Source organism: Bifidobacterium apicola, assembly GCF_042846865.1.
GTDB lineage: Bacteria > Actinomycetota > Actinomycetes > Actinomycetales > Bifidobacteriaceae > Bombiscardovia > Bombiscardovia apicola.
In genome coordinates this window covers 115,344-173,014 of record NZ_BAAFQQ010000001.1, presented here as the reverse complement: position 1 = coordinate 173,014, position 57,671 = coordinate 115,344, and the positions used below count along the sequence as shown (strand labels likewise).

Genomic DNA, 57,671 nt, shown 5'->3' with positions numbered 1-57,671 from the left:
TGGTCCTGATCGCTGTGCAGTGCCTGGTAGATGGCCTCGGCCTTGGCTGAGCCGATGCCCTTGACGGCCTCCAGCTCCTCCTTGGAGGCCTGGCGCATGCGCTTGACCGACCCAAAGTGATTGAGCAGCTTCTTCTGATAGGCAGAGCCGATGCCCGGAATCTCATCCAGGGCCGAACGGAGGGCACCCTTGCGCCGGGTCTGCCGGTGGTAGGTGATGGCGAAGCGGTGGGACTCATCGCGCACCCGCTGCAGCAGGTACATGCCCTCGGACTGACGCTTGAGGATGATGGGATAGTCGTCGTCAGGCACCCAGACCTCCTCCAGGCGCTTGGCCAGCCCGCACAGGGCCACATCGTCCACACCACAGTCGTGCAGGGCCCGGGCAGCAGCGGTCACCTGGGGCTTGCCGCCGTCGACCACGACCAGGTTGGGCTTGTAGGCGAAGTGGCGGGAGGCGGTGTTCTGCTGGACGATGGCCCCTTCCTCCTGCTCCACCAATTCGGGTGCCTTGTCGCTGGCCTTTCGCTCGGCCTCCATGCTGTCGCCGCTGTCACCCGCAATGTTGCCGTGGCGGAAGCGCCGGGTCAGGGTCTCGTAGATGGCGCTCATATCGTCCACAGCGCCCTTGCCGTCCTCACCGCGGATGGCGAACCGGCGGTACTCGGACTTCTTGGGGATGGCATCCTCGAAGACCACCATGGAGGCCACCTGGAACTGGCCGCCTACGGTGTTGGAGATGTCGTAGCACTCGATGCGCAGCGGGGCGCGATCCAGCCCAAGGGCCTTGGCCACGTCGTTCATGGCCTGGGTGCGGGTGCCCATGTCGCTCATGCGGCTGAGCTTGCTGCGCTGCAGGGCCTGGCGGGCGTTGGCGTTGGCCCGGTCCATCAAGGACTTCTTTTCGCCCCGGCTGGCTACACGGATGGTCACTGCGGATCCGCGCAGCTCCCGCAGCCACTCCTGCAGGTCACCGGTCCGATCCGGCTGGATGGGGACAATGACCTCGGGAGGCACCGGCGAGATGGGGGCCAGCAGGTCGGCACGTCCGGTCTGATCCTGATGACGGTGCCGACTCCTGGTGGCCTTGGCCCGGGCCTCGGCATCCAAGGCTGTGACCTTCTGGGTGGAGCCCATGGCATCCCGGTCCTGGCTGATGGCGACAGGGGTATCCGACTCTCCGGGCAGCTTGTGCAGTTCGCTGTCGTTCTCATTCATCAGATCCGAGTAAACCTGCACCAAGAGGTCGCTGATCAGTTCGCTGTCGGAGACGTCCTCGACCCGCTCCACACTCCAGTTGCGTTCGCCGCGGATGGCCCCTGAGCGCACGAAGAAGGCGTGGACCGAGGCCTCCAGTTCGTCCGAGGCCACACCGAAGACATCCACATCCACGTTGGAGGCGAAGGCGACGGCATTCTGCTCGATGACCGTGTCCAGCATGGCGATCTGGTCGCGCAGGCGGGCGGCCTTCTCGAAGTCCAGATCCTCGCTGGCCTTCTGCATGCTCCTGGTCAGTCCGGCCCGGTAGCTCTTGCCCAGCCTGCCGGTGATGACCCCGGTCAGCTCCGTACACAGACGACGGTGGTCGCTGGCGCTGATCCGGCCCACACAGGGGGCCGAGCACTTGCCGATGGAGGCCAGCAGGCAGGGACGGCCGCTGAGCTTGGCCTTGCGGAAGACGCCGGGGGTACAGGTGCGCACCGGATAGGTCTTGAGCAGGGCATCCAGGGTGTGCTTCATGTCCCAGACCTTGGCATAGGGGCCGAAGTAGCGGGTGTCGTGCCGTTTGCGCACGCGGGTCATCCATACCCGGGGGAACTCCTCCCCCACGGAGACAGCCAGGTAGGGGTAGGTCTTGTCGTCCCGCAGCTTGACGTTGAAGCGGGGATCGAACTCCTTGATCCAGGTGTATTCCAGGGTCAGGGACTCCAGGTCGGTGCCCACCACGGTCCACTCCAGGCTCCGGGCCGTCAGCACCATGGTCTGGGTGCGCGGATGCAGGTTTTCCAGGGGCTGGAAGTAGTTGGTCAGACGGTTGCGCAGGTTCTTGGCCTTGCCCACGTAGATGACCCGGCCGTCGCCATCCCGCCACTTGTAGACCCCCGGCTGAGTGGGAATGTCCGAGGTCTTGGGACGGAAGAGGTCGCGGCTGTCGCCCAGCAGGGGCGCGCCGTTCTTGTTGACGCCGGTCGTGGTGCCGGTGGCGGACTCCTCCTCCAGGGCTTGGGCGGTACGTCGCCATACCTGCGGCGTGTGCCGCTCAAAGCAGCTACGGGTCATGATCGGGTGGCCTTGGCTACCTTGGCGGGATCCAGCATGGGCTTCAGATACTTGCCAGTCCAGCTGTTCGGATTGGCGGCCACCTGTTCGGGGGTGCCCTGGGCTACCACGGTGCCGCCGCCGTCGCCGCCCTCGGGTCCCAGGTCGATGATCCAGTCTGCGGTCTTGATCACGTCCAAGTTGTGTTCGATGACGATGACCGTGTTGCCCTTGTCGACCAGGCCGTGCAGGACCTTGAGCAGCTTGCGGACATCCTCGAAGTGCAGACCAGTGGTGGGCTCGTCCAGGATGTAGACGGTCTTGCCGTCGGAGCGCCGCTGCAGCTCGGTGGCCAGCTTGACCCGCTGGGACTCGCCTCCGGACAGGGTCGGAGCCGGCTGGCCAAGGCGGATGTAGCCCAGGCCCACGTCCACCAGGGTGTCCAGGTAGCGGGCGATGGAGGGGTAGGCCTTGAAGAAGCGGGCGGCCTCCTCGATGGGCATGTCCAGCACGTCAGAGACGGTCTTTCCGTTGTAGGTGACCTCCAGGGTCTCCCTGTTGTAGCGCTTGCCATGGCAGGTCTCGCACTGCACGTAGACGTCGGGCAGGAAGTTCATCTCGATCTTGATGGTTCCGTCCCCGTGGCAGGTCTCGCAACGGCCGCCTTTGACGTTGAAGGAGAAACGGCCTGGACCGTAGCCGCGCACCTGGGCCTCTGGCGTCTTGGCAAAAAGCTGGCGGATCTTGTCCCAGACGCCCGTGTAGGTGGCCGGGTTGGAACGGGGGGTGCGGCCGATGGGGTTCTGGTCCACGTGGATGACCTTGCGCACCTGGTCCACGCCCTCCACCCTGGTGTGCTTGCCGGGCACGATGCGGGCGTTGTTGAGCTGGTCGGCCAGCACCGGATAGAGGATGGAGTTGACCAGGGTGGACTTGCCGGAGCCGGAGACGCCGGTGACCAGGGTCATGACCCCCAGCGGGAAGGAGACCTTGAGGTTCTTCAGGTTGTTCTCGCGTGCCCCCACCACGGTCAGCTGACGGGTCCGGTTGGTCTTGCGGCGGCGCTTGGGCACCTCGATGGAACGGCGTCCGGCGATGTAGTCGGCGGTGATGGAGCGGGAGGCCTTGACCAGGTCCTGCGAGCGCCCGGAGAAGATGACCTCCCCGCCATGTTCGCCGGCCCCCGGGCCGATATCGACCAGCCAGTCGGCCTGGCGGATGGTGTCCTCGTCGTGCTCGACCACGATCAGGGTGTTGCCCAGGTCGCGCAGCCGCTGCAGGGTCTTGATCAGCCGGTCGTTGTCCCGCTGGTGCAGGCCGATGGAGGGCTCGTCCAATACGTACATGACGCCCACCAGGCCCGAGCCGATCTGGGTGGCCAGACGGATGCGCTGGGCCTCGCCGCCAGAGAGGGTGGCTGCCGCCCGGGACAGGGTCAAGTAGTTCAGGCCCACGTCGTTGAGGAAGCGCAGACGAGCACGGATCTCCTTGAGAACCTCCCCGGCGATCTTGGCCTGGGCGCCCTCCATGTGCAGGCCCTCAACCCACTTCAGACTGGCGGATACGGCCATGTCGCAGACCTGGGCGATGGACAGGCCGTCCACGGTCACAGCCAGCACCTCGGGCTTCAGGCGCTTGCCCTGGCAGACCTGGCATGGCACCTCGCGCATGTAGGACTCGTAGTACTGCTTCATGGGCTGCGAGTCGGTCTCGTCGTGGCGGCGCATCAGGGTGCGAACCACGCCCTCAAATCCGGTGGTGTACTCGCGCAGACGGCCCCAGCGGTTCCGGTAGGAGACGTCCACCTTGAAATCGTGCCCGTACATGACGGCGTGGCGGACTTCCTCTGGCAGGTCCTTCCATGGGGTCGAGGTGGAGAAGCCCATCTCCTTGGCCAGCCCGTCCAGCAGGTGGCCGTAGAAGCGCTGCTGGCTCTTGGTGCCGCTCCAAGGCTCCACGGCCCCGTCCTTGAGGCTCTTGTCTGGGTCTGGCACCACCAGCTCGGGGTCGATCTCCAGGTTGAATCCCAGACCGGTGCAGGCCGGACAGGCTCCGTAGGGAGCGTTGAAGGAGAACGTCCTGGGTTCAATCTCATCCAGCTCCAGCTCATGGCCGTTTGGACAGGACCGCTTTTCGGAGAAGGGCTGACGACGCTCGGGGTCCTTGGCATCCAGATCCACGAAGTCGGCCACCACCGTCCCCTTGGCCAGTCGCAGGGCGGTTTCCACCGAGTCGGTCAGCCGCTGGCGCATGCCCTCGCGGATGACCAGCCGGTCCACCACCACCTCGATGGTGTGCTTCTTCTGCTTGGTCAGCTTGATTGATTCTGACAGCTGGTGCATGTCCCCGTCGATGATGGCTCGTGAATAGCCGTCAGAACGCAGAAGATCCAGGGTTTCAACGAACTCGCCCTTGCGGCCCTTGACGATGGGGGCCAGCAGTTGGAAGCGGGTCCCTTCGGGCCTGGACATAAGAGTGTCGACGATCTGCTGCGGCGACTGGGCGCGCACCTCGGCCCCGCAGACCGGGCAGTGGGGGATGCCTGTCCTGGCGAAGAGCAGGCGCAAATAGTCGTAAACCTCGGTGATGGTTCCTACAGTGGATCGAGGGTTGCGGTTGGTGGTCTTCTGGTCGATGGAGACAGCTGGGCTCAGACCTTCGATGAAGTCCACGTCGGGCTTGTCCATCTGGCCCAGGAACTGGCGGGCATAGGCGGAAAGGGACTCAACATAGCGTCGCTGACCCTCGGCGAAAAGGGTATCGAAGGCCAGGGAGGACTTGCCGGAGCCTGACAGGCCGGTGAAGACCACCATCCGGTTGCGGGGTATGGACAGGTTGACGTTCTTGAGGTTGTGGGCCCGGGCGCCTTGGATGACGATTTTGCGGTCGTTGGGCACCTTGGACAGGTCCGCCACCAGGGACCCCTTGGATTCGATCATGCGCGGGTTCTCGATGGCCGCGTCCACTGTCGACTTAGGCTTGTTGTGCTGCTTCACGTGCTTCCCATCCGCTTCCCTGAAGACCCATGGCCAAGGCTGAGGCCAAAGCCTGACCATACTATCGCCGGGGCCGAATAATTCGAACAGGTGTTCGATGACGGCTTAGATGGCTGGGACTGGCGGATCCAGGGGCGGGCGGCCGCAGCCGTTGAGGAAGCAGTCGTGCTGGTGATCGTTGATGATGCCGGCCGCTTGGAGAAAGGAGTGGACCGTTACTGGTCCGAGGAAGCGCAGGCCCAGGTCGCGCATGTCCTTGCAGACGATGGCGGACAGGTGGTCGTAGCGCGGTATGGACGGATCGTCCGGGTAGTCATGATTGATGGTCAGCCCGCCTGTGAAGGACCAGCAGTAACGGTCGAATTCCTCTCCGGGCAGTTGGCGGGCGATCAGGTCGGCGTTGGCGACCGTGGCTTCAATTTTGCGGCGATTGCGGATGATGGCCGGATCGGTCATGAGACAGTCGATTCGGTCGGCATCGAAGGCAGCGACCGCTTGAACATCGAAGTTGTCGAAATCCTTGAACAGGGCCTGGCGGCGATGCAGGACCAGCTGCCAGCTGAGCCCGCACTGGAATATCTCCAGGGAGAGCATGGCGAAGAGCCTCTGGGAGCCGTGCAGGGGGCGGCCCCACTCGCGGTCGTGATAGCTGCGCATGAGCTGATCGTCAACCTGTGCCCAGTCGCATCTATGTGAAGGTTCGGCCATCTTGCACTCCCCTCTCCGACACTCGGCTTCAGGCTAGCACCGGCGGGCGCCTGGACCGGGTAGTCAATACCACCGAGCGCGGTAGGCCGATTTAAAGTTGAAGCAGAGGCCGGTCGGCCCATGCCCGGGGCCATCCCCACGGCGGCAGTACGGTTGCGGCCGGCAAGGAGAGGAAGCATGTGCCATGACTGACAAGGACAATCCGCGCAGACTATGGACCGACGAGGAGGATCCAGTCGAGAGAGCCAAGCGCACCTCCCCTGCCATGCAGGGCAGACAATCAGCCGCAAATTCGACAAGTTCGGATTCCGCGGCATCGAGCTCGGCATCGGCAACACAGAGTTCGACGAGTGCAGGTTCGCCATCTTCGAATTCACCGACTTCAAATTCATCTACTTCGGCTTCTTCGTCCCTGGGTGCCGCTGCCAAGCAGGCTGATAATTCGTCGAAGAAGGTACCGGCTGGAAAAGCCAGCGCCGATGAGACCGCCAATGGTGGTAATGCTCGTTCCGATCGCGGCGGCAATGAAGCAGCGCAGGGATCAGATCAAACACAGAACCAAGCAAAGGAACAGCAGCAAAAGCCGGGCCAACCTGAAAAGAAACAGGAATCTTCGAAGGGGCGCGGCTGGAAGCTGTTCGAGGATATTCTGCTCTGGGTGGCCTGGGTTGCCATGGTGGGCTTCAACGGCTATGCGGAGGTCTATCACTTCAATGGCACGACTGTGGGTGGCCTGGCTCGCAAGGTCGACCTGTGGATCATGCCTGCGGGCTACGTCTTTGCCATATGGGGAGTCATATACATTGCCTTGGCTGTCTGGCTCTTCCGCTTCTGCCTGGCCGGCCCCAGCCGCAAGCGTCTGGGCTTCCTGCCCTTCACACTGAGCGGGATCCTCTTCGTTGCAACCTGCTGCTTGAATATCGCCTGGCTGGCATTGTGGCACATGGAGCGCAACTTCTGGGCCTTGGTCATCATCCTGATTATGACCGTCTTGGCCTGGATGCTCTACGCACTGGTGCGCAGGGACGCCACTAAGGCCGGAACTCCGACTGCGGCCAAGGCCTTGGACTGGATTCCCCTGTCCATCTACGCCAGCTGGCTGAGCATGGCCACCCTAGTCAATGCCGGATACATGGTTGTCGCTGGGCACAAGGTTGGCAATGCTGTCCAGGGATTCGCCACCATCATCGTGGTCGGCGCGCTTCTGGCCGTCGCTTATCTGATGAACAGACATGGCAAGGACTGGGTCTTTGGCCTGGTGGTCATTTGGGCCTGCCTGGGTATCGGCATCAGGATATTCTCCTTCGCAGCTGCCATGGGCGTGCTGGTCATCGCCCTGACTGCCGTGGGCGCTTTCCTGGTCTACTTCCCCTGGAGCCGGTTCCGGCTGGTCCGCCGCTGATTCACCTGTTGCCCCGTCAGCCGAGATGCACTGGCGGGGCTTGCTTCTTGCTACCATGGTCCCTTGCAAGTTTTGAATACATCAGGAAAGCGGGGTCAGAGGCGGCATGGCTATTGAGGCGCAGGGACTTGAGATCCGAATAGGTGCCCGACTACTGCTGCAAGCCACCGACTTCCACGTGACCAAAGGCGACCGGATCGGCCTGGTGGGCCGCAACGGCGCCGGCAAGACCACGCTGACCCGGGTCATCACCGGCGACATGCTTCCCTCGGCCGGCAGGGTGCGGGTGACCGGACAGTTGGGCTATCTGCCACAGTCCACCCATGCGGGTGATTCCGAGCAGAGCGCCCTGGATCGGGTCATGAGCGCCAGGGACATAGCATCCATCATCCAGCGGATGCGCAAGGCCGAGACCGAGATGACCAGTCCTGATCCCAAGATCATGGAAAAGGCCATGAAGCGCTACGACAAGGCCCAGCAGGACTTCGAGAACGCTGGGGGATATGCTGCACAATCGCAGGCCATCGTCATGGGTGAGAGCCTGGGACTGAGTCAGGAGACCCTGCAGCAGGCACTGGGCACCCTCTCCGGCGGTCAGCGCCGACGGGTCGAGCTGGCCAGGATCCTCTTCTCTGACGCAGACACTTTGATTCTGGACGAGCCTACCAACCATTTGGATGCCGACTCCATCGAATGGCTCAAGGGCTACCTGCGCCGGTTCGAGGGCGGCTTCCTGATCATCTCCCACTCCACCGAGCTGCTTGACGAGACCGTCAACCGCATCTGGCATCTGGATGCTCAACGTTCCTGCATCGACATGTACACCATGGGATGGAAGGCCTACCTGCGCCAGCGCGTGGTGGACGAGGAGCGCCGCCGCCGCGAACGCGAGGTGGCTGAGAAGAAGGCCGACCGACTGATGCGGCAGGGCATCCGCCTGCATGCCAAGGCCACCAAGGCCGTGGCCGCTCAGAACATGATGCGCCGGGCCCAGCGCCTGCTGGCTGATACCCAGGAGGCGGAAAAGGCCGAAAAGGTTGCCGACCTGCGTTTCCCGGATCCGGCACCCTGCGGCCGCACGCCCATCATGGCCGAGGACTTGTCCAAGGCTTACGGATCCAACATCGTTTTCACCGGAATCAACCTGGCCATCGACAAGGGGTCCCGAGTGGTCATCCTGGGATACAATGGCGCTGGCAAGACCACCACCCTGCGCCTGCTGGCCGGAATCGAGCACCCCGACACAGGCAAGGTAACCCTGGGGCATGGGGCCAAGATCGGCTACTTCGCCCAGGAACATGACACCTTGGACAACGATGTCACCGTTCTGGAGAACCTGCAGCATGTGGCACCGGACCTTGACAACACCCAGGCGCGGACCATCCTGGGTTCATTTCTGTTCTCAGGGGACGATGCCATGAAGCCCACGAAGGTGCTTTCGGGCGGTGAGAAGACCCGCCTGGCCTTGGCCACGCTGGTGACCAGCCGAGCCAATGTCCTGCTGCTGGACGAGCCTACCAACAATCTGGACCCCGCTTCACGCGACGAGATACTCAAGGCCATAGCCAAGTACGAAGGGGCCATCGTGCTGGTCACCCACGACGAGGGGGCCGTCAAGGCGCTCAATCCAGAGCGGGTGCTGCTCATGCCCGACGGGGATGAGGACCTCTGGAGCGACGATTACCTGGATCTGGTTGCCGAAGAGTAGATCACACCAAGACGACGCAAAGCGGAGCGGGGGGTCTGCGATTTCTCAGACTTTTCCTGTAAGAGGTCGATTCGCTCTTGACGCATAAATGGTCAATCAGCTAATAGCCAGAGGGTCAGTCGTCCTCCCCCAAGACTTCCACCCCTTTAACGCCTGGAGTCCGACCTATGGATTCGACCAGCTCCGTCACATCACCCTTGCCGATCAGGTTGACAGTAACGTCGGCCCCTTGCCAGGCATCCCGGTGCAGCTCGTGGATGGTCAGCACCCGGGACTCGAATCCCATGCGGGTAGCCAGCAGCAGTGACTCGCGCAGACAGCCATGGCCGTCTTGGTAGATGATGCGCAAGACCGTGTTCTGGCGGTTGCGCAGGAACCACTTGAGAATGGGCGCGATGACCAGAACAGCCAGAAAGTAGAAGATAACCGCCAGGATGGCGATGGCGAAGAGCTGGACCCCGCAGGCCATGCCTACGGCAGCAGCCACCCAAATGGCACTGGCTGTCGTCAGACCCTTGACCGAATCATGGTTAAAGAAGATGACTCCGGCCCCGATGAAGCCGATGCCCGAGGCCACCCCGGCTGCAATTCGGGAGGCATCCCAGGAGTAGTTGCCTACAGCCGCCTGGATGCCGTAGAGGGAGACCATGGTGAACAGGCAGCTACCCAGACCCACCAGAATATGGGTGCGGATGCCGGCATCATGTTTGAGGAACTCGCGCTCAAAGCCAATCAGGCCACAGAGGACCACCGTCAGGACCACCGCTAGAATCTGACCCTGGTTCGGCATTGCAAATCCCTGCATAAACTTCCTTTCCCGCCCTCTTGGATGGGCAGACCTTATAACGCCTGCAGGACAAGGCCATCGGCTAGAGTAGAGCCAACACGTGGACGGCCACGCCGCCGTACGTGGACCTTTTGAATGAGGGGTGTGATGCCATGAAGCCGTCATCAGATGATCTCCGCGGAGCCCGACGTACTTTGGCCACCAGCGCTTATTCCGCAGACATGATCAGATCCCTGGAGCAGCCGTTTTTGGATGACGGGGTGCCGCTGATGCGGATCGCCGCTGGATCCTTGGCCTCCGTGGCAGACATCATGCTGACCCAGGCTGGATTGGAGCCGGCAGGTGCCAGGATCGTCCTGCTGGCAGGGGCCGGCAATAATGGCGGCGACGGACTTTATGCCTCGGCTGATCTGGCTGGGCATGGGGCTGATGTGACCGTGGTAGCCACCGGACGGAGCCTGCACCAGGGTGGGTTGGATGCCCTCCTGCGGGCGGGCGGAGTGGTGACGGCTCTGGATCCCCAGGCAGCCATCCCCGGATGCGAGACCCCCTCCGGACCGGAGCAGGCTTCCGATGAACTGGACCAAGCCCTGGAGCTGTGCCGAAAGGCGGATCTGATTATTGATGCCATGACGGGTATCGGCCTCAAGGGGGCGCTGCGCGGTATTCCCGCCGTTCTGGCCGCAGACCTGGGCATGGAGAGCGGCCTGCCCGACAGGCCTGCCTGGCACGACCCTGTCGGACGGGAAGGACCTCTGATTCTGGCCGTGGATACCCCCTCCGGTTTGGACGTGGACGAGGGCACTCTGCCCGGAGCCTACATCCCAGCGGATGTAACTGTAACCATGGGAGCCATGAAACCCTGCCTGATGCTTCCCCCAGCAGCCTACATCTGCGGCAGAATCGTCCTGGTGGACTTCGGGTTCGATACCTCCGCCCTGGTCCCCAGCGTCTCCTGCATGAACGTCGAGGATTGCGCCGATCTTCTGCGGTCTCCACGGGTGGATGACACCAAGTACAGCCGTGGTGTGGTTGGTCTGGTGACCGGATCAGCCCTCTACCATGGCGCTGGGTTGCTTTCGAGCAGAGCGGCGGCCAGTGGCAACGTGGGCATGATCCGCTACTGCGGCCCCGAACAGGTGGGTGATCTGATCCTGCAGGAGCTGCCTGAGACGGTCCTAGGCCGCGGAAGGGTCGAGTCCTGGGTGCTGGGTTCGGGAGTGCCCACCAAGCATGCCCAAGAGGCCGCCGGACCTGAATGGCAGGATGGGCAGCGGGATCTGATTGCCGACATACTCAGCCGCCAGGCCGCTGATCTGGACGACGACGAGGCTGCAGCCGACCCGCCAGTGGTAGCCGATGCCGGAGCCCTGGATCTGCTGCCGGACCGGCTGGGTCCTCGCACAGTGCTGACCCCGCATGCTGGCGAAATGGCCGCCCTGCTCAACTCGCACGGCGAAAACGCGGACGGGGACCAGGTTATGGCCGAACCCCTGCGCTGGGCGATCCGAGCCTGCCAGCTGACGGGGGCCACTATTCTGCTCAAGGGGGCTGTCACGCTGGTAGTCGGCGAGGACGGCACCGACCGTCCCCGGGTCATGACCACCGGCTTCGGTCCAGCCTGGCTGTCCACAGCCGGATCAGGGGACGTGCTCTCTGGAGCCATCGGGGCTCTGCTGGCCCAGAACGCCGGACCGATCCAGGATGATGCCACGCTGATGGTGGATTTGACAGCAGCTGCGGCCTTCCTGCACGGGCTGGCTGGTTCTCTCGCTAGCGGCGGCAGGCAGACCGGCTGGGAGCAGCCGTTGATCTTCGACCCCCGCAAACCCCAGGATTTCGCGGATCTAGTAGCCGAAAACCGCCAGCGAGAGGGCCATTGGCCTCCTACAGGACTCATAGGACAACCAATCCGTGCAGGACAAGTAGCTGATGCCCTCCCCAGGGCCATAGGACTGGTCATGTCCAGAACTGAATGGACTGCTGACCAGGCCGCCCAGGCTGACCAGGACACACAAGATGGAGATGATGCCTCCCTGTTCTTTGAAAACAGTTCGCTTTGGTTCTGAACACGTCATCGGGAAGGAAGTCGATTCGATGGCCGCGCAGCTCATCGTCATGCGTCATGGGGAAAGCGTCTGGACTCAGAAGTCTATCAACCGTTTTGCCGGTTGGGTGGACGTGCCGCTGACGGAACGCGGACTGCAACAGGCCCGTCATGCCGGACAGCTGCTCAGGCAGTCAGGCCTGCTGCCCGACCTGGTCTTCACCTCACTGCTGACCCGCAGCATCATCACCGCCAACACGGTGCTGGATCTTGTTGATCGGGCCTGGATTCCGGTGGAGCGCACCTGGAGGCTGAACGAACGCCACTATGGCGCCTTCCAGGGACAGACGCGACCGGCCATGCTGGAACGCTACGGCCAGCAGCAATTCAATATCTACCGACGTTCCTACGATGTTCGGCCTCCGGCCATCGAAACCGATTCACCCTACTTTCAGGGAGGGGATCCGCGCTATGCCCCGGCCATGCGCGACGGGTTGGACAGCCAGAATCCGGCCGAGATCCGAGCCGAGTGCCTCAAGGACCTGCTACTTCGTCTGCATCCTTATTGGCGCAGCCGGATAGTCCCCAACCTGGCCCAGGGCCGGACCGTGCTCATCGTCACCCACGGTTCCGTGGTCCGCAGCCTTATCAAGGTTCTTGAAGGCGTAGACGACAAGGACATCCGATCCATCAATGTGCCCACCGGCGTGCCCATGGTCTACAACTTCGAGACCGATGAAGACGGCAGCCCCCAGGTCCAGGGCCCGGGTCGCTATCTGGATCAGGTGGCCGCAAACCAGGGTATGGCGGAAACCGCGGCTCTGGGCCGATAGGGCCTTGGGTATAGATTGGCTTATATGACACTGCTCCAACTGCGCTACATCGTCAAGATTGTCGAATGCGGTTCCATGAACGAGGCCTCGCATGAGCTCTATATCTCTCAACCGGCCCTGAGCTCATCGGTCAAGGAGTTGGAGAACGAGCTGGGCATCGAAATCTTCACCCGCCATTCGCAGGGGATTGCTCTGACCGTGGACGGCGCGGAATTCCTGACCTACGCCCGGCAGATTCTGGACCAGACCGACCTGCTGGAGGCCCGCTACCGGCAGGTCAGGCCCCGCAAACAGCTTTGCCGGGTCTCCACCCAGCACTACATGTTCGCCGTGGAAGCGTTCGTGGAGATGATCAACTCCATCGATTCGGACGAGTACGAATTCACCATACGGGAGACGCGCACCAGGGACATCATCGACCAGGTGGCCACCCTCCAGTCCGAGATCGGCATCATCTACGAGTCCGACTTCAACAAACGGGTCCTGTCCAAGATGCTCCGCGAGAAGCACCTGGACTTCCATCCCCTCTTCCGCGCGGACCTGCATGTCTTCATCGCCCGCACCAATCCCCTGGCCGATCGGGCCATGGTGACCATGAAGGATCTGGAGCCCTACCCATTCCTTCAGTACGAACAGGGTGAGGAGGGTTCCTTCTACTTTGCCGAGGAGGCGGTCTGGCCTGACTACTCCCCCAAGCAGATCACCGTGAGCGATCGGGCAACCATGCTTAACTTCATCGTTGGGCTCAACGCCTACACGGTCTGCACTGGCATCGACAACGAGGATCTTAACAATGAAAAGATTGTCAGCGTCCCCTTGGAGTCAGATGAATCCATGCTTGTGGGCTGGATTGTCAACAGCCGTACCAAGCTGTCGCATGCCGCGGAACTGTACTTGGACAAGCTGCGCCAGGTAGTGTCCAACCACGGATACTCGCTGATCGAACGGGAGCCTGGCGATTAACAGTCAACCAGGCATGAGCCAAACAGGCAACAGTTGAAAACAGCAAGAGCTTATTCTCTAGCAGCAGTCATTGAACTTCACCACTGGTGAGTAACTGCTCAGTAGTCGCTAGTTACTCTACTTCCATCGCTTTTCCGTGGGCTCCGATGGAAGGCATCCTTCCCTGGCGGCCCACATCCTGCGATTTGAGCCCCAAGGCCTTAAGCAGGGCTCGGTCCAGATGTTCCAGACCTCCTTGGCTTTTTGCCGCTGCGGTCAGATCCCAGATCTTGCCGTTGATCATGATGGTAGGTGTTGTGAACTCCCCCTTGGCGTTTTTGGCATCCTTGCGGGTGATGGCATAGGCGTTGACCTTGTCCACCCATGACCTGTATGTGCCTTGGGCGAAGCGGTCAGCCAGGGACCTGGGTACGCCCGCTCCCACGGCTTGGTCGGCCAGACGGGCGTCGGAGACTGCATGGTATGAGCTCTCATTGGGTTGGAAGTCGTCTGCGAAGACGGCAGCGGCAAAGGCGGGCAGATGTTCCGGATCCTCCTGGGCCACCATGGCCAGGGCGTTGTCCACCCGGCTGGAGTATTGGTCGCTGGAAGCCGAATCCAGGAAGTTCAAAAAGTTATAGGTGACGTTGATCTGACCGGCGCTGATCATGCGCTGCAGCTGAGGATCGATGACTCTGCCCACCTTGCCGCACCAGGGGCACATGGGATCCATGAAGATCTCAAGAGTAGGCGCATCAGCAACCTTGTTCTTGCTGCCGATACCTTTAGATGAAATGGTCAGCCCTCCCTGATCGTCCGCTACTGACGGCTTGACAGCGACCGCTTGCAGGGCCTTGTAGGCTTTGGCGTCCCCGCTGGGGCCCTGGCTGACTTGAGCTGTAGATGCTCCGGCAGAAGGATTTCGAGCCGGCTGGTCGTCTTCTGAACGACTGGTCCACAGCATGTAGGTACCTGCAACAAGCACCAGCACAAGAGCCACTGCAGCCAATACCAGAGGCACTCTCCGAGACCGCTTTGCAGATTCTCTCTCTTTAAGCTCAGTCTCCTGAGGCTGGCCTGTCTCTGCCGTTTCCTGACTAGATGGATTGCGTCCATCATCAGATTCTGCTACATCTGAAGGTTTCACCGCATCAGTCGTTCCAACTGCAGCGGCAGGCTGCACCGCATCCTCTGAATGCATCTGATCGACGGCATTTTCATCATCGACCCCATCCTGGTCCGATTGTTCATGACCATTCTGCTCCAGCGGTTTCGTCATGATCCATGGCCTTCCTTGTGATGATGATCCGTCGGCCTGCCCGTCGAACCTTTACCAATCTACACGAGGTTCGGCTGACAGAGTGGCCATCTGAAGAATGTGCGTCAATGTAGCCTGCATGCGCAATCGGCATGGAGCCGACAAGAATCCAAGCAGTCGTCTTTCCCTGCTCAGGCCCCGTAGCGCTCCAGATAATCCCTGGCGGCATCGGCAGTACGCTGGTCCAGAATGGATGACCCATCCGGGCCCTTCATAGAGGCGGCCGCGTCGAAGATCTGGCGGACGTTGACGATGCTGATGACAGGGAAGTGGAACTCGTCCATGATGGACTCGACAGCCGAGCCCTGGCCCTGTCCGGTACGCTCCATCCGGTCCACCGAGAGCACCAGGCCGACGATGGTCACCTTAGCCTGGGACATAATCTTGGGCACCACCTGGCGCACCGCAGTCCCGGCGGTCATGACGTCATCCACCAGCAACACCCTCATGCCATCCCTGAGCTGGGTGCCGACCATGAGGCCTCCGTCGCCATGGTCCTTGACCTCCTTGCGGTCAAAGGTGTAGCCGACCGGCATGTCGTGCGCCCCGCTCAGGGCGATGGCGGTGGAGACGGCCAAGGGAATCCCCTTATAAGCCGGGCCGAAAACCGTGTCGATGTCGGCGGGCAGGGTCCCCTGCTTCACGGCCTGCACGATGGTCCGGGCGTAGAACTCCCCCAGCAGGGCGATCAACCGCCCGTCATTGAAGGCTCCGGCGTTGATGAAGTAGGGCGAGCGCCGCCCCGACTTCAGAGTGAAGTCACCGAACTTGAGGGCCCCGCTCTGCAGCAGGAAGCTGGTGAAGCCCTCCTGGATTCGGCGAGTCTCCTCCTGGGCGTCCCCTTCATTATCGGTCTTGTTTTCGGCTGCGGATGCGCTCATCGCCAGCACTCCCCTTTCTTGAGCAAATCGGCCAGATCGGGCCGCTCGTCCAACAGATCATCCAGCTCCCGAGCCACCCGCATGGGCGCCACAGGGTCCACCAGGGCCGCAGCTCCCACCTCCACGGCGTTGGCCCCTGCATAAAGAAATTCCAAGGCTGTGCGTCCCGAGTCAATGCCTCCGATGCCGATGATGGGAATATCGGGCAGTGCCTGGCGCACCCGCCAGACGAAGGACAAGGCAATAGGCAGGATACAGGGGCCTGAGACACCGCCGGTGCCCTGGGCCAGGATGGGTCTGCCCGTGTTGATGTCGATACGCATGCCCACCAGGGTGTTGATCAGGCTGAGGGCATCCGCTCCCCCATCGACGGCCGCCCGGGCCACCTCCACGATGTCGGTGACGTTGGGGGTCAGCTTGACCACCATGGGTTTGTCGGTCAAGGCCCGCAGGCGGGTGATCAGCCGGTTCAGGGCCTTGGCGTCAGTGCCTACGGACATCCCCCCGTGTGAGACGTTGGGGCAGGAGACGTTGATCTCCAGCATGTCCGCCGGGGAGTCGGCCAAGCGTTCCACGACCGTGGCATAGTCCTCGTCGCTGTGACCGGCCACATTGGTGACCACGTTGGCTCCCAGGGCCTTGAGTCTGGGCAGCTCGTCCACCAGATAATGGTCCACACCCGGGTTCTGCAGACCCACGGAGTTGACCATGCCGGCTGGGCTCTCGGCGGTCCTGGGCGTGGGGTTGCCTTCCCAGGGAACCGGTGAAACACCCTTGGTGGAGATGGCACCCATCTGGGAGACGTCGTAATAACCCCCGCAGGCATCCAGATTGAAGGTGCCCGAGGCCGTGCCCACCGGGTTCTTCCAGGGCATGCCGGCCACAACAGTGCCATGCCGCCAGGTGTGCGGCTCCAGAGGATCCATGATTGTCAGCCCGCTCATCGTGCCTCCTCCTTGTCCCCGCCTGCATCCCAGATCAGACGGTCGGCGGCAAAGACCGGGCCGTCCTTGCAGACCTTGAGCCTGCCGTCCACGGTGTCGACCACGCAGGCCACGCAGGTGCCATAACCACACCCCATTCGAGACTCCATGCAGCACTGGGCAGGCAGGCCGGCCTTACGGGCCCAGGCGGCCACGGCCCGCATCATGGGCAGGGGGCCGCAGGTCAGGATGATGGTTCGCCCGGGATCGATGTCGCCGCGAACCCGGTCCAAAAGGGTTATCACATCCCCGGAGGCATTGTCGATGGATTCCAGCCGATCGGTCAGCGAGCCCATGATGGCATCCGCGAACCGATGGTCCCGGTAGCCCAGCAGGGCGGTGGTACGCACTCCGGACCGACCTTGCAGGCACTGGGCTGCGCGGATCAGCGGGGGGACGCCCAGGCCGCCGCCCACCAGCAGATAGTGAGCCGGCTTCTCCAGGTCGAAGCCATGACCCAGGGGCCCCAGCAGGTCCACAGCCATGCCTGGCTGCAGTCGGGAGAACTCGTAGGTTCCTTGGCCCACTACGGCGAAGATGATCTCAATCTGCTCGCCCTCCAGAACCCGGCTGATGCCGAAGGGCCTGGGCATCATGGTCATCCGGTCGGCCGAGTAGAGGTTGATGAAGGCACCTGCCGGGGCGTGGGCTGCCAGGTAGGGGTCGCGGATGATCATCCGCCAGACCTGCCGGTCCAAGGGCTCCATGCCGGTGACCTGGGCGGTACGCCGTCCGGGCAGTCGGCCTGCCTCTTGGGCCTGCTTCTCCACCCGGCTGGTGGATATGAAGAGGTTGGGTTTCATCGGGCCTCCTTGATCGCCTGATTGAGATCGTCCTTCATGGCCTGCGCGGCTTGGCGGGCATCGCGGGTGACCATGCCCAGTGCCGCCTGAACGCTCAGCTGCGGGCTGTAGTCCGGATCCTTCCGCCAGGCTGCGATGATCCCCCGTGAGGAGTTGACCACAGCGCCGCCTCCGGACCGGTCGAACATGGGCGCCACGTCGGCCGCCGAACCACCCTGGGCTCCGTAGCCGGGGACCAGGAAGAAGGTGTGGGGCATGGCCTGCCGCAGCAGTGCGCCGTCCTCGGGATGGGTGGCGCCGACCACGGCTCCAAGCCTGGAGTAGCCTGATTGGCCGATGGAGGGCTGCCCCCAGGATTCGACCAACTCGCCCAGGCGCTGATAAATGGTGCCGCCGCCCGAGCTCACGTCCAGGCCCAGTTCCTGGATCTGGCTGCCTGAGGGGTTGGAGGTGCGCACCAGGGCGAAGAGGTCTCCCTGGATGTGCCCGGCTGCCTGCAGGAAGGGTTCCACCCCGTCGGAGCCCAGGTAGACATTGATGGTCAGGGCATCCTCATACCAGGGGAACCTCCCGCCTGTTGGGGCCGGCCCATTCACTGCCTGCCCAGGATTGAAAGGCAGGGGAAGCCCGTCCAGGTGGGCGGCGTAGGCCTCGGCCGTGGAGCCGATGTCCCCGCGCTTGACATCCCCGATGACATAGAGGCCGCGGTCGGCTGCAGCCCGGCAGGTGCCGGTGTAGGCCCTGATGCCCCAGGGTCCCAGGGCCTCGTACATGGCGATCTGGGGCTTGACTGCGGGCACCAGGTCGCCCACGCCTTCCAGGATGGACAGGTTGAAGCGCAGATAGGCCCGGGCCAGGTGATCCGCCCAGACGGCCTGAGCCTGTTCGCCCTGGGTCTGCTGCGGGTCCTTGGGGTCCAGGCCCATCTGGGCCATGCTCCCGGCGGCGCGCTGCCGGGCCTGTTCGATCAGCTGGCTGGGCAGCAGTTCCGGTCGCGGATCCAGGCCGACCACGGTCGGATTCTGCTTGTCCTGGATGAGCGCGGTCAGTCGGTCCATGCTCAGTTCCTTTCCCTGGTGATGACGCGGCTTGCGGGCAGGCGGGAGAAGACCAGACGCCCATCCTTGATGGTGGCCATGACCCGTCCGGTCAGTTCCGCCCCGGCGAAGGGCGTGTTCCTCGCCTTGGAGTGGAAGCGGTTGGGATCAACCTTCCACTTGGCCTCGGGGTCCAAGATGACCAAGTCGACAGGTGGCTGACCGGCCTTATTGACCTTGTTGGCCATGTACGAGGGCAGGTCTTCGGGCAGGAACCGATGCATGCTTATGAGCTCGGCCGGGGCCAGGGACATAAGCTCAATCAGACGGTCATGGCTGATGAGCCCGCTTTTGACCAGAACCTGGTTGCAGACCGCGTAGGCAGTTTCCAGGCCGATGATGCCGTTGGGGGCATCCTTGAGCCCCAACGCCTTCTCAGCAGCGCTATGGGGGGCGTGGTCCGTGGCGATCATGTCCACAGTGCCGTCGGCCACAGCCTCAAGGGCGGCCTGTTGGTCGGCACGGGACCGCAGCGGAGGATTCATCTTGGCCATGCTGCCGCAACGCAGCAGGTCCTCGTCACAGAGGGCAAGATAGTGGGGTGCGGTCTCGCAGGTGACCGGCAGACCCTGGGCCTTGGCCCGACGGACGGCTTCGAACCCGCCGGCTGTGCTGACATGCTGCAGATGCACCCTGGTGCCGGTGCGTTCCGCCAGGGCGATGTCCCGATTGATGATGGCGGTCTCGGTGGAGGCTGGAATCCCCTCCAGTCCTAGCTGACGGCTGACAGCACCAAGGTTGACCTGACCGTGCTCGTGGCGTTCACAGTGGTCCAGGATGGGCAGGTCGAATTCCCGGGCATTGGCGGCCACGGCCTCCAGGGCCTGGTCGGCGACGGCCGAGCCGTCGTCGCTGATGGCCACTACAGGGTGTGCCCATCCGTGGCCGGGCAGGTGCCCCGACCAGTCGTCTGGGTTTGAGGCCTGACGGCCTGCCCGGTCCTTGGTAGCAGCCACGCAGAGGGTGTAATCCACCGGCAGGCGCAGCCCGTGGTCACGCTCATAGGATTCCAAGTAGTCGATGACCGTGCGCCCGTCGGCCATCCTGGCATGGCCGTCCATGGCGGGCTGGGTATTGGGCATGAGCAGTATCATCCCGAAGCCTCCAGCCGCTGCGGCAGCGGCGCCGGTGACCATATCCTCTTTATCGGTCTGCCCAGGGTCGCGCAGGTGAACGTGGGGATCAACCAGGGCCGGAGCCAGTACCAGCCCGGAAGCGTCTATCTGATCCGCCCCCGCCGACATGGTACCGGTCTCGTCAATCAGCGCGCTTTCGACTGCCTGGGGAAGCACTAGATCGACCGCCCTGCCGCTGCGCCAATCAGTCAACCCCAGCAGCCGCATGTCAGTCTTCAGCCTTCTCGTCGCAGTAGTCGCAGCGGTAGACCCCGGCATCGTCCAGGTGGAAGCGCTGGTCCACACCGGTCTCCACCGTGGTCACACAACGGGGGTTGACGCAGGTGATGACGTTGACCAGATGATTGGGGCGGTCCGGCTGATGCTTACTGACGATCCTGCCCTGCCGAACCACGTCCACGGTGGCCTCGGGGGCGATGAACCCCAGGGCGGTCAGGTCCAGATCCCCGGTCTGCTCGATCTTGATGATGTCCTTGGACCCGTACTTGCGGCTGTCCGTATTCATGATCAGGGCCAGCCGGGTCTTCGCCGGGTCCACGCGCAGGTAGTGCAAGACCTTCAGGGCTGTGCCCGCACGAACGTGATCAATGATGATGCCGTCAACAATGCTGGTGACCTTCATGCCGCCACCTCCTTCTGCTTGCGATAACCGGGCAACTCGTCACCCAGCAGGGCGCTTTCCAGGGCCATTCTGACCAGCATGCCATTGCGGACCTGCTGGAAGTAGGCCGCACGCGGATCATCGTCCACCTCCACGGCGATCTCATTGACCCTGGGCAGCGGGTGGAGGATGGCCATGTCGGGGCGTGCGGACCGAAGCTTGTCCGCATTCAGAATGTAGGTGTCGCGCAGACGCAGGTAATCGTCCTCGTTGAAGAAGCGCTCCTGCTGGACACGGGTCATGTAGAGCACGTCCAGGTCGCCGATGACCCCGTTCAGATCCCCGGTCTCACGGTAGGTGCAGTCGGCCGAGGAGCGAATCCTCTCCAGGACGTATTCGGGGGTACGCAGCTCGTCGGGGCTGATCAGGACGAAGTCCACATGGCCCAGGCGGCAGAGGGTGGTGATCAGGGAGTGGACGGTGCGGCCGAAGGTCAGATCCCCGCACAGGCCGATGGTCAGGTGATTCAGCCGACCCTTGCGGGCGCGGATGGTAGCCAGGTCGGTCAGGGTCTGGGTCGGGTGCATGTGTCCACCGTCGCCGGCGTTGATGACCGGGACCGTGGCTGCCTGGGAGGCCACCAGGGCGGCCCCTTCTTTGGGGTGGCGGATGGCCACGATGTCGGCGTAGTTGGAGACCGTCTTCAGGGTGTCGCTGATGGACTCCCCCTTGGAGACGCTGGCCAGCTGGGCGCCGGCGAACCCGATGACCTGGCCGCCCAGACGGAGCATGGCCGTCTCGAAGCTGAGCCGGGTGCGGGTGCTGGGTTCATAGAAAAGCGTGGCCAGGACCCGGCCGTCGCAGGTGTGGGCCACCTGGCGGCGATGGGTGTCGATGTAGGCCGCCCGATCCAGCAGGTCCAGGATCTGGGTCATGGGAATGTCGTCGAGGGTTACCACACTTCGGCCACGAAGGGGAACGACGGCGGAAGAGGTGTTGGATGCGTGATCAACTTGTTGGGACAACGGCTCACCTTCCTCAAGGTGGCCACCTTATGTGACCTGAACAAGCATACGACCCCGGATGGACCCAGGGTCAGCCCCCGTAGAAGAGCCGTTCCATGACCTGCCTGCAGCGGCGCATGGCCGCCAGCAGCTCGTTGACAAAGTGCTGGCCCCGGTGGGCCGGGTAGCCCAGGCAGACCGCGATACCTCCCAGAACCTGCCCATCGTCAGGCAGGATGTCCGCCTGGGAAACACGTCCGGACCAGAGGAAGTTGGCGTTGCGGGCAGCCGTGCAAAGCACCCAGCTGCGGCGTAGGGCCTTGGCATCCTTGGGCTCGATGAGTCCCGCAGCCTCCAGGGCGTCCAGGGCTGTCAGCGTACCGGTGACCTGCAGCTCAGGCAGATCGTGGGCATGGCGCAGCTGGAGGAGCTGAACCGTCCACTCCACATCAGACAGCCCTCCCCGGCCCAGCTTCAGGTGCCGGTCCCGACGCACGCCACGCGGCAGCCGCTCAGCCTCCATCCGGGCCTTGAGCCGGCGAATCTGCCCCAGCTCCTCCTCGTTGGGCGGTCGCTGAGGATAGCGCAGTGGATTGGCCGTACCCTCCAGAAAGGCCTTGGCCAGGTCAGCATTCCCGGCTGCAAACCTGGCCCGGATCAGAGCCTGATGTTCCCAGGTCTCGGACCATTCTCGGTAGTAACGCTGGTAGGAGTCCAGGGAGCGCACCAGAGGACCCTGGCGACCTTCGGGGCGCAGGTCAAAGTCCAGGTCGATGCCGGGTTCCAGGCTTGCCCGTCCAGCCAGGACGGCCCGCAGGTCGGCGGTCACCCCACGTGCGAATTCCGCCGCCTGGTCCTGGTCGGCGCCTGACGCAGGACGGTAGATCAGCATGATGTCGGCGTCCGAGTTGAAGTTGACCTCCCTGCCTCCGTAGCGACCCATGCCGATGACGGCCAGATCGGCCGGTGCGCCAGCCTGTTCCAAACGGTGGTCCACAGCCCAGTCCAAGGCTGCATTGATGGCTGCATCGTAGACATCGGACATGCCCGCCAGGCAGGCCTGCTGATCGTCCACCCCGCTCATCCAGCCCAACCCGACCCGCTCGATCTCTTGTCGGCGCATGGCGCGCACTGCGGTGGCGAACTCCTCCAGCGAGTCCGCATGGCGGGTCCGATAGGCTGCGGCGCGCTTGTCCAGGGTGGCCCGATCACGGGGAATCATGTCCTGGTCATGGCCCAGCCAGGTCACCGACTGAACGGACCGGGCCAGGGCACCGGATAAATAGCGTGAGTTGGACAGGACATGGCAGAGTCGGCGAGCGGCCGATGTGGAGTCCCGCAGGAAGCCTAAATAGGTGCTCTTGCCGCCGAAGTGCTCCTCAAGTGTTCTCCAGCCCAGAAGCCCCATGTCCGGATCCTGCCCCTCTCCCAGCCACTGGAGAACGGCAGGCATGAGAATGCGGTTGATCCGCGCTGATCGGGTGACCCCGGTGGTCAGCGCTGTAACGTGACGGATGGCTGCTTCGGGGTCGGCAAAACCGATGGAGGCGAACCGGGCACGGGCGGCCTGTGGGCGCAGGCTGACCTCGTCCTCGTCCACCTGCGCATTGATGGGCAGCATGGGACGGAAGTAGATGGCCTGGTGAAGATTGCGAACCTCGATTCTGGTGGCCTGGTATTGGGCCAGCATCTGGTCGGCATGCAGACCGAAGGCTCGGGCCAGCCGTCGCAAATCGCGGTTGTTCTCCAGTTCCTCCAGGCTGGGCGGCCGTTGGCCAAGCGTGCCTGAACGGTTGATTTTCGGAAAGAGGTGGGTGCGGCGCAGCTGCCAGATCTGTAGGCGATGCTCCATGACCCGCTCGAACCGATAGTCGTGATCAAGCAGGTCGCCGTGCCTGGCGGAGATGTAGCCGCCCTGGGCCAGTGCCTGCAGGGCATCCAGCGTCGCCGGGCAACGCAGATCGGGGTCGCTGGAGCCATGGACCAGCTGGAGCATCTGGACGGTGAATTCTACGTCACGCAACCCGCCCTGCCCCAGCTTGATCTCACGCTCCTTGCGGTCCTCGGGTATCAGTCGTTCCACTCGCTGGCGCATTCGCTGACAGTCGTAGACGAAGTTGGGACGCTGGCAGGCACCCCAGACCAAGGGCTCAATCACCGCCGTATAATCCTGGCCCAGGGCCTTGTCGCCCGCGACTGGACGGGCCTTGAGCAGGGCTTGGAACTCCCAATTCTCAGCCCATTGGGCATAGTAGTCTGCGTAAGAGGCCAGCCGGCGCACCAAGGGACCGTCACGCCCCTCGGGCCGCAAGGCAGTATCGACTTTCCAGAGCGGAGGTTCGCTCGATCCGGGAATGACCGACTGACAGACTCGCTGCAGGAGGACGGCCATGGCAGTGCCCACAGCAATGGGATCGGTCTCGTTCGATTCAGCCCCCGACGTCGGCTCCACCAAGTACATGAGGTCCACATCGGATACGTAGTTGAGTTCCTGTGCACCCAGCTTGCCCATGCCAATGACGGTCAGACGACATGAATCCGCATCCGGAACCTGACGGCGGGCAATGCTCAGAGCCCCTTGAAGAGCGGAATCGGCCATGTCAGATAGGGCCCGGCTGATTTTTGGTTCCAGATCCATAGGATCCTCAGCCGCTAGGTCACGGGCCATGACGGCAGCCAGCTGCAGCCGGTATTCGAACCGCAATGCATCGGCGTAGGCCGCCAGCGATGGCACAGAGTCCGAATTGACCTCCACCTTATCCAAGGCGTCCAATACTCGCTTCTGCCTGGTTTCTGCCGGGCAGTCGGCCAGGTGGTCTGGGTCTAGAGCAGCTGCTTCTACCAGCTCCGGCCGCGAGCGCATCAGTCGGCCCATGGCCTCCGAGGCCCCTAGCACCCTGATCAGCGAGCGAGCGGCCTGTTGGTTTTCCTGGGGAGTCCCAGCCAGGAAGTCCGGCCGGGTTCCCTGCGGATACTGCTCCAGAATTCGTATCAGCCCAGCAAGAGCTTCGTCTGGATCGCAGGCCTGATCGAGGCTCTGGACCAGGGTTTGCTCCAGATCCTGGTCGTTCACCAGACGCACAAGTCTATCCAACCGAACCCGAGCCTTGTCCAGATCGTGCAGCCCAAGGTGGATCAGGGTCGAAGTGGTCGGTCGCACCGGATCTGCCATGACTGATCCCCTGCCTTTCCTCAGGCTCCGCGACGCCTCTGATATCTGCGGAACCGGTACAGGCATTATAGGGTTGACGGGTCGTCAGCTCTTGGAGCCCTCCTGGAATGCGCAGACGGCACAGCCACTGCACAGGAATGCGGTGGATCCTGAAGTGATGGTTCTGGATTCCCTCTGGGAGGATTTCAAAGGCTTCTATTTACTTGACACCATCGTCCCCGTGGAAGTGTTTCCTGTCCGTTATCCGATTATCGGATCGGCTCTGGAGGTCACTATTATAAGTGTTGATAGCGTCGACGAACACATCGAGGTGTCCACTAGGTTCGCAGATCGATCATCAGAGAAGAGGTGACGTTGATTGCATGAAGTCACTGTCTTGATGAAAAGGGACAACATCTACATCAGGTTCGGGTTCGCTGAGTCCCTCAATCATGTAAACCTGGATGCCTCTTCAAACCTCTTTCTGGACAAGGAACTGCCCAATCATCGCTATCCCTGTGATGACGAAGTCACGCGTCGGCGCACCCATCAGGTCCTGCAGCCGCCCTTCTCCCCGATCTGTGTCGGTCAACTAACGGCCACCACGTCTTCGAGGTAAAAACAGACCCTATCAAACACCAGAACCTGAGCAATCATGAGTGAAGGAAGCCGAGAATGCAGCTGACCAACACCCTCCTGACCAACACCCTCCTGACCATCGTCTGCGCTCTGATGGGACTGGCATGGGGACTCATTTGCGGACTTCTTCCGAGGAAAAACGACCGGCTGACGGATGGGCAGCAACGCTGGATACCAGTCTTATCCCTGATCGGGGTCGGCCTGGTGGTGATTCTCATTCTGCTGGAACGCGATCTGGCCTCTTGGGTAACCATCGGAGGGATGATCCTGGGACTGCTGATTGGCATGATACCGCCGCTGCACAAAGTCGCGCTGAAGGCTTTGCCATGGCTGAGACCGCGCACTGACGATCGGGGACGAAAGCGCGGCTAAAAGTTAAAAACACGCTCACCCGATCATCAATGCGGGGCAGAATACTTCGCTTCTATGCCGTCATATCCTGCTGCTGGAAGGTTCTGAGTTGTTGCCTACCTGTCGGAAAAGGTGACGAACGTTGTGCCAGATGCGCCTAGTGACACCAGAGTGGTTCATGGAATACAGGTGGATGCCGTCCACTCCATGGGCTACCAGGTCGGCGATCTGCTGTGACGCATAGATGATGCCCGCCTCGCGCAGACTGGCCCGGTCGTCCCCCCATCGCTCCAGGATGGACTCAACAGCCGCCGGGATCCGCGCCTGGCAGACCTCGCTCATGTGCCGGACCTGGCCTTCGTTGGTGATGGGCATGATCCCTGCCTCGATGGGCACTTGGATGCCAGCTGCACGGGCCCTGTCCAGGAAGTCCAGAAAATCGGCATTGTCGTAGAAGAGCTGTGAAACCAGATGGTCTACGCCGGAATCCACCTTGATCTTCAGATTCTCAATGTCCTCTTCGGGCGAGGCAGCCTCGGGGTGGGTCTCCGGATAACAGGCCCCGTAAATCGACAGATTGGGCCGACGCGTCCGGATGTAGGCAGCAAGGTCGCTGGCATGTTCGAAGACTCCGGCGGGCTCACGGCCCTCCACGCTATCGCCGCGCAGGGCCAGCACTGCTGCAACCCCTGCATCGTCGAACATGTCCAGGGCTTGGTCGATGACCTCGCGGTCCGCGTACTGGGCGGTCAAGTGCGCCACGGCAGGGATGCCATACTCAGTATGGATGGTCTTGGCTATGCGGGCCGTGGCCGTGCGATCTGAGCGGCGGCCGGTCCCGTAGGTCACCGAGATGAAGTCGGGCATCAGCCCTTCCAGTCCGTCCAAGGTGTCATAGATGGTGCCGACCGGGGCATCGCGCTTGGGGGGAAAAACCTCCAGGGAAAAGATAGGCTCATGCATGATCCGACTCCTGACTGGACGATAGCTCCGCACGCACCTGCTGGGCGGCGGCCACCATGTGCTCCAGGCTGGGCCAGGTCTCCTTATCGCCTCGGGTTTTCAGCCCGCAGTCGGGGTTGATCCATACTTTGGCCGCATCCAGCTTCTTCAGGATGGCGTGGATCCGTTCCACGATCTCCTTGGTGGAAGGGATGCGAGGCGAGTGGATGTCGTAGACTCCGGGGCCCGCCTCGGTCTCGAACTTGGCCTCCTGAATGGCATCCAGGACGGTCAGGTCGGAGCGGGAGGCTTCGAAGGAGATCACATCGGCGTCCATGGCATCAATGTCCTTGATGATGTCGTTGAACTCCGAGTAGCACATGTGGGTGTGAATTTGGGTAGTTGGTTTGACCCCTGAATGCACCAGCCGGAAGGCGGGGATTGCCCAGTCCAGGTATCGGCTGTGCCAGTCGGAGCGCCGCAACGGCAGCTTCTCGCGCAGGGCCGCCTCGTCAATCTGGATGATGCGGATGCCAGCGGCCTCCAAGTCCAGGACCTCGTCGCGGATGGCCAGAGCCAGCTGGCGGGTTTGCTGCTTGTGATCGATGTCCTCGCGGGGCCAGGACCAGTTGAGAATGGTCACCGGACCGGTTAGCATTCCCTTGACCACATGATTGGTGCGGGACTGGGCGTATGAGGACCAACGTACGGTGATGGGCCGGACGCGGGAGATGTCCCCCCAGACGATGGGAGGCTTGACGCAGCGGGTGCCATAGGACTGGACCCAGGCATTCCGGGTGAACAAGTAGCCCTTGAGATTCTGGCCGAAGTACTCGACCATGTCGTTGCGCTCGAACTCGCCATGGACCAGAACATCCAGGCCGATCTGCTCCTGGTGGTCGATAACTTGGTCGATCTTGCGGGCGATGAAGTCGTCGTAGTCCTCCTGGCTGATTTCCTTCTTACGCAGGCGGGCCCGCTCGGCGCGGACCTCGGCGGTCTGGGGGAAGGAGCCGATGGTGGTGGTGGGCAACAGAGGCAGACCCAGCTCCTGGGCCTGCATCCTCTGGCGTTCGGGCCGGGCCGGGGTGCGTACAAAGTCCTCGTCCTTAAGGCCGGCCAGGCGCTGCTGCACCTGGGGGTCGGGCTGAACGCGGCTGCCGTCGAAGAGCTTCTGATTGTCGGCAAGGGCCTCGCTGGAACGGCGCTGGTCCTCGTCGGCGTCGGCCAGCTGCGCCAGGTCGTGCAGCTCGCCCAGCTTCTCCAGGGCGAAGGCGAAGTGAGGCCGCACGGTGTCAGCGTCCAGCCCATCCTCGTCGGCCACGGTGTAGGGCACGTGCAGGAGGGAGCATGCGGTGGACACCACCACGTTCGAGGTCACCTGGTGCAGCGCATCCAGAAGGCCCAGGCTGACTGCGTAGTCGTTGCGCCAGATGTTGCGGCCGTTGATCAGGCCGGCGAAGATGGTGGTTCCCTCAGGCACGCCGTGCTCCTTGAGAGCCGCCAGATTCTCATCCCTGCCCTCGACCAGATCCAGACCGATGCCGTCGAAGCCCAGGTCAGCCAGCCGGTCGTAACAGTCGCCCACATGGCCGAAGTAGGTGTTGAGCAGGATACGGACTTTGCCCTGATCGCTCTCGCGGGCCTTGAGAATGGGCTGGTAGAGGGTTTCGAAGAGATCCTGGTCGCCCGGTTCCTTGTCCAGGACCAGATAGGGCTCGTCCAGCTGTACCCAGTCGGCACCAAGGCCGATGAACCGCTCCAGTATGGTCGCGTAGGCCTTGGCCAGGTCCTGGACCAGCACCGGGTCGAGATCCAGCAGTTCGCCCTGGGGACCGCGTGCGAGCTTGAGGAAGGTATATGGGCCGATCAGCACCGGCTTGGCGGCGATGCCCTGCTCGCGTGCCTCCTGGAACTCCTTGAAGGGCTTGTCGCCTTCCAGGGCAATTTTGGTGTCCTGATCGATCTCGGGCACCAGGTAGTGGTAATTGGTGGTGAACCACTTCTTCATGGGCAGGGCGGTCACATCACCCTGCCCCCCCTGGTAGCCACGGCCCATGGCGAAGAGGGTGTCCTCGGGACCCAGGCCCAGCTTGCGATAGCGCTCTGGCACGACGCCCAGGAGGATGGAAGTATCCAAGATCTGGTCGTAGTAGCTGAAATCGTTGACGGGAATCAGGTCGACGCCGGCCTCCTGCTGAAGCTGCCAGTGCTTGGCCCGCAGATCGGCGGCCGTGCGCCGGACCTCGTCCAGATTTCGCTCGCCCTTCCAGTAGCCCTCAATAGCCCTCTTGAGTTCACGATGCGCACCGATGCGCGGGAACCCGGACACGGATGTAATCGCTGCCATGAAACCTCCCAGTTTCGTCCTGATGTCTTCGGTCAGCCTATCAGTGGCGGGGGGAGGCAGGTAATTGGTGCAAATAAGGTGTCGCCATAACTTGAATCGATAACGGCATGACAGCAACCACGGGATTGCAGGTCGCTAAGACTCTACCGATAGAAGATCGTCTACGGCTTGCTCTACCAGTCAGTCTTCAAGGTCCTGGGGGCCCAGAATGCCAAGCAAACGGGCCTGATGGGTTCCCCAGTCGGTCAAGGGCCGCTCGGAGCCCAGCAGAACCATGGTGGCCGGAGGCAGTCCAAGATTGAGCAAGTCCAAAAGGTCAGGATCGGAGTTGTCCTCGGCCAGCCACTGTGAGCAGATAGACATGGTCGGCTCATGCCCTAAGATGAGGACCCGGCGGTCACGGTCCTCGGTCTGCGCCAGCTGGTCGAAGACCGCCTGCATTCCGGACTCATAGAGGGATTCCCGGTAATCGACTCTGGGTCCGTCGCCCAGAGGTTTGAGCATACCGTCCAGGGTCTGACGGGCCCGGGGCGCACCCGAGCAGATGATGCGGTCGGGCACCAGACCCAAGGCTGTCAATCCACGGCCCATGATCCGGGCTTGTTTCTGTCCACGGTCGGTCAGCTGACGGCTGCGATCGCCCTGTGGCCCCTGGCGTTCGGTCTTGGCATGACGCATGAGCATGAGGGTTCGGCTGCACCTGTGCAGATCCCCGGCCTTCAGACCTTTTCGCAAACCCATGCATGCTTCCTTTCCCGAAGTTCCTATCAGGCATCTTCTCCATTATGACAGAGTTGACTGAAGGGGCGGGTCATGAGCGATCAGCTTTCTTGCCCCTTGCCGCCTTCCAGAGTGCGCACCTGATGATCCAGGTCGCGCAGCACCTTGCGCAGCTTGCGATCGGAGACCCGGCGCAACTCCAGATCCTCAAGATCCTCAAGATCATTCATCTCCGGCTCCTGACCGAAGCCACTGTTCTTGGCAGGCCCTCGGCCCTGATCCACATCGGTCTGATAGTCCTTGGTGGCCCGGATATGCTTGCGCAGAGCCTGCTGGCCGGAAGCCATGGCCCTGCTGGTGATGAGGAAGCCGGTGTGCCCGATCATTTCGTGCTCAGGTCGGACTGCCAGGCCGTCGGCCTTCCAGGAGCGCTCCAGGCTCTCCATGATTTCAGGCTCGGTCCACCGACCGTCGGCGCGCAGGGCCTCCGCCAGTCGGCTGAGCTGGGTGGTGGTGGTCACGTAGGCGGTCAGTACGCCGCCGGGGGCCATGACCCGGTAGGCCTGCTCCAGGCGGTTCCAGGGGTCCAGCATGTCCAGAACGATACGATCGAATCCGTCCTCCGGCAGGTCAGCAACAACGGTGTCAAAGTCGCCAGTACGCAGGTCCCACTGGGCAGGGCGCTGTCCGAAGAAGACGGTGGCGTTGCCCATGGCTATCCGGGCGAATTCCTCCCGCCGCTCGATGCTGGTCAGCTTCCCCTCCGTACCAATGGCATCCAGGAGGCCCAAGCTCATGGCCCCTGAGCCTGCTCCCGACTCCAGCACGCTCATGCCGGGACGGATGTCGCCCAGGAGGATGACCCTGGCCACATCCTTGGGGTACATGATCTGGGCGCCGCGCGGCATGGAGAGGATGTAGTCCTCAAGTCTTGGACGCATAACGGTAAAAGCCCATCCCCCGATGCCTCGCGAGGACTTCCAGGGCTTGGCTTTGTCAGGCGCCTCTGTGTCGGTGTCGGCATCCTGCTTGTGGCGGATCTGCCGCCACTTGTCAGCCGAGATGGTCACCACGACAGATCCCTCGGGCAGGCCAATCATGGCCTCGTGCGGCAAGAGACCGTGGTCGGTCTGGGTAAGGCCCCCAGGTTCCAGCATGACCGTCAGCTTGCGGCCACGCCGGTCGGTCAGCTGGACCCGCTCCCCTACGCTCAACGGACCGCGTCGAAAGCTCATGCCTGCTCAGTCCTCCTCGCCCTTTATGAACTGGGAGTTATAGAGGGAGGCATAAGCCCCGCCGCGTTCCAGCAGCTGGTCGTGGGTGCCCTGCTCGACCACCGAGCCGTGGTTGACTACCAGGATCAGGTCGGCATCGCGAATGGTGGACAGCCGGTGCGCGATGACGAAGGAGGTCCTGCCTTTGCGCAAGGTGTTCATGGCCTGCTGGACCAGCAGCTCGGTCCTGGTATCCACCGAGGATGTGGCTTCGTCCAGGATCAGGATGTCCGGGTCGGACAGGAAGGCCCGGCAGATGGTCATCAGCTGGCGTTCGCCCTGGCTGAGCTCGCTGCTGTCCTCATTGAGGACGGTGTCGTAGCCCTGGGGCAGCTTGCGGATGAACTCGTCCACGTGGGTGGCCTTGGCTCCCTCAATCATGGTCTGGTCAGGGATGGTCTGTCCCTCATCCAGCCCGTAGAGCAGGTTGTCGCGGACGGTCCCGTCAAAAAGCCAGGTGTCCTGCAGGACCATGCCGAAGTGGCTGCGCAGGTCGTGGCGGGTCACCTTGGAGGTGTCTACGCCGTCGATGGTGATGCGTCCGCCCTGGATCTCGTAGAAGCGCATGAGCAGGTTGACCAGGGTGGTCTTGCCCGCTCCGGTGGGCCCGACGATGGCAATGGTCTGCCCGGGCTTGGCTTCGATGGACAGGTCCTTGATGAGCGGCTCGGCCGGATCGTAGGAGAAGCGGACGTGGTCGAAGCGGACATGCCCCTCGACCTTGCCTCCGGTCTCCTGACCCAGATGGTCGGGATGCTCGATGTCCGGGACCTCTTCGGCCTCGTCCAGGAAGTCGAAGACCCTGCGGCAGGAGGCCAGGGAGGACTGGAGCATGGTGCCCATGGAGGCCAGCTGACCGATGGGCTGGGAGGCCTGACGGGTGTACTGGGTGAAGGCCTGCAGGCCGCCCAGGCTCATGCTGCCGTTGAGCACATGCACGCCGCCGATGATGACCACGATCACGAAGCTCAGGTTGCCGAAGAAGGTTGACATGGGTGTGACCAGGGCGGAGAAGAAGGAGGCTTTGAAGCTGGCCTGGTAGAGCTCCTGGTTGCGATCCTCGAACTCTTCCTCGGCTTTGCGCTGGTGGCCGAAGGCTCGGACCACCATGTGGCCGGAGAACATCTCCTCCACGTGGCTGTTGACCTGGCCTGTGCGTATCCACTGCCGGGTGAACTGCGGCTGGGTCTTCTTGAGGATGATGCCCGCGCACAGGGCCATGACCGGAATGATGATGAAGGCGATCAGGGTCAGCAGGGGCGAGATGGTCAGCATCATGATGAAGGCGCCGATGATGGAGAAGACCGAGAAGAGCAGCTCGCCCAGAATCTGCTGCAGGGTACCCGAGATGTTGTCGATGTCGTTGGTGGTCCGGCTCATGACCTCGCCGCGCGGGGTCCGGTCGAAGTACTGCAGGGGCAGCCGGTCCAGCTTGTCCTCGATCTGCCTGCGCATGGTGTAGACCGCGTCGGAGACCAGCCGGGTCATCAGGAAGTTCTGCACCAGCCTGACCAGGATGGAGATCAGGTAGATGCCGATGACGAACATGAGGATGGTGCCGAAACGCCCCCAGTCGATGCCCACGCCCACCTGGACGTTCATGGAGTCGATCATCCGGGCGAACTTGTCCTGCCCGCGGGATTGCAGATAGGCGACCACAGCCTGCTTGGGAGTGCCGGGCTTGGCGCCCATCTTGACCAGCATGGACCCCAGCAATCCCTCGAAGAGGACGTTGGTGGCCTCGCCCATGACCTTGGGTCCAATGACGATCATAGCCACGGCGATCATGCCGGAGAGGACCATGACGATGACCCTCCAAGGGCTGGCCAGCAGATAATGGATCAGCCGGCCCACGGTGTGACGACGGCCGCCCACAGCCTGCGAGCCTGTATTTACGCTCAAGTTCTTAGCCATCTACTCGGCCCTCCCCTCGTCAATGCTGAGCTCTTCCACGTCGGGACCCTGCCCGCCCTGGGACTGGACGATCTCCTGATAGGTGGGGCAGTCCTCCATGAGCTCGTCGTGGGTGCCCCGGCCGACGATGCGGCCTCGGTCCAGGACCAGAATCTGGTCGGCCTGACGAATGGATGCCGCCCTCTGGGCCACGACAATCTGGGTGGCCTGGCGGGTGACCGGGACCAAGGCCTCATGCAGGGCACGGTCGGTGGTCATATCCAAGGCGGAGAAAGAGTCGTCGAAGGTGTAGATGCAGGGGTTGCGCAGGATGGCCCTGGCCATGCAGAGCCGCTGCTTCTGCCCGCCAGAGAAGTTGGTGCCGCCCTCGGCCACGCGAGCATCCAAGCCCTCGGGGATCTCACGGACGAAGTCCTCGGCCTGGGCGATGCGCAGGGCTTCCCAGATGCGGTCGTCGTCAGCGTCTGGGTCCCCGTACTGCATGTTGTCGCGGATGGTGCCGGTGAAGAGGGTGGCCTTCTGCGGGACCGGCCCGAAGATCAGGGCCAGCTGATCGGGGTCGTACTCGCGCACGTCGTGCCCGTCCACCAGCACCTGGCCGTCGGTGACGTCGAACATGCGGTTGGCCAGCCGGATGATGGTGGACTTGCCGGATCCCGTGGCCCCGATGATGGCCGTGGTCGTGCCCGGCCGGGCAGTGAAGGAGATGTCCGAAAGAACCGGGTCCTGGGCGCCCGGGTAGCTGAAGTCCACGTGCTTGAACTCCAAGAGCCCCTGGGGGTGCTCGTTGCGGTAGGGATGCTCGGGGGCAGCGATCTCGCTGGTGGCCTCCAGGACCTCGTTGATCCTTCGGGCGGCCACAGCGGCCCTGGGCAGCATGACCGACATCATGGCGGCCATCATCAGACCCGACAGGATGATCATCAGGTATTGGATGAAAGCCTGCAGGGCGCCGATCTGCATGGCCCCGGAGTCGATGCGGCGGCCGCCGAACCACATGATGGCCACGTTGGACATGTTCAGCAGGAACCACATCAGCGGCACCATCATGCTCATCAGCCGGCCGGTGGAGATCAGGACGCCGTAGACGTCGCGGTTGGCCTTGTCGAAGCGGGCGGCCTCGGTCTTCTCGCGGACGAAGGCGCGGATGACCCGCACGCCGGAGATCTGCTCGCGGACCAGGCGGTTGACGGAGTCCAACATGTTCTGCAGACGGGTGAACAGGGGTCCCATCCTGCCCATGAGCACCAGGGCCACCAGGAGGATCAGGGGGACGATGACCGCCAGGGACCAGGTCAAGGGGCCATCCTGGCGCAGGGCCAGAATCAGCCCGCCGATCAGCATGACCGGGGCCTGCAGGATGATCATCAGGGTCTGCATGGTGGTCATCTGCATCTGCTGAACGTCGTTGGTGGTGCGGGTGATCAGGGAACCTGCCGAGAAGCGCTCGATCTCGTTGAGGCTGAAGCCCTCCACCGAGGCGAACAGGTCCCTGCGCAGCTCGTAGCCCATCCTCATGGCCAGCCGGGTGGCGCAGTAGACGGCGACTATGTTGGCCACGATCTGGATGGCGGTGATCCCCATCATCTGCCAGCCGATCCGGTAAATGGCATCCTGGTCGCCTACGGCCACGCCCTTGTCGATGATGTCAGCCTGCAGGTTGGGCAGGTAGAGGTTCAAGGCCGTCTGCGCCACCTGAAAGAGCACCAGAACGGCCACCTGGAGCCAGTAAGGCCGCAGGTAGCGAGTCCATATCTTGATCACGTCAACATCCTTCACGCATACAGGTCTGCCACGGTCCCCGGGCAGACAAACCACCACAGTCTATACCCGCGCTTTGGTCAACAAATTTGCTATTCCTTGAGCTGATACGGGCGTGTCAGAACGTGGTCAGCAGGCAGTGGCGTTCAGACGGCGAAGGCACCCCAGCGTCCGTCACGGTGGACCACGGTCAGATCCAGACCGAAGAGCTCGCTCAGGCGCGGACCGGTCAGTCCGCCCTCCAGCGGCCCCTGGTAGACGATGGTGCCCGGATCCGGGTCACCGGTGTCCGCGGTGTCGGCAGGACGCCGGCCCATCATGGCTATCCGATCGAAGCCCAAGGGAATCTCTTCAAGCCGGTGGGTGACCAGGATGACCGTGCGGTCCTTGTCCTCCCGGCCGATGTCACTCAAGGCCCTGAGCACCAGCTCGCGACCGCCCAGGTCCAGTCCAGTGGTCGGTTCGTCCAGGATGAGCAGGTCGGGATTGGCCATCAGCGCCCGGCATATCAGCACACGGCCGCGCTCCCCCTCGGAGAGCCGGTACATGCGCTTGCCCTTGAGGTAGGCGATGCCGAACCGGTCCATCAGAGCCAGGGTGGCCTCCTCCTGCTCGGGCGTGAAGGTCTCCCTCCAGCGGCCGGTGGTGTCGCTGAAGGCGGTCAGCACCACATCGTAGGGATCCTCCTGGGGGCTGATGGTCTTGGCCAGTCCTGCCGATGCCAGCCCTATCCGATGCCGGTAGGAGAAGACGTTCACCTTGCCCAGCCGGTTGCCTAGGATTTCCACACTGCCTGTGCTGGGGAAGCCTCGGGTGCTCATCATAGCCACCAAAGTGGATTTGCCCACGCCGTTGGGCCCGAATAGGACCCACTTCTGTCCGCGACCCACCTCAAGGTTCACATCATCCAGTATGACCCGGCCCTGACGGCGGAATCCCACGTGCTGCATGAGCACGGCCTGCTTTTCTGCCACGCTTTCGCTCATGGTCACAAGGCCGTTCCGTAGGAGTCCAGACGGGGATTGTCCCGATTGCCACCGACCAGGAAGAGTCCAAGCACCCCCAGGCAGAAGACCGCCGCGATGGTGATGGTGGCCCAGATGGGAACGTGGGGCAGCCACATGCAGACCAGGAAGGCCAGGCCGGAGCAGATGATCAGGGCCCAGACCAGGATTCGCAGCCATTGACGAACGCCGCTAGGAGTCCTCAGCAGACGGGGATTGCGGTCATTGGGGTCCACAGAGTCCGTCTGCACCAAGTCATCGGTGTGCCCGGTGGGCTTCCACTCGGCGCCCTGGCCGGCCTCCAGCCGACGGGAGCGCTCCTGCAAGGCCCGTTCATCCATCACTCCGGCCCTGCCCTTGGCCGTCATCCTCCGGTCATCGTTGCCGCCACGGCGGCTCCGCTTGGCTTGCGCCCTACGTTCAGCGCGGTTGGTCATATCCCACTGCCTCCATCCCTTCGATCGGCACCATACTTTTTCATATTAGCGTGGGCGCCGGTCGGCCGCGGGCAGGGTCATGGCGCGCTCATCGGCTCGGATGGGGGCGGGCAACTCGGTGGCGCCGGTCAGATACCGGTCCACGGCCGCCGCACAGGAACGGCCTTCGGCCAAGGCCCAGACCACCAGGGACTGGCCGCGTCCGGCATCACCGCAGACGAAGATGCCGTCACGGTCGGTGGCGTAGCCGGCATCACGGGCCACGTTGCCGCGTCCGTCCAGCTCTACGCCTGTCTGTCCTGTCAGGGTGGCCGTCTCCGGATGGGCGAAGCCAATGCTGATCAGCACCAGGTCGGCAGGCAGGACCCGCTCGGTGTAGGGATGGGGAATGATTCGGTCCTGGTCGTCACGACTGACGTCCACCACGCGAACGCCGCGCACCCGTCCCTCATGGTCCCGGTCAAAGCCGGTAGGGGCACTGGCATGGTCCAGATTGATCCGGTCATCAGACCCAGCACCCAGGTATTCCAAGCTGTCCACGGCGTACTCATAGTGGCCGCCCTCCTCCATGGAAGAAGTGGGATTGTAGAGCCGGGCGTAGGTTGGCCAGGGCCGGTTATCAGGCCTGGACGAGGGTTCTTTGGGCCGGATCTGCAGGACGGTGACCGACTTGGCGCCCTCTCGCAGGGCCGTGCCCAGGCAGTCCGACCCGGTGTCGCCGCCACCGATGATGATGACGTCCTTGCCGGAGGCATCGATGTTGTTGATGGGCTCGCGGCCCATCAGTTTACGGGTTGGGTCGGGCAGGAAGTCCATGGCGTAGTGGATGCCCTTAAGCTCCCGTCCGGGCAGGTCCACCCGTCGGGGTTCGGTTGAACCGATGGCCACCACCAGGGCATCGTAACGGGCCCGCAGCTGATCCCAGCCCAGGTCTCGACCGATTTCGACGCCAGTGCGGAATCGGGTCCCCTCGGCCTCCATCTGCTCCAGCCGACGGTCCAGCAGGGACTTCTCCAGCTTGAAGGCGGGAATGCCGTAGCGCAGGAGTCCGCCTATGGCATCGGCACGCTCATAGACCACCACCGTGTGCCCGGCCCGGGTCAGCTGCTGGGCGCAGGCCAGCCCTGCGGGGCCCGACCCGACCACGGCCACGGTCATGTCGGTCAGTCGCTGCGGCGGACGGGGCTTGACCAGACCCAGGGACCAGGCCTGGTCGATGATGGTCTGCTCGTCCAGCTTGATGGTGGTGGCCGGCTGATGGATGGAGAGCACGCAGGAGGACTCGCAGGGAGCCGGGCAGATCCGTCCGGTGAACTCCGGGAAATTGTTGGTCAGGCTCAGCCGCTCGTAAGCCTCCTCCCAGCGACCCCGGGACAGCAGGTCGTTGAACTCGGGGATCAGGTTGCCCAGGGGGCAGCCGGTCATGCAGAAGGGGGTGCCGCAGTCCATGCAACGGGCGGCCTGCTCGGCGGTCCAGGGTCCGGGGCCAGTGGTCTGGTGCACGTCGCGCCAGTCCTTCAGGCGTTCAGCGACCGGGCGCTCGGCGAGTTCGTGCCGGGTGCGTACCTTGAGGAATCCCTTGGGGTCGACCATATCAGTGCGCTCCTTCCATGACCTGGGCGTAGGTGGCGTCCCATATGCCGGGCGCGTTGAAGTCCACCTGCTCGCGCTCGGCCTCTTCCATAGCCTGCTTCATGGCCAGATAACGACGGGGAACCAGATGGGTGAACCGGACCAGCGCGCTTGGCCAGTCCTCCAGCAGGTCGGCCGCAGCCTTTGACCCGGTCAGCCGGACATGCTCCGCTATCAGTTCCTTGAGCATGGCCGCCTGGTCCTGGTCAGGCTCCAGGGCCAGCAGGGAGCCGTCATTCCAGGCTTCAGGATTGAGCCGGGAGGCATCCATGTCCAGCAGGTAGACGTCACCTCCCGAGAAGCCGGCGCCGAAGTTGCGTCCTGTGGAACCCAGAACAACCACCAGTCCGCCGGTCATGTACTCGCAACCGTGGTCGCCCAGGCCCTCGACCACGAAGCGGCCGCCACCATTGCGTACGGCAAAGCGCTCCCCGGCCCGTCCAGCCACGAACATGTCGCCCGAGGTGGCACCAAATCCGGCCACGTTGCCGCAGATGACGGTCTGGTGCGGGTCGAATCGAACGCCTTGGGCAGCGCGGAGGACCAGACGGCCGCCGGACAGGCCCTTGCCTGCATAGTCATTGGCTTCACCGATCACCCGGATGGTCTCGCCCCTGGGGATGAAGGCTCCCAAGGATTGACCGGCGGAACCTGTCAGCCTGATGTCCACGGTGTTCTGCGGCAGGCCGGCGGCTCCGTATTTGCGGGTGATCCTGTAGCCCAGCATGGTGCCCACGCTCCGGTTGACGTTGCGCACGGTCCCCTTGATGGCCACTGGCCGACCTTCGTCCAGAGCATCGACAGCTTGATCGATCAGATCCACATCCAGGGACTTGTCCAGTTCGTGATCCTGGGCCTGGGTGTGGTGCAGCACCGTACCCGGAGTGGGGCCAGGCTTGCGCAGGATGGCATCCAGGTCGATACCTTGGCTCTTCCAAGTGCGCACAGAGGGGTCCCGGCGCAGGCACTCCACGTGACCGACCGCTTCCTCCAGGCTGGCGAAGCCCAGGGAGGCCAAAATCTCCCGCACCTGGCGGGCCATGAACATGAAGAAGTTGATCAGATCCTCGGGCCGACCCGTGAAGCGCGAACGCAGCTCCGGATCCTGGGTGGCTATGCCCTGAGGGCAGGTGTTCTTGTGGCAGGCCCGCATCATGACGCAGCCCTCCACCTGCAGCGCTGTGGTGGCGAAGCCGAACTCCTCGGCCCCCAGCAGGGCAGCTATGACCACGTCACGGCCGGTCTTGAGCTCCCCATCGCACTGGACCACGATCCGCGAGCGCAGGTCGTTCATGACCAGGGTTTGCTGGGTTTCGGCCAGGCCCAGCTCCCAGGGGGTGCCCGCATGCTTGATGGCGTTGAGCGGTGCCGCTCCCGTGCCGCCGTCCTGGCCGGAGATGAGGACCACGTCGGCATGGCATTTGGCTACGCCTGCGGCCACGGTTCCCACCCCGTGCTCGGAGACCAGCTTGACGTGGATCCTGGCTCTGGGGTTGGCCATCTTCAAGTCATGGATCAGCTGCTTGAGGTCCTCGATGGAGTAGATGTCGTGGTGAGGAGGGGGCGAGATGAGCTCGACCCCGGGAGTGGAACGCCTGACCTGGGCAATCCAGGGCGGGACCTTGGCGCCGGGAAGATGTCCGCCCTCCCCCGGCTTGGCTCCCTGAGCCAGCTTGATCTGCAGGTCGGTGGCCGAAACCAGGTAGTCGCTGGTCACACCGAACCGGGCCGAGGCCACCTGCTTGATGCGGCTGGTCCGAGCCGGGTCTGCAATCCGATCCGGCGACTCGCCTCCCTCACCCGAGTTGGACCGGGCTCCCAGCCGATTCATGGCTACGGCCATGGTCTCATGGGCTTCCTGGGAGATGGATCCGTAGCTCATGGCTCCGGTGGAGAAGCGGGTGACGATGGACTCTGCGGCCTCCACCTGATCCAGCGGAATGGGCGCCCTGTCGGAATGCAGCTCCATGAGCCCGCGCAGGGTCATGCCCTGCTTGGCCGCCGCGTTCACATGGTCCGTGTAAGCGCGGAAAAGTCCGTAGTCCCCGCGCTTGGTGGACTGCTGGAGCAGGAAGATGGACTCGGGATCGTTCAGGTGGTCCTCGCCAGTGCGCCGCCAGTGGTAGTTGCCGCCTGTCTCCAGATCATGCCCTGATCCGGCGGTCCACTCGATGGGATAAGCCACCCGATGGCGTTGAGCCACCTCGGCGGCAATCTCCTCCAGGCCTATGCCGCCCACCAGGGAGGTGGTGCCGGTGAACCAGCGGTCGATGACCTCCTGGCTCAGTCCGACGGCTTCGAAGAGCTGGGAGCCGCGGTAGGACATGATGGTGCTCACACCCATCTTGCTCATGATTTTCAGGACCCCGGTGCTCAGGGCCCGGACCAGGTTGGCGGAGGCTTTTTTGGCGTTCACGTGCAGGTCGCCGCTGTTGGCCAGGTTCTCCACGGACTCCAGGGCCAGATAGGGGTTGACGCAGGCGGCCCCGTAGGCGATCAGCAGGGCCACATGGTGGACCTCGCGCACATCGCCGGCCTCCACTGCCAGGGAGACCTGCGTGCGGGTGTGCTGACGAAGCAGATGGTGCTGGACGGCCCCGGTCAGCAGCAGGGAGGGTATGGGTCCCCAGATGTGGTTGGAATCCCGGTCGGATAGGATCAGCACATTGCAGCCCTCTTTGATGGCCTGATCAACCTCCCCTTCGATGGCTTCCAGACGCTCCTCAAGGGCCTTGCCGCCGCCGGCCACCTGGTAGAGACCGCGAATCAGACGGGGGCGGAAGCGCCCTTCCAGCACCGGCGCCCGGTCCAGGCGCTTGATCTGAGCCATCTGGACGGAGTCCACCACAGGCAGATCGATGTGGATCTTCCAAGCGTGCTCGGGGGTGTCCTCCAGAAGGTTGGGCTCAGGCCCAATGGCCGAGGCGATGCTGGTCACCAGTTCCTCGCGCTCCCAGTCCAAGGGCGGATTGGTGACCTGGGCGAACTTCTGGGTGAAGTAGTCGAAGAGCATACGGGACCGGCGTGAGAGCACGGCGATGGGCGCGTCATTGCCCATGGACCCGATGGGCTCGCCGCCGGTTTCAGCCATGGGCCCCAGCAGCATGGTCAGGTCCTCCCGGGTGTAGCCGAAGGCCTGCTGCCGGCGGTGGACCGAGATGCGCGAATAATTGACATGTTCGCGCTCGGGCAGGTCGTCCAAGCGGACAGTGCGTTCGGAAACCCACTTCCTGTAGGGGTGCAGACTGGCCAGCTGGTGCTTGATTTCGCTGTCGGGCACGATCCGGCCCTCTTTGGTATCGGCCAGGAACATCCGCCCCGGCTCCAGCCTGCCTTTGGCGACGATGGATTGCTGGGGCGTGTCCTCCAGGACGCCGGCCTCTGAGGCCAGGACCAGGTGACCGTCATCGGTAAGCTGCCAACGGCCCGGGCGCAGACCATTACGGTCCAGCTGGGCACCCACCAGGGTCCCGTCGGTGAAGACGATGGCCGCCGGGCCGTCCCAGGGCTCGATCAGGGTGTCGTTGTACTGGTAGAAGGCCTTCAGGTCAGGGTCCATGTCCGGATCCTGCTGCCATGCCGGAGGCATCATCATGGAGACGGCGTGGGGCAGTGACCGCCCGGCCAGGTGGAGCAACTCCAAGGTTTCGTCGAAGGTGCCCGAGTCGGAAGCACCAGGGGTGTTGACCGGCAGCAGCGGGACCATGTCACCAAGCAGCTCCGAGCTCAGCTTTCCCTCGCGAGCCGACATCCAGTTGCGGTTGCCCTGGATGGTGTTGATCTCCCCGTTGTGGGCGATCATCCTGAAGGGCTGGGCCAGGGGCCAGGAGGGGAAGGTATTGGTGGAGAAGCGGGAGTGGACGATGGCCAGGCGGGCCTTCATGGCCGGATCACTCAGGTCCGGGAAGAAGCCCTGCAGCTGCTTGGTGGTCAGCATGCCCTTGTAGGTGATGGTCCGGCAGGACAGGGAGGCGAAGTAGACGCCCAGCTCGTGCTCGGCCCGCTTGCGAACCCGGTAGCCCAGCCGCTCCAGGTCCAGCCCTCCGAGGCCATCCGGCCCGGCGTCGCACATGATGGGCATGAGGAATCGAGGCATGGAGGCCAGAGCCTGCAGACCCAGTCCGTCAGGATTGGTGGGCACTGACCGCCAGGCCAGGACACGTAGCCCCTCCTGGCCGGCAATCGAGGCGATGGCCTCCTCCTGGCTGGCAGCCTGTGCCGGGTCCCTGTCCAGGAAGGCCATACCTGCCAGATAGTGACCGGATTCAGGCAGATTCCGGTAGACCCGGGTGCGCATGAACTCGTCAGGCATGGAGAGCATGATGCCGGCCCCGTCGCCGGTGTTGGGCTCGGCTCCCACGGCTCCTCGGTGGTCCAGGTTGACCAGAACACGAATGCCCTGCTCGACGATCAGCCTTTCATCCCGTCGATTGAGGGTGGCCACCATGCCGAAACCGCAGGCATCGTGTTCCGTATCAGGGTCATAGAGTCCTTGCGGACCGTGGACATGCAGATCGAGAGGGGCCGTGAATGACACCGCAATCACCTCATTCGTGGACGGGGGCGGGGCCGGCATGCTCCGCCCTTGAGGAGCCTTGTCAATGGTGAATCAACAGAATAATGCATCCACAGGTGACATCCGTGTAACGTTCCGCAGTGTCTAGCGAATTCCTACCGCCTCCAGGACCTGATCGATGACCAGATCGTTGAGCAGGCGGCCTCGGCGGGTGACCTGGATTCTGTCGTGCACGGGCAGCAGGAGGCCCTGATCGACCAGATCCTTGAGGATCTTCGGATCGGCCGGACGACCGGCCAGCCTGGTCAGCCGATCCAGTCCCAGGCCTTCGTGCAGACGCAGGGCCAGCATGACCGTCTCCTCCAGGTCCTGCATCCAACCCAGAAGCTCGGCATCCTGCCAAGGCACAAGTCCAGCATCCATTGCAGCTGCCCAGTCCCTTGGGTGGGCAATGTCCCAGGAGCGGATAGCCCGGGCACGCCGCTCACCTAGGCCGGGCTCCGGCGAAAGCCACCAGCGTGCCCCAGGAGCGGCCTCTTCTGCAGTTGCTGTGCCTGTGGCCCTGAACCCGGGCGAAACGGACGGCATAGGCTCTTGCTCCCGGATTTCTTTCATCAGTTCCATACCTGTGTCTTGACCGTTCAGGCCCCGATAGTGGGAGTGGGCGCCTGGCCCGATGCCGGCCCAGTCCACGTTGTGCCAGTAGCCCAGGTTGTGTCGGCTCTCCTGGCCGGAGCGGGCCCAGTTTGAGATCTCATACCAGCAGAGGCCCGCCTGGGAAAGCATGTCGTCAGCCATCTCGTACTTGGTCGCCTCGTCATCGTCATCGGGGGCTGGCAGCTGGCCCCGTCGCACGGCACGGCCCATCTTGGTGGTGGGCTCCAGGGTCAGGGCATAGGCGGAGACATGGTCCACGCCCAGGTCCAGGACCGCCTGCAGGCTAGTATGCCAATCCTCAAGCCGCTCTCCCGGCGTCCCGTAGATCAGATCCACGCTGGCCCTGAGTCCCAGGTCCTTGGCAGCGGCCACATCAGTGGTCACATTGGCCGGCGTATGGGTGCGGTCCAGGGTGGCCAGCACGCTGGGCACTGCTGATTGCATGCCGAAAGAGACGCGGTTGATGCCGCCCCGGAGCAGCTGCTCCAGGTAGGCCCGATCCACGGTGTCAGGGTTGGCCTCAGTGGTGACCTCGGCATCGGGTGAAAGCCCCCAGAGGTCAGCCACGGCCTCGACCATGCGCGCCAGATCCTGGGCGGGCAGAATGGTCGGGGTGCCTCCGCCGAAGAAGATGGTCGACACGGGCGGCTCTATCAAGCCTCGGGAGGTCTGCCAGTCCCGGACCATGCGCATCTCACGGATGGCCAGGTCGGCGTAGTGCTCCCGGCTGGCGCCCCCGCCCAGGTCGCTGGCCGTGTAGGTGTTGAAATCGCAGTAACCACAGCGGCGCATGCAGAAGGGCACATGGATGTAGACCTGGTAGGACGACCCCACCCGTTCAGCCCTCCTTCTTGGCGGCAGCCCGAATCTTGTCCTTGGTGTCCCGGTCCTGGGCCTGGCCCGTGCTCAGGGCGGCGATGAAGGCCTCCTGGGGCACCTCGACATGACCAAGCATCTTCATGCGCTTCTTGCCGGCCTTCTGCTTCTCCAGCAGCTTGCGCTTGCGGGTGATGTCGCCCCCGTAGCACTTGGCCAGCACGTCCTTGCGCAGGGCGCTGATGGTCTCTCGGGCGATGATCCTCGACCCTATGGCCGCCTGGATGGGGATCTCGAACTGCTGACGCGGAATCAGCTTGCGCAGCTTCTTGGTCATCATCACCCCGTAGGCATAGGCCTTGTCCTTGTGGACGATGGCCGAGAAGGCGTCGATCTTCTCCCCCTGGATGAGGATGTCCACCTTGACCAGGTCGGCGGACTGGGTCCCGTCGGGCTGGTAGTCCAGGCTGGCGTAGCCCTTGGTCCGGCTCTTCAGCTGGTCGAAGAAGTCGAAGACGATCTCGGCCAGGGGCATCTTGTAGTGCATCTCGACGCGTTCAGGGCTCAGATACTCCATGGTCCCCATCTGCCCGCGATGGTCCTGGCAGAGCTCCATGACCGGTCCGATGAACTCCTTGGGGGTGATGATGTCGGCGCTGACCACTGGTTCCAGAATCTGACGGACCTTGCCATCGGGGAACTCGCTGGGATTGGTCACCGTATGCTCGCTGCCGTCCTCCATGGTCACCTGGTAGGTGACGTTGGGGGCCGTGGCGATCAGGTCCATGCCGAACTCCCTGCTCAGGCGCTCGGTGACGATCTCCATGTGCAGCAGCCCCAGGAAGCCGCAGCGAAAGCCGAATCCCAAGGCCACGGAGGTCTCTGGCTCATAGACCAGGGCAGCATCGTTGAGCTTGAGCTTGTCCAGGGCGTCGCGCAGTTCAGGGAACTGGGCGTTGTCGATGGGGAAGAGCCCGGAATAGACCATGGGCTGGGGATCCTGATAGCCAGGCAGCGGCTCCTTGGCCGGGTTGGCCTCGGTGGTGACCGTGTCGCCCACCTTGGACTGGCTGACATCCTTGACGCCGGTGATCACGTAGCCGACTTCCCCGGCACCCAGGGCCTTGGTGGGGGTCATGTCCGGACTGATCACACCCATCTCGATGGGGTCATGCACTGTCGCTCGGCCCATCATGCGGATTTTCTGCCGCGCCTTGAGCTCGCCGTCCACCATCCTGATGTAGGTGACGATACCCCGGTAGGAGTCGTAGACCGAGTCGAAGATCAGGGCCCGGGCCGGGGCCTTGGGATCCCCCTTGGGGGCCGGCACTTGGTCCACGATACGGTCCACAAGCTCACGGACCCCCTGTCCGGTCTTGCCCGACACCCGCAACACCTCGTCCGTGGAGCAGCCGATCAGGTTGGCGATCTCTTCGGCGTGCTTGTCCGGCTCGGCCGAGGGCAGGTCGATCTTGTTGAGAACGGGGATGATGGTCAGGTCGTCCTCCAGGGCCATGTACAGGTTGGAGAGGGTCTGCGCCTCAATGCCCTGGGTGGCGTCCACCAGCAGGACTGCGCCCTCACAGGCCTCCAGTGCCCGGGAGACTTCGTAGGTAAAGTCCACATGGCCAGGGGTGTCGATCATGCCCAGGGTGTATTCGACACCGTCCTTGACCCAGGGCAGTCGAACGGCCTGGGACTTGATGGTGATGCCGCGCTCCTGCTCGATGTCCATCCTGTCCAGGAACCGGTCGTGCATCTCGCGCTTGGGCACAATCCCGCTCAGCTGCAGGATCCGGTCGGCCACCGTGGATTTGCCGTGATCGATGTGGGCGATGATGCAGAAGTTGCGGATCAGCGATTGGTCGGTGAATCCTGGTTGGTTCTTGGCATCCTGCACCTGTCTGCTCTCCTCACGTACGTCTGGTCTAACGATTCTAGACGATGCCCTGGGCCGAAGCGCCCGCCTCTGGCGGATTCTTCTCCCGGTCGGGTGCTACTATGGTGGGTTGTCTGTACAGATACATTCATCGTTTGGAGCAACATTGGCAAACATCAAGTCGCAGAAGAAGCGGGTCATCACCAACGAAAAGGCGCACCTGCGCAACAAGGAGGTCAAGAGCGCGATCAAGACCTCCGTGCGTTCCGTGCGCAAGGCCGTGGATGCCGGTGACAAGGAGGCCGCTCAGGCTGCCTACCAGGTGGCCGCCCGCCGTCTGGACAAGGCCGCCGGCAAGGGTGTGATTCACCGCAACCAGGCCGCCAACCGCAAGTCCGGTCTGGCCAACGCCGTCAACGCCCTCTGAACCGGGTGCCCCACAAGGGCCGGTGATCCAAGCGCTTGGGTCACCGGCCCTTCTTCGTATCCGGTTTCCGGTCGGAATCCTCGTCGGTGTGCTTGATAGTGACACTGATGTTCGACCGGCCACGCATCAGATGACGGATGGCCCTGGCCAGCTGGGCATCGTTGAGCGGCAGCCGGGCCGAGCGCCGGTCCACCGCCCCAGGCACCAGAATGTTGAATTTCACCGAGATGATGCGCAGGACGACCACCAGGGACACGATGGCCAGGTCCAGGGCCATGTCGACCCGGGCCGGATAGAGCCCATGCTGCTGGGCACGCGTGGAGGCCAGAGTCAGCATGCAGCCGATCAGGGAAGGCAATGCATACCAATGCTGGTCCTGGATGACCGCAGGCACCTGGTTAAGGAGGACGTCTCGCAACAGGCCGCCAACCAGGGCCGTAGCCATGCCCATGAAGATGGCCGTCATGCCACCGGTTCCACTCATCAGCGCCTTGGCCGTACCGTTGACGGCAAAGGATCCCAAGGCCATGGCATCAGTGACCAACATGGACCAGGTCATCCTGCTGATTTCAGGATGGGCGACAGCCACCACCAGGCCGGATGCCAGGGTGACGATGACTGAGCCCTTGTCGGTAATGCCGCTGGGCGGCACCTGACCCAGAAGAACGTCTCGGACCACCCCGCCTCCCAGGGCACTGATCCAGGAGACCAGCAGAATGGAGATGATGTCGTAGCCCTTGCGCACAGCAGCCAGGCCACCCGAAAGCCCGCAGCTGAATATGCCCAGGTACTCGATGACCATGAAGATCAGGTTCCCCTCCAAGGCCGTCTTCATCCGTGCTTCTCCTCCCGGAATCGTCCCGCACTCAAGTCTGTCTATAGATTAGCCAAGCACAGAGCTGAACAGGCCGGTGATGTGCGCAAGGCCACAAATATGAAGGAAGGCGACCCAAGGCGAAACGTCGCCCTGAAGTCGCCTTCCATTCAAGACCTGTCAGGCAGGAATGGGGTCAGCGCTCAGCAGACCTTCCACATCCAGTCGTGCGGGTCTTCGATCTCGCCCAGCTGGATGCCCAGGAGCTCGTTGCGCAGGTCCATGGTGACCTTGCCAGAGCCGCCGTCGGCCACCTGAACGTCGAAGTTCTCGGACTTGAAGCGTCCGATGGGGGTGATGATGGCGGCGGTTCCGCAGGCGAACACCTCAGTGACCTCGCCCGAGCGGATGTCGTCCAGCAGGGTGTCCAGGCGGATCATGGTCTCCACCACATCCCTGCCGTGATCCTGGGCCAGGGCGATCAGGGAGTTGCGGGTGACGCCGGGCAGAATGGTTCCGGTCAGGCTGGGGGTCTCCAGGTGCCCGTCCTTGTGGACGGTGAACATGTTCATGCCGCCCAGCTCCTCCAGGTAGGTCTTGGTGGCCGCGTCGACGAAGCAGACCTGCTCGCAGCCATGCTCTGCACCGCGGTTCTCACCCAGCAGCGAGGCCGCATAGTTGCCGCCGCACTTGGCGAAGCCGGTGCCGCCGGGGCCGGTGCGGAACCACTTGTCCTCCACCCAGATGCTGACCGGCTTGACGCCGCCGGCGAAGTAGGGTCCCGAGGGCGAGGCGATGACGCAATAGTCCACCGCGTGCGGGGCGCGCACGCCCAGGAAGGGCTCGGAGGCGAACATATAGGGACGCATATAGAGCGTGTACTCGCGTCGCCTGGGCACCCAGGCTGCGTCACGGCGGACCAAGGCAGCGACCGATCCCAGGAAGTCATTGGGCTCAAGCGGGGGCAAGGCCAGCCGCTTGGCTGAATTGTAGAAGCGCTGAGCATTGGCATCGGGCCTGAAAAGCCAGATGGAGCCATCGTCGTGGTAGTAGGCCTTGAGTCCCTCGAAGGCCTCCTGGGCGTAGTGAAGAACAGAGGCCCCCGGATCCAGGCTGAGCGGTCCGTATGGCTCAACCCTGCGATCCTTCCAGCCGTCGTCCGAAGTCCATCCCATATGGGTCATGTTGTCTGAGAAGAGCTGGCCGAAGGCGGGCTTGTCAATCAGCCGGGCACGCTCCTCGTCAGAGGCGGGATGGTCGTTGGGAATGACCTTGAAAGCGTCCGCCAACTCATTGAGTGCCTTCGGGTCGTGATGTGATTGCTCTGCCATTATCTACCACTTCTTCTTGCTGCTGTATTTGGTTGCTCGGGTGTAATGCTTATGGCGATGCCCGGTACCCGAACTATCGCATAGGCAGGCCTTGACCTGTTCAGCGTATTTCGCATAGTGACCGTCATAGGTGAAAAGGCCGCAGGATCGAGATGATCCCACGGCCTTGGTAGAGCGAACCTCTGGGTTCACTCACTCTGGGCATCAGCCTCCGGAGCAGCTTCAGCATCAGCCTGTTCGGTTTCCTCGGTGGGGGTCTCCAGGCTCTCCTCCTTGGGGATCTCGACGGAGACGATGGATTCCTCCATGTCGTCGATGATCAGCTCGGAACCCTCAGGCAGCTTGACGTCCTTGGCCAGGATCTTGTCGCCTTCGGCCAGGCCCTCCACGCTGATATCGATGCGCTCGGGCAGGTTGGACACGTCAGCACGGACCTGCAGGTTCTGGGTGTCGATCAGAGCCACGGCAGCGCCCTTGGTCTCGCCGCTGACGAAGACAGGCACCTCCACAGTGACCTTCTCGCCGGCGCGGACCTCATAGAAGTCGATGTGCTCCACCTGGCGCTTGACCGGGTTGCGCTGCACGTCCTTGACCACGGCCGTCTTGGTCTGTCCGCCGAAGCTGATGGAGAAGAGCGCGTTGGCGCGGCGCAGGGCCAGAGTGGTCTCGCGCATGGGCAGCTTGATGTAGTCGGGCTGGGCACCGCCGGCGTAGATGGTAGCGGGGATCTGCTGGGCCACGCGCATGCGGCGTGCCGCTCCCTTGCCGAACTGGTCGCGGACTTCGCCCTCGAGCTTAATTGTGTTAGCCATGTTGGCTTCCTTCCTTGGTGGTTCCTCAAGACCGACCTGGGCCGGTCCTGGCGCATCGCCGCGTCGGATTCCGGACCGCCCATAAGGAAAGGCCGCCGATGATCCAGCCGAGTCGATAACGGAGACCGCGAAAGCCTCCCTCGCCAAAGCAACGTAGCAACTTTAGCACCCAGCCTGCCCTTCTCCAAGTAAGCGGCTATTCTGGACATATCCCGCGATTATTGAAGGAGACAACGTGTCGTTACTAGCATCGGTCAAATCTTTTGTGGCACACCAGGTGGGTCATGGGGAGGGACCGACTGGCGAGGAGAATGCGGATCCGTCACAGGCCGCCCCCCGGGTCGCCGAGGATTCCCTGGCCTTGCCCAACACGCATTTCTGGTCAGCCGACTACGCCACCACAACGCGCATGGATCCGGCTACTGGTCTGCTTTCAGCCACCACTGCTGGCATGGGGCCGGTGCCGGACGACATGACGGTCTACGACATCTACGCTGATCGCGCCCGCCGCACCCCCGACCAGCCGGTCCTGCACTTCGTTGAAAACGGGAGCTGGACCTACCGGACCGGCCGAGAGATCCTACACGACATCAGGACCACCGCCAAGGGCTTTATGCACTACGGGCTGAAGAAGGGCGATGCCGTGGCTTTCATGTGCAGGACCAGCTATGAATGGGACATCGTGGACGCTGCCGTCCTGTCCATCGGCGGGGTCATCGCCACCATTTACGACACCGATTCGGCCGAGCAGATCCGATTCATCGTCAACAACTCCGATGCCAGGCTGCTGGTGGTGCAAACCACCGAGATGCGGGCCAAGGCCGAGGGAGCAGACAAGGAGTGCCCCACCCTGGAGCGCATCGCCTGCCTGGAATCCGGGGCCCTACAGGAGCTGCAGGCATACGGGGAGTCGGTCAGCGATGCCGAACTCGATGAGCGGATCAACTCCATTCGCAAGACTGACCTCTGCTCAATCGTTTACACCTCTGGGTCCACAGCGGCGCCCAAGGGCGTGGAAATGACGCATGAGCATTATTGCCAGCTGGCCAGAAACCTGAACGCCTTCATCCCCAATCTGACCCATGACCCAAATGGATCCATTCTGCTCTTCCTGCCTCAGGCCCACACCTTTGCCCGGGCTATCAGCTACGGAGTCGTGTACGGGACTATGCACGTATACATCTCCTCCGGACTGGCCACCCTGCTGTCCGACCTGCAGGAGTCCAAGCCTACGGTCATCATCGGTGTGCCCAGGGTCTTCGAGAAGGTCTACAACGCCGCCTCCCAGAAGGCTGGGCACGGTGTCAAGGGCAGAATTTTCAACGGTGCTGCCAAAGCAGCACGCACCTACATGGAGGACATCTCCCGTCAGGGCTGGCCGACCAGGCGCAGCGCCCTGCGGCGTGCTCTCTACGACCCGCTGGTCTACTCTTCTCTGCGCCAGGTCCTGGGCGGGAGGGCCAAGTGGATCGTCTCCGGAGGCGCCCCCCTGGACCCGGAGCTGCTGGGGTTCTTCCGCGGCTCCAATGTTCCGGTCTATGAGGGCTACGGACTGACCGAGACTACTGCACCCTGCGCATTCAACCCTCTGGGTACCCCCTACCACAGGGGCTCAGTGGGCATTCCCTTCCCGGGATTCACCATCCGCATCGCCTCAGACGGCGAGGTGCAGATCAAGGGGATCTGCGTATTCCACCGCTATCACAAGAACGAGGAGGCTACCCGCGATTCCTTCACCGAGGACGGCTGGTACGCCACAGGCGACCTAGGACGGCTCTCCCGTGACGGATTCCTCTTCCTGACCGGGCGCAAGAAGGACCTGATCATCACGGCTGGCGGCAAGAATGTCTCCCCCAGGCCCATTGAGGAGGTCATTGAGCGTTCCGAGATCGTCTCTCAGGCCCTGGTTCTGGGAGACAAGCGTCCCTTCATCTCGGCTCTGGTCACCCTGAACGAGTCCGCCCTGCGGCCCTGGCTGGCCTCCAAGGGGCTGGATCGCAACATGTCCCTGCAGGAGGCGGCGCAGAACGCCGTGGTCCGGGCTGAGGTCCAGGAGTATGTGGACCGGGCTAACGAGGGTGTCTCCCGGGCCGAGTCGGTGCGCAAGTTCATCATCCTGCCTGAGGAGTTCACCCAGGACAATGGGCTGATGACACCTTCTATGAAGGTTATCAGGCCCAAGGTCATCGAGCGCTATGCCGACCTGCTGAATACCAGGATGTACGCGGCCAAGCGCACGCCGACACCTCGCCGCTGAACAAGATCAGAACCCCAGGCGCTCCAGCTGCCTGGGGTCGGTCTGCCAGTTGCGGGCCACCTTGACATGCAAATCCAACCGGACCTTGCGGCCCATGGTCCGGTTGACGGCAGTGCGCAGCTTCTTCTTCACCCGCACCAGATGCTCAGCCCCGCGCCCGATGACGATGGGTTTTTGGGAGTCGCGCTCAACATAAATGCCTATATGGATCGTGTCGCGGCCGCCATCTGGATCCGGGTCGATGGACTCGACACGAACGGCCAGGGAGTGGGGCAACTCGTCGTCGAGTTCCTCCAGGTAAGCTCCCCGCACCATTTCGGCGATCATATCCTCGGGACGCTCCTCGGTCAGCTGGTCGTCAGGGTAAAGCTGAGGGCCTTCAGGCATTGCATCGGTCAGTACCTGGGCCACCTCGTCCACATTGTCAGACTCCAAGGCACTGACCGGAACGATCTGCGAGAAGTCGGCGAAAGCGCCGATCTCCAAGAGCTTATCCACCAGCTGGCCCTTGTCCAATTGGTCGATCTTGGTCACTACGGCAATCAGTGGCCTGCGCCAGTTCCACTTGCCGTCTTTGTCCTTACGGGCGAACTCAGAGCGCAGTCGGCTGAGAATGCGACGGTCGCCTGGGCCGATGGCCTGGTCGGCCGGCAGCAAGAAAGCAATGGCATCCACGTCCGACAACGAGGCCTCCACCACGTCATTGAGCCGCTGACCCAGCAGGGTACGCGGACGGTGAATGCCCGGTGTGTCAACCAGGACCACTTGTGCCTCGGGACGGGTCATGATCCCTCGGATGGCCTTGCGGGTAGTCTCCGGCCTTGAGGAAGCTATGGCGATGGGCCTGCCTACCAGGGCGTTCATGAGGGTGGACTTGCCCACATTGGGTCGGCCCACCACCGCAACGAACCCCGATCGGTGGACCGCTGCGGTGCCCTCGCTCCGTTCTTCCTTGGTCATGAATTCTCCTGACTGTCCTGCTCTGGTTGATCCCTGTCGACCTGTTCGTCTTCCTGCTCCGCACCGTCCTCCAGGGCGATGCTGGATCCGTTGGCTGGCTCTACCACAATGGTGGCGATCTTCTTGCGGCGGCCCACGGCTTCGCCCGCAGTCAGCCTGATTCCCCGCGTCACCGCCGACGAGCCTGAGACAGGCACTGAGCCCAGCAGCTTGGTCAGCAGACCATAGACCGTATCCACATCGTCCTCGTCAATGGTGATTTCGTAAAGCTCTTCCAGGTCGGCAATGGGCGTGCGGACCGGCAGCTGCCAGGTGTGCGGACCGATCTGCTTCGGTTCATCATGCTGGACCCGGTCGTGCTCGTCCTCCAGCTCGCCCACGATCTGCTCGATGGCATCTTCAATGGTGACCAGGCCAGCGATTCCCCCGTACTCATCCACAACCACGGCCAGGTGGTGGCGTGAGCGCTGCATGTAGTGGAAGAGATCGTCCACCGGCTTGGACTCAGGCACCAGAACAGGCCGTCGTAGGATAGACGCGACTGATCTGTCGCTCTTGCGGTTGAAGGCTAGGGCTCTTACCACATCCTTCAAGTAGACGATTCCAACCAAGTCATCCACGTCGTCCCCAATGGCGGGAATGCGGGAGAACCCCGACCTGGAAAAGAGCTTCAGGGCCGAATCCAGACTGGCGTCCTTGGAGATGCAGATCATGTCGGTGCGGGGAACCATGATCTCGCGCGTCAATGTGGTCGACAGAGTCAACACGTTCTTCAGCATCTCAGAGATCTCGGGATCGAAGGCACCGGCTTCCACTAGCTGGTCGACCATGGCTCGACCCTGCTCGATCTGAATTTTCTCCAGCTCCTCGTCGTCGGAAAGGTCGCCTCGATGGTTTTTGCGGGAGCGGGCTTCAGCCTGCCGCCGGCGCTTGAAAGGCGTAAGGAGAACGGCCAGCCCAACCAGGCGAACGTGCTTGAGCAGTGCTTCCATGGGCTGGCGGGAGCGACCGCGTGGACCCAGGGTCACCGAAACCGCAGCCACCAAGATGGCCATGACGGCTCCGCACAGCAGTTGCTCCCAGAGGGGCAGGCCGCCAAGAGCAGCCATACATGCCGCCAAAACGCCGACCATGATGTCGCAGATAATGCGGACAAAGGCGCAGGCACTTCCCGTCACCTGCCGCTGGGAGATCAGACTTTGGGCCCGATGAATGCGATCAATCCGCTTCATCCTGGAGAACTGGCTGAGCTCCTGGTCGGTCTGCAGGCCCAAAATCAAATTGTTGAGACTGGATCGTGTCACACGGTTGAGTGCCCCTTGAGCCTCGGCCAGTGCAAGCGAGAGAACAACCAAAGCGATGGCAACCAGAGCCATGACCACCAAGGCGGCAATTGTTCGCTCACTCATGGGATCCGCCTCTCTGGTGGGCATCACGGCCGTACCGCTCATAGATCTCCAGAGCATTGGATGCCCCGGCCGGAAGCGCGGCATCGGCGATGGGTCCCTGACGCAAAGCAAGGAAGGTCAACAGAAGCTGGCGCTGCAGACCGAACATCTGTGCCTCCTGCTCCTTGCTGGCGTGGTCGTAGCCCAGCAAATGCAGGGTCCCGTGGATAGCTAGCAGCAGCATCTCCTCCATGGTGGAATGGCCTGCAGCCGAGGCCTGCTGGGCAGCCACCCAAGGGCAGATGACTATATCGCCTAGGATGCCCTCCTGTCGATGGTCCTCGTCGCCTGGGCGCAGCTCGTCCATTGGAAAGCTCATGACATCGGTTGGACCGGCCAGGTTCATCCAACGCTCGTGCAGCACCGCCATGGGCTCGGGATCGTTGAAGATGATGGTCATGTCGGACTGGGTGCTGACCCGCATCTGATCCAGGACCCATACTCCCAGGTCGGAGAAGGTCTTGGCGTCAATCAGCCACTGGGTCTCGTTGGTCACTTCTACGCTCATGCCTGCTCCCGTTCCCGGCTGCGGGCCCGATCGGCACGGTCGTAGGCCCGGACAATCTGCCCGACGAGCTTATTGCGTACCACGTCGGCAGCCTGCAGGTGTACGAAAGCGATATCGTCGATGCCGTGCAGAACCTCTTCTATGGTGGCCAGACCCGATGCGGGACCGCCCAGATCAACCTGGGTGACATCGCCGGTGATGACCATCTTGGCGTTGAAGCCCAGACGAGTCAGGAACATCTTCATCTGCCTGCGGGTGGTGTTCTGCGCCTCGTCCAAGATGACGAAGGCATCGTTCAGCGTACGCCCACGCATGTAAGCCAGCGGGGCCACTTCGATAGTCTCATCGGCCAGTAGACGGTGGAGCCGCGTGGTACCCAGCATATCGGCAAGCGCATCGTAAAGGGGCCGCAGGTAGGGATCAACCTTTTCATTAAGCGTGCCAGGCAGGAAGCCCAGGCTCTCTCCCGCCTCCACGGCAGGTCTGGTCAGAATGATGCGCCCGATGCGCCCAGCCCGGAACTCCTGAACGGCCTTGGCTACCGCAAGATAGGTCTTGCCGGTGCCGGCTGGGCCGATGCCGAAGGTGATGGTATGCGTTTCGATGGCAGCCACGTAGGCTGACTGGCCAGCGGTCTTGGGCCTGATCGGACCCTTGGAGGCTTGAGTCAGAGGACGGCGATGAACTGTCGAGGCTGCTGCTTGACGGGCTTGGTCGATACCTTCCAGGGTGCTGTCCCCCTTCGGTTCTGCAATATCTGTCTGCCGATAATTGCGGTCTACAGGAGTTTGGTTTGTCGCGTTGCAGTCCTGGGTTTCGCTGTCTGCAATTTTCCGGTCTTCTGTCGAATCGGCACCGGCGGACTCCACCGGATGGGAGTAATCGTCAGCGTCTGCGGTCCCCAGACGGCGGTGGTCCAGTATTCGCCCCACCTGATCGGCATCCACAGGGACTTGGTCGGCGGTCTGCATAAGTTCGGACAGCAGGTCCCGAATTTGGGCCGCCTGCACGTCGCCTTGCCGGTCTTGAGCCCGCAGCATGATCCTGTTGCCCCGAACCAGGATGGACACTGCCGGGAAGGCGCTCTCGATCCTGTCGATGACTGCGTCCTCCGGCCCCAGCACCTGAACCGGATCGATCCCCTCCGGAATCTCCAGGGTTCGCGTAGTTACCGCCACGGATTCCCTTCCTGCACGATGACGATGGTGAACACGGGCCTCACTCGGGCAGCACCTGTCCGGTCAGAACGTGGGCGTGGACATGGAAGACCGACTGGCCGGCATCCTCTCCGGTGTTGAAGATCAGCCGGTAGGCTCCATGGAAGTCCTGGTCGGCGATCTGCTGCGCCACCTGGACGATGTGGGCCAGAGTGTCAGGATCGGCCTTGGCCAGTTCAGCCACGGATGCGTAGTGGTGACGCGGGACGATCAGGACATGGACGGCGGCCTTGGGGTTGGCATCCTTGAAAGCATAGACGGTCTTATCCTCATAGACCTTTTCGCTGGGAACATCCTCCGCCACGATTCTGCAGAAAATGCAGTCCTCCTGTCGATCGTCATCGCTCATGACCACTCCTTACTGTTTGCCATCAATGCTGCTTTCCATTTTATGGTCGAGGATGTATATTGCGTTCTACTTCATGCGCTGGGCTCAGGGGCTTCTGGCCGCCAGCGGCCCATCATGTCCGCCAGCAGAGTCAGGGCCACAGGTCCAGCCAGAGCAGCCCGGAGGATGTTTCCTCCCAGCCGGACCGGCAGAGCCCCCTGCCTCATCATTGCCTGGACCTCCTGATCGGCAATCCCCCCCTCGGGGCCCACGACCACGGCAACCGACGAGCCATCTGGCAGCTTGTCAACACGTTTACGGACCGCATCCCATCCAAGGTCGGCATCCTGGTGCAGAACCAGGACCAGGCTCCTCTGATCGGTCGCCCTTCGGCACCAGGAGGCTAAACCATGGCTGTCAACCTTGCTCAGCAATTGAGGACGGTATGCTCTCCGGCTCTGCTCGGTGGCTGCGTCCAAGGTGGCCTGCCAGTGCCGGTCGTTGCGGCCAGGCCGCCATTTGGCAATGGACCGATCAGCCTGCCAGGGCATGACCTGATCGACACCGATCTGGGTGGCCATATCGATGGCCTGCTCGTCCCTGCCGCCCTTGGCCAGGGCCTGAACAAGAATCATTGCCTTCTCAGGAGGTGCCTGACGGCCGACAGCGGTGACCTCCACTAAGCCGGTCGAAGCATCCCTTACCAGGGCGCTGATCCGCAGTCCGTCCCCGTCTGAAAGATTCAGCTGATCCCCGTTCTTCAGCCTCATGGAGCTCAGAGCATGGCGACGAATGTGCTCAGGCAGAGTCAGACGCCAGCCAGTGTGAAGCTCATCGCTGGCCAGAGGGGAATCGTCATGGTTGGGATCCAGCAGAAAGAGGGGCGCAGTCATGTTGACAGGCTACAGCCCGCTGCCGAAAAGTCCTCTCCCGCGACGACACGCTCCCCCAATCGCCCAGTGCGCGATGCCGACTGAGATGCTATGCTTATTTCCGTTGCGATTACGCACCTGTCCGGGTGGCGGAATGGTAGACGCGCTAGCTTGAGGTGCTAGTGCCTATATATATACAGGCGTACGGGTTCAACTCCCGTTCCGGACACTCAGCTTCTTGTCGATGGGAACTATCTCGATTCGCATATTTCCTATTTTATATATTCATTGAAATTTAGTGTAAAACAGGCTTTTCACGGATTCATCGTTGTCCTGAATCCTTGTTTTTTGATTAATACGGCTGCTTAATACAGTTCGTTTTGACTGATTGTCAGCGTTCTTGATTGAAAATCACACATGCTCGTTTTCGGTTGCGCCGCCTATGCTGTTGACAGAACAAGGGTCCCTCAGCGGCCCTAGGACCACAAGGAGGAACTGCAGGCGTGCTCAGGGTGAGAATCGACTCCATCGAGGATGACAGAATCGAAGCCTACACCAGGCTGACCGAGCCGCAGCTGCGCAATCGTCTGGAACCCGCCAAGGGCCTGTTCATCGCCGAGTCCCCCAAGGTCATCGCCCGTGCTCTGGATGCCGGGGTAGAACCTATCTCCTTCCTAGTGGAGGAGCCATGGCTGGAGGGAATGCGTTCCATGTTCGATCAGGTGGATACAACCTTCGGACCCAACGTCCCCGTCTATGTGGCCAGCCCTGCACAGCTCAAAATGATCACCGGCTACCGGCTCCATCGAGGCGCGCTGGCCGCCATGAGACGCTGGCCTCTGCCCACTGTGGAGCAGATTTGCCGATCAGCAATGCGAGTAGCGGTCATGGAGAATATTGTTGATCACACTAATATCGGTGCCCTGATGCGTTCAGCTGCCGCCCTGCAGGTGGATGCGGTCCTGGTCACCCCATCCTGCTCTGACCCTCTGTACCGCAGGGCTGCAAGGGTCTCCATGGGTACGGTCTTTCAGGTTCCATGGACCAGGATCGGCGGCGACGATATCCACGCCTGGCCTGACCAGGGCATGCGCCAACTGCAGGGTCTAGGCTTCACTACGGCGGCTATGGCCCTGAACCGGGATGCCAT

44 protein-coding genes and 1 tRNA gene (2 of these 45 cut by a window edge) are annotated in these 57,671 nt (G+C 62.7%); 11 read left to right on the top strand and 34 right to left on the bottom strand.

What is annotated here, in order from left to right; genetic code table 11:
- The 3 genes from uvrC to ACGG9J_RS00695 form a co-directional block, all read right to left on the bottom strand.
- Positions 1–2,279: the 5' portion of an excinuclease ABC subunit UvrC gene (gene uvrC / locus ACGG9J_RS00705; RefSeq protein ID WP_390132707.1), read on the bottom strand. Its footprint begins 22 nt before the window's first position; the window shows 2,279 of its 2,301 coding nt (coding positions 1–2,279); its start codon is at positions 2,277–2,279; its stop codon lies off the left edge, out of view.
- On the bottom strand, positions 2,276–5,197 hold the full coding sequence (uvrA, locus tag ACGG9J_RS00700) for an excinuclease ABC subunit UvrA (RefSeq protein ID WP_390135269.1): 2,922 nt from the start codon (positions 5,195–5,197) through the stop codon (positions 2,276–2,278). Before uvrA ends, uvrC begins: the two co-directional genes overlap by 4 nt.
- A gap of 162 nt (positions 5,198–5,359) precedes the next feature.
- Positions 5,360–5,962 (bottom strand): DNA-3-methyladenine glycosylase I, encoded by a 603-nt coding sequence (locus ACGG9J_RS00695; RefSeq protein WP_390132705.1) that lies wholly within the window; start codon positions 5,960–5,962, stop codon positions 5,360–5,362.
- Positions 5,963–6,146: 184 nt separating this feature from the next.
- On the opposite strand from ACGG9J_RS00695, the gene ACGG9J_RS00690 reads away from it, so the two are divergent.
- Together ACGG9J_RS00690 and ACGG9J_RS00685 are read left to right on the top strand one after the other, a co-directional pair.
- The gene (locus ACGG9J_RS00690) at positions 6,147–7,364 is read left to right on the top strand and encodes a TspO/MBR family protein (protein ID WP_390132703.1); all 1,218 of its coding nucleotides are present in this window, start codon (positions 6,147–6,149) and stop codon (positions 7,362–7,364) included.
- A 106-nt stretch (positions 7,365–7,470) separates the two neighbouring features.
- On the top strand, positions 7,471–9,072 hold the full coding sequence (locus ACGG9J_RS00685) for an ABC-F family ATP-binding cassette domain-containing protein (RefSeq protein ID WP_390132701.1): 1,602 nt from the start codon (positions 7,471–7,473) through the stop codon (positions 9,070–9,072).
- A 115-nt stretch (positions 9,073–9,187) separates the two neighbouring features.
- Here ACGG9J_RS00685 and ACGG9J_RS00680 read toward each other — a convergent pair whose 3' ends face one another.
- Entirely contained in the window at positions 9,188–9,877 is a 690-nt protein-coding gene (locus tag ACGG9J_RS00680; protein ID WP_390132698.1) for an MgtC/SapB family protein, read from the bottom strand.
- Positions 9,878–10,011: 134 nt separating this feature from the next.
- Between ACGG9J_RS00680 and ACGG9J_RS00675 the strand changes: the two genes are divergently transcribed.
- The 3 genes from ACGG9J_RS00675 to ACGG9J_RS00665 are packed head-to-tail and all read left to right on the top strand — an operon-like array spanning position 10,012 to position 13,702.
- Positions 10,012–11,928: a bifunctional ADP-dependent NAD(P)H-hydrate dehydratase/NAD(P)H-hydrate epimerase gene (locus ACGG9J_RS00675; RefSeq protein WP_390132696.1), complete on the top strand. Its 1,917-nt coding sequence runs from the start codon at positions 10,012–10,014 to the stop codon at positions 11,926–11,928.
- Between the two features lie 28 nt (positions 11,929–11,956).
- Positions 11,957–12,739: a 2,3-bisphosphoglycerate-dependent phosphoglycerate mutase gene (locus ACGG9J_RS00670; RefSeq protein ID WP_390132694.1), complete on the top strand. Its 783-nt coding sequence runs from the start codon at positions 11,957–11,959 to the stop codon at positions 12,737–12,739.
- 24 nt (positions 12,740–12,763) lie between these two features.
- On the top strand, positions 12,764–13,702 hold the full coding sequence (locus tag ACGG9J_RS00665; RefSeq protein WP_390132692.1) for a LysR family transcriptional regulator: 939 nt from the start codon (positions 12,764–12,766) through the stop codon (positions 13,700–13,702).
- Between the two features lie 112 nt (positions 13,703–13,814).
- Here the strand turns inward: ACGG9J_RS00665 and ACGG9J_RS00660 are convergent, their stop codons facing one another.
- The 9 genes from ACGG9J_RS00660 to ACGG9J_RS00620 form a co-directional block, all read right to left on the bottom strand.
- On the bottom strand, positions 13,815–14,960 hold the full coding sequence (locus ACGG9J_RS00660) for a DsbA family protein (RefSeq protein WP_390132690.1): 1,146 nt from the start codon (positions 14,958–14,960) through the stop codon (positions 13,815–13,817).
- A gap of 170 nt (positions 14,961–15,130) precedes the next feature.
- Positions 15,131–15,880 carry an orotate phosphoribosyltransferase gene (pyrE, locus tag ACGG9J_RS00655; RefSeq protein WP_390132688.1) on the bottom strand — a complete coding sequence of 250 codons (750 nt, stop codon included), beginning with the start codon at positions 15,878–15,880 and terminating at the stop codon, positions 15,131–15,133.
- A complete protein-coding gene (locus ACGG9J_RS00650) occupies positions 15,877–16,824 on the bottom strand; it encodes a dihydroorotate dehydrogenase (RefSeq protein WP_390132686.1) in 948 nt (315 codons plus the stop codon). The genes pyrE and ACGG9J_RS00650 overlap by 4 nt, the downstream gene beginning before the upstream one ends.
- A complete protein-coding gene (locus ACGG9J_RS00645; protein WP_390132684.1) occupies positions 16,821–17,666 on the bottom strand; it encodes a dihydroorotate dehydrogenase electron transfer subunit in 846 nt (281 codons plus the stop codon). Before ACGG9J_RS00645 ends, ACGG9J_RS00650 begins: the two co-directional genes overlap by 4 nt.
- Positions 17,663–18,724 (bottom strand): orotidine-5'-phosphate decarboxylase, encoded by a 1,062-nt coding sequence (pyrF, locus tag ACGG9J_RS00640; RefSeq protein WP_390132682.1) that lies wholly within the window; start codon positions 18,722–18,724, stop codon positions 17,663–17,665. The genes ACGG9J_RS00645 and pyrF overlap by 4 nt, the downstream gene beginning before the upstream one ends.
- 2 nt (positions 18,725–18,726) lie before the next feature.
- On the bottom strand, positions 18,727–20,106 hold the full coding sequence (locus ACGG9J_RS00635) for a dihydroorotase (protein WP_390132680.1): 1,380 nt from the start codon (positions 20,104–20,106) through the stop codon (positions 18,727–18,729).
- Between the two features lies 1 nt (position 20,107).
- The gene (locus ACGG9J_RS00630; RefSeq protein WP_045924450.1) at positions 20,108–20,521 is read right to left on the bottom strand and encodes an aspartate carbamoyltransferase regulatory subunit; all 414 of its coding nucleotides are present in this window, start codon (positions 20,519–20,521) and stop codon (positions 20,108–20,110) included.
- Entirely contained in the window at positions 20,518–21,525 is a 1,008-nt protein-coding gene (gene pyrB / locus ACGG9J_RS00625) for an aspartate carbamoyltransferase (RefSeq protein ID WP_024627990.1), read from the bottom strand. The genes ACGG9J_RS00630 and pyrB overlap by 4 nt, the downstream gene beginning before the upstream one ends.
- Before the next feature lie 70 nt (positions 21,526–21,595).
- Positions 21,596–24,676, bottom strand: coding sequence for a bifunctional [glutamine synthetase] adenylyltransferase/[glutamine synthetase]-adenylyl-L-tyrosine phosphorylase (locus ACGG9J_RS00620; protein ID WP_390132677.1), 3,081 nt, complete (start codon positions 24,674–24,676; stop codon positions 21,596–21,598).
- Here ACGG9J_RS00620 and ACGG9J_RS00615 point away from each other — a divergent pair.
- Positions 24,675–25,028 carry a hypothetical protein gene (locus tag ACGG9J_RS00615; RefSeq protein ID WP_390132675.1) on the top strand — a complete coding sequence of 118 codons (354 nt, stop codon included), beginning with the start codon at positions 24,675–24,677 and terminating at the stop codon, positions 25,026–25,028. The genes ACGG9J_RS00620 and ACGG9J_RS00615 overlap by 2 nt on opposite strands.
- 302 nt (positions 25,029–25,330) lie before the next feature.
- Positions 25,331–25,666: a hypothetical protein gene (locus ACGG9J_RS00610; protein ID WP_390132673.1), complete on the top strand. Its 336-nt coding sequence runs from the start codon at positions 25,331–25,333 to the stop codon at positions 25,664–25,666.
- Between the two features lie 60 nt (positions 25,667–25,726).
- Here the strand turns inward: ACGG9J_RS00610 and metF are convergent, their stop codons facing one another.
- The 12 genes from metF to lepA form a co-directional block, all read right to left on the bottom strand.
- The gene (metF, locus tag ACGG9J_RS00605) at positions 25,727–26,608 is read right to left on the bottom strand and encodes a methylenetetrahydrofolate reductase [NAD(P)H] (protein WP_390132670.1); all 882 of its coding nucleotides are present in this window, start codon (positions 26,606–26,608) and stop codon (positions 25,727–25,729) included.
- Positions 26,601–28,937, bottom strand: coding sequence for a 5-methyltetrahydropteroyltriglutamate--homocysteine S-methyltransferase (gene metE, locus ACGG9J_RS00600; RefSeq protein ID WP_390132668.1), 2,337 nt, complete (start codon positions 28,935–28,937; stop codon positions 26,601–26,603). Before metE ends, metF begins: the two co-directional genes overlap by 8 nt.
- Before the next feature lie 180 nt (positions 28,938–29,117).
- Positions 29,118–29,678 carry a SixA phosphatase family protein gene (locus tag ACGG9J_RS00595; protein WP_390132666.1) on the bottom strand — a complete coding sequence of 187 codons (561 nt, stop codon included), beginning with the start codon at positions 29,676–29,678 and terminating at the stop codon, positions 29,118–29,120.
- Between the two features lie 80 nt (positions 29,679–29,758).
- The gene (locus ACGG9J_RS00590; protein ID WP_390132664.1) at positions 29,759–30,892 is read right to left on the bottom strand and encodes a tRNA (adenine-N1)-methyltransferase; all 1,134 of its coding nucleotides are present in this window, start codon (positions 30,890–30,892) and stop codon (positions 29,759–29,761) included.
- A gap of 6 nt (positions 30,893–30,898) precedes the next feature.
- Positions 30,899–32,845, bottom strand: coding sequence for an ABC transporter ATP-binding protein (locus tag ACGG9J_RS00585; RefSeq protein WP_390132662.1), 1,947 nt, complete (start codon positions 32,843–32,845; stop codon positions 30,899–30,901).
- The gene (locus tag ACGG9J_RS00580; protein WP_390132660.1) at positions 32,846–34,609 is read right to left on the bottom strand and encodes an ABC transporter ATP-binding protein; all 1,764 of its coding nucleotides are present in this window, start codon (positions 34,607–34,609) and stop codon (positions 32,846–32,848) included.
- Positions 34,610–34,752: 143 nt separating this feature from the next.
- On the bottom strand, positions 34,753–35,592 hold the full coding sequence (locus ACGG9J_RS00575; protein ID WP_390135268.1) for an ABC transporter ATP-binding protein: 840 nt from the start codon (positions 35,590–35,592) through the stop codon (positions 34,753–34,755).
- 2 nt (positions 35,593–35,594) lie between these two features.
- Complete coding sequence (locus ACGG9J_RS00570; RefSeq protein WP_390132658.1) at positions 35,595–36,047, bottom strand: tripartite tricarboxylate transporter TctB family protein; 453 nt, start codon at positions 36,045–36,047, stop codon at positions 35,595–35,597.
- Between the two features lie 45 nt (positions 36,048–36,092).
- Positions 36,093–37,640, bottom strand: a complete 1,548-nt coding sequence (locus ACGG9J_RS00565; RefSeq protein ID WP_390132656.1) for a glutamate synthase subunit beta — start codon at positions 37,638–37,640, stop codon at positions 36,093–36,095.
- Position 37,641: 1 nt separating this feature from the next.
- Positions 37,642–42,216: a glutamate synthase large subunit gene (gene gltB, locus ACGG9J_RS00560; protein WP_390132654.1), complete on the bottom strand. Its 4,575-nt coding sequence runs from the start codon at positions 42,214–42,216 to the stop codon at positions 37,642–37,644.
- Between the two features lie 123 nt (positions 42,217–42,339).
- Complete coding sequence (gene hemW / locus ACGG9J_RS00555) at positions 42,340–43,686, bottom strand: radical SAM family heme chaperone HemW (RefSeq protein WP_390132652.1); 1,347 nt, start codon at positions 43,684–43,686, stop codon at positions 42,340–42,342.
- Positions 43,687–43,690: 4 nt separating this feature from the next.
- Positions 43,691–45,568: a translation elongation factor 4 gene (lepA, locus tag ACGG9J_RS00550; RefSeq protein ID WP_390132650.1), complete on the bottom strand. Its 1,878-nt coding sequence runs from the start codon at positions 45,566–45,568 to the stop codon at positions 43,691–43,693.
- 145 nt (positions 45,569–45,713) lie between these two features.
- On the opposite strand from lepA, the gene rpsT reads away from it, so the two are divergent.
- Entirely contained in the window at positions 45,714–45,974 is a 261-nt protein-coding gene (gene rpsT, locus ACGG9J_RS00545) for a 30S ribosomal protein S20 (protein WP_015021872.1), read from the top strand.
- 40 nt (positions 45,975–46,014) lie between these two features.
- Here rpsT and ACGG9J_RS00540 read toward each other — a convergent pair whose 3' ends face one another.
- From ACGG9J_RS00540 to ACGG9J_RS00530, 3 genes are all read right to left on the bottom strand, one after another.
- The gene (locus tag ACGG9J_RS00540) at positions 46,015–46,809 is read right to left on the bottom strand and encodes a trimeric intracellular cation channel family protein (protein ID WP_390132646.1); all 795 of its coding nucleotides are present in this window, start codon (positions 46,807–46,809) and stop codon (positions 46,015–46,017) included.
- A 182-nt stretch (positions 46,810–46,991) separates the two neighbouring features.
- On the bottom strand, positions 46,992–48,119 hold the full coding sequence (locus ACGG9J_RS00535) for a branched-chain amino acid aminotransferase (RefSeq protein ID WP_390132644.1): 1,128 nt from the start codon (positions 48,117–48,119) through the stop codon (positions 46,992–46,994).
- A 188-nt stretch (positions 48,120–48,307) separates the two neighbouring features.
- Positions 48,308–48,931 carry a 50S ribosomal protein L25/general stress protein Ctc gene (locus ACGG9J_RS00530; RefSeq protein WP_390132642.1) on the bottom strand — a complete coding sequence of 208 codons (624 nt, stop codon included), beginning with the start codon at positions 48,929–48,931 and terminating at the stop codon, positions 48,308–48,310.
- A gap of 235 nt (positions 48,932–49,166) precedes the next feature.
- Between ACGG9J_RS00530 and ACGG9J_RS00525 the strand changes: the two genes are divergently transcribed.
- A complete protein-coding gene (locus ACGG9J_RS00525) occupies positions 49,167–51,188 on the top strand; it encodes an AMP-dependent synthetase/ligase (protein ID WP_390132640.1) in 2,022 nt (673 codons plus the stop codon).
- A 6-nt stretch (positions 51,189–51,194) separates the two neighbouring features.
- On the opposite strand, the gene era is transcribed toward ACGG9J_RS00525, so the two are convergent.
- The 6 genes from era to ACGG9J_RS00495 form a co-directional block, all read right to left on the bottom strand.
- Positions 51,195–52,148 carry a GTPase Era gene (gene era, locus ACGG9J_RS00520; protein ID WP_390132638.1) on the bottom strand — a complete coding sequence of 318 codons (954 nt, stop codon included), beginning with the start codon at positions 52,146–52,148 and terminating at the stop codon, positions 51,195–51,197.
- Positions 52,145–53,557 (bottom strand): hemolysin family protein, encoded by a 1,413-nt coding sequence (locus ACGG9J_RS00515; RefSeq protein WP_390132636.1) that lies wholly within the window; start codon positions 53,555–53,557, stop codon positions 52,145–52,147. The genes era and ACGG9J_RS00515 overlap by 4 nt, the downstream gene beginning before the upstream one ends.
- Positions 53,550–54,104 carry an rRNA maturation RNase YbeY gene (gene ybeY, locus ACGG9J_RS00510; protein ID WP_390132634.1) on the bottom strand — a complete coding sequence of 185 codons (555 nt, stop codon included), beginning with the start codon at positions 54,102–54,104 and terminating at the stop codon, positions 53,550–53,552. The genes ACGG9J_RS00515 and ybeY overlap by 8 nt, the downstream gene beginning before the upstream one ends.
- The gene (locus ACGG9J_RS00505; RefSeq protein ID WP_390132632.1) at positions 54,101–55,282 is read right to left on the bottom strand and encodes a PhoH family protein; all 1,182 of its coding nucleotides are present in this window, start codon (positions 55,280–55,282) and stop codon (positions 54,101–54,103) included. Before ACGG9J_RS00505 ends, ybeY begins: the two co-directional genes overlap by 4 nt.
- 40 nt (positions 55,283–55,322) lie before the next feature.
- Positions 55,323–55,670 carry a histidine triad nucleotide-binding protein gene (locus ACGG9J_RS00500; RefSeq protein WP_390132630.1) on the bottom strand — a complete coding sequence of 116 codons (348 nt, stop codon included), beginning with the start codon at positions 55,668–55,670 and terminating at the stop codon, positions 55,323–55,325.
- 71 nt (positions 55,671–55,741) lie between these two features.
- Entirely contained in the window at positions 55,742–56,542 is an 801-nt protein-coding gene (locus ACGG9J_RS00495) for a 16S rRNA (uracil(1498)-N(3))-methyltransferase (protein ID WP_390132629.1), read from the bottom strand.
- 119 nt (positions 56,543–56,661) lie between these two features.
- On the opposite strand from ACGG9J_RS00495, the gene ACGG9J_RS00490 reads away from it, so the two are divergent.
- Both ACGG9J_RS00490 and ACGG9J_RS00485 read left to right on the top strand, forming a co-directional pair.
- Positions 56,662–56,750 (top strand) — tRNA-Leu (locus ACGG9J_RS00490).
- 274 nt (positions 56,751–57,024) lie between these two features.
- Positions 57,025–57,671, top strand: partial view of a TrmH family RNA methyltransferase gene (locus ACGG9J_RS00485; protein ID WP_390132627.1) — the 5' portion only. Its footprint extends 220 nt past the window's final position; 647 of the gene's 867 nt are visible here — the first part of the coding sequence; its start codon is at positions 57,025–57,027; its stop codon lies off the right edge, out of view.

Bases quoted from the DNA above. Each gene is read 5' to 3' on its own strand.
- era (WP_390132638.1), bottom strand. From the start codon at position 52,148: ATGACCAAGGAAGAACGGAGCGAGGGCACCGCAGCGGTCCACCGATCG.
- metE (WP_390132668.1), bottom strand. From the start codon at position 28,937: ATGGCAGCGATTACATCCGTGTCCGGGTTCCCGCGCATCGGTGCGCAT.
- ybeY (WP_390132634.1), bottom strand. From the start codon at position 54,104: ATGAGCGTAGAAGTGACCAACGAGACCCAGTGGCTGATTGACGCCAAG.
- ACGG9J_RS00590 (WP_390132664.1), bottom strand. From the start codon at position 30,892: ATGAGCTTTCGACGCGGTCCGTTGAGCGTAGGGGAGCGGGTCCAGCTG.
- pyrF (WP_390132682.1), bottom strand. From the start codon at position 18,724: ATGGACCGACTGACCGCGCTCATCCAGGACAAGCAGAATCCGACCGTG.
- ACGG9J_RS00585 (WP_390132662.1), bottom strand. From the start codon at position 32,845: ATGGCTAAGAACTTGAGCGTAAATACAGGCTCGCAGGCTGTGGGCGGC.
- ACGG9J_RS00670 (WP_390132694.1), top strand. From the start codon at position 11,957: ATGGCCGCGCAGCTCATCGTCATGCGTCATGGGGAAAGCGTCTGGACT.
- ACGG9J_RS00530 (WP_390132642.1), bottom strand. From the start codon at position 48,931: ATGGCTAACACAATTAAGCTCGAGGGCGAAGTCCGCGACCAGTTCGGC.
- uvrA (WP_390135269.1), bottom strand. From the start codon at position 5,197: ATGATCGAATCCAAGGGGTCCCTGGTGGCGGACCTGTCCAAGGTGCCC.
- ACGG9J_RS00695 (WP_390132705.1), bottom strand. From the start codon at position 5,962: ATGGCCGAACCTTCACATAGATGCGACTGGGCACAGGTTGACGATCAG.
- ACGG9J_RS00680 (WP_390132698.1), bottom strand. From the start codon at position 9,877: ATGCAGGGATTTGCAATGCCGAACCAGGGTCAGATTCTAGCGGTGGTC.
- ACGG9J_RS00595 (WP_390132666.1), bottom strand. From the start codon at position 29,678: ATGGGTTTGCGAAAAGGTCTGAAGGCCGGGGATCTGCACAGGTGCAGC.
- ACGG9J_RS00690 (WP_390132703.1), top strand. From the start codon at position 6,147: ATGACTGACAAGGACAATCCGCGCAGACTATGGACCGACGAGGAGGAT.
- ACGG9J_RS00630 (WP_045924450.1), bottom strand. From the start codon at position 20,521: ATGAAGGTCACCAGCATTGTTGACGGCATCATCATTGATCACGTTCGT.
- ACGG9J_RS00615 (WP_390132675.1), top strand. From the start codon at position 24,675: ATGACTGATCCCCTGCCTTTCCTCAGGCTCCGCGACGCCTCTGATATC.
- ACGG9J_RS00685 (WP_390132701.1), top strand. From the start codon at position 7,471: ATGGCTATTGAGGCGCAGGGACTTGAGATCCGAATAGGTGCCCGACTA.
- ACGG9J_RS00565 (WP_390132656.1), bottom strand. From the start codon at position 37,640: ATGGTCGACCCCAAGGGATTCCTCAAGGTACGCACCCGGCACGAACTC.
- ACGG9J_RS00500 (WP_390132630.1), bottom strand. From the start codon at position 55,670: ATGAGCGATGACGATCGACAGGAGGACTGCATTTTCTGCAGAATCGTG.
- ACGG9J_RS00620 (WP_390132677.1), bottom strand. From the start codon at position 24,676: ATGGCAGATCCGGTGCGACCGACCACTTCGACCCTGATCCACCTTGGG.
- ACGG9J_RS00540 (WP_390132646.1), bottom strand. From the start codon at position 46,809: ATGAAGACGGCCTTGGAGGGGAACCTGATCTTCATGGTCATCGAGTAC.
- ACGG9J_RS00575 (WP_390135268.1), bottom strand. From the start codon at position 35,592: ATGAGCGAAAGCGTGGCAGAAAAGCAGGCCGTGCTCATGCAGCACGTG.
- ACGG9J_RS00635 (WP_390132680.1), bottom strand. From the start codon at position 20,106: ATGCGGCTGCTGGGGTTGACTGATTGGCGCAGCGGCAGGGCGGTCGAT.
- ACGG9J_RS00665 (WP_390132692.1), top strand. From the start codon at position 12,764: ATGACACTGCTCCAACTGCGCTACATCGTCAAGATTGTCGAATGCGGT.
- ACGG9J_RS00610 (WP_390132673.1), top strand. From the start codon at position 25,331: ATGCAGCTGACCAACACCCTCCTGACCAACACCCTCCTGACCATCGTC.
- metF (WP_390132670.1), bottom strand. From the start codon at position 26,608: ATGCATGAGCCTATCTTTTCCCTGGAGGTTTTTCCCCCCAAGCGCGAT.
- pyrE (WP_390132688.1), bottom strand. From the start codon at position 15,880: ATGAGCGCATCCGCAGCCGAAAACAAGACCGATAATGAAGGGGACGCC.
- ACGG9J_RS00645 (WP_390132684.1), bottom strand. From the start codon at position 17,666: ATGAAACCCAACCTCTTCATATCCACCAGCCGGGTGGAGAAGCAGGCC.
- ACGG9J_RS00535 (WP_390132644.1), bottom strand. From the start codon at position 48,119: ATGGCAGAGCAATCACATCACGACCCGAAGGCACTCAATGAGTTGGCG.
- ACGG9J_RS00495 (WP_390132629.1), bottom strand. From the start codon at position 56,542: ATGACTGCGCCCCTCTTTCTGCTGGATCCCAACCATGACGATTCCCCT.
- ACGG9J_RS00570 (WP_390132658.1), bottom strand. From the start codon at position 36,047: ATGACCAACCGCGCTGAACGTAGGGCGCAAGCCAAGCGGAGCCGCCGT.
- ACGG9J_RS00650 (WP_390132686.1), bottom strand. From the start codon at position 16,824: ATGAGCGGGCTGACAATCATGGATCCTCTGGAGCCGCACACCTGGCGG.
- ACGG9J_RS00515 (WP_390132636.1), bottom strand. From the start codon at position 53,557: ATGAGTGAGCGAACAATTGCCGCCTTGGTGGTCATGGCTCTGGTTGCC.
- ACGG9J_RS00675 (WP_390132696.1), top strand. From the start codon at position 10,012: ATGAAGCCGTCATCAGATGATCTCCGCGGAGCCCGACGTACTTTGGCC.
- ACGG9J_RS00660 (WP_390132690.1), bottom strand. From the start codon at position 14,960: ATGACGAAACCGCTGGAGCAGAATGGTCATGAACAATCGGACCAGGAT.